This window comes from Streptomyces sp. NPDC096311 (genome assembly GCF_044763085.1).
Lineage (GTDB): Bacteria > Actinomycetota > Actinomycetes > Streptomycetales > Streptomycetaceae > Streptomyces.
On record NZ_JBIWFN010000002.1, the window covers coordinates 761,965 to 802,603 of the forward strand.

A 40,639-nucleotide genomic window follows, 5' to 3' on the forward strand; every position below is an offset into this window, starting at 1 on the left:
GTCTGCGGCGGGGGCGACTTCGTGCGTCCGGGGAAGTCCGGGGCGAGGATGCGGACCTCCGGCCCAGGTAACGACTCTGTTGCCTCGGGGGCGGTTTCTCTTGACGCCTCCGCGACCCGCGGCCTACCGTCCTCCCACCAATAGGAAACTTTCCTAACAATGATCTTGCAGTGGACTTCAGTGGACTTCCCCACGGCCACCCTGGGAAGCTGAGCGACTGGGCAGTTGAAAGGCAGGTGTCGACAAACATGGCAGGATCCGCCGGTACGCCGGGCACCCCGCGCGTCCTGCGCGCCATGAACGACCGCGCCGCCCTCGATCTGCTGCTCGCGCACGGACCGCTCTCGCGGACCAGGATCGGGAAGCTGACCGGGCTGTCCAAGCCCACCGCCTCCCAGCTCCTCGCCCGACTGGAGGCCGCCGGACTCGTGCTGGCCACCGGCACGAGCGAGGGGCGCCCGGGACCCAACGCCCAGTTGTACGCCGTCAATCCGAGGGCCGCCCACGCAGCGGGCCTGGACGTCACCCCCGAGCGCATCCTCGCCGCCGTCGCCGATGTGACGGGACGGACGGTGGGCGAGTACGAGCTGATCACTCCCGGTCGGCGCCCCGCGCAGCCCGTCGTACGCCAGGTCACCGACGCCCTCGACGGCGCGGTGAAGGCGGCGGGGCTGGCCCGTGGCGACGTGCACCGGCTCGTCATAGGGACGCCCGGCGCCTTCGACCCCAACACCGGGCGGCTGCGGTACGCCTCCCACCTGCCCGGCTGGCACTCCCCCAGCCTCCTCGACGAGCTCGCGGCCGCGCTGCCGATGCCCGTCGAGTACGAGAACGACGTCAACCTGGTGGCCATCGCCGAGCAGCGGCTCGGGGCGGCGCGCGGACACGAGGACTTCGTACTGCTCTGGAACGAGGGCGGCCTCGGCGCCGCCCTCGTCCTCGGCGGCCGACTGCACCGCGGCTGGACCGGCGGCGCGGGCGAGGTCGGCTTCCTGCCCGTGCCCGGCGCACCCCTCGTGCGCCAGGTGACCAAGGCCAACAGCGGTGGTTACCAGGAGCTGGCCGGCTCCCAGGCCATTCCCCAGCTCGCCCGCGAGCTGGGCATCCAGCCGGTGCCGACCGGGCCCTACGCCGAGGTCGCCGCCGCCCTCGTCGAACAGGCCGCCCGCATCAACGAGGGGCCGCACCTGCGGCTCCTGGAGACGTACGCGACCGGTCTCGCCACCGGTCTCGCCTCACTCGTCTCCGTGCTCGACCCCGAACTCGTCGTGCTCAGCGGCGCCTCGCTCACCGCCGGCGGCGAACCGCTGCGCGTCCTGGTGCAGGCCGAGCTGGAGGAGCTGGCCGCCTCCCGACCGCGCCTCGTGGTCGGCGACGTACACGAACACCCCGTGCTGCGCGGCGCGTTGGAGAGCGCGCTGGCGGCCACCCGCGACGAGGCCTTCGACACCTCCCGCTGAGTCCTGCCCCTCGACCGACTCCCCCGTCCCACGAACCGTCCCGCGCATCGTTCCGCGAACACCACCACCACCGCTGCCCTGCCCTAGGGAGACCCCGTCATGCCCGGAATATCCAGGAAAGTCGCCACTGCTCTCGCCGCTTCCGCCTCGCTCGCCCTCCTCACCACCGCCTGCACCGGCCAGTCGTCCTCGGGCGCGAGCGACGACGCCTCCAAGGACACGACGATCAACTTCTGGCACGCCTGGAGCGCGCCCGGCGAGATCGCGGGTGTGAAGGCCCTGGTCGCGGGCTTCGAGAAGACGCACCCCAACATCCACGTCAACATCGTCGCCAACATGACCGACGACAAGATCAACCAGGCCCTGCGCTCCGGCGGCGACAAGGCTCCCGACGTGATCTCCTCGTTCACCACCAACAACGTGGGCAAGTTCTGCTCCTCCGGCGCCCTTGTCGATCTCAACCCCTTCTTCAAGAAGGCGGGAATCGACCCGGCGACGACCTTCCCGAAGGCGATGAACGAGTACACCCAGTTCGACGGCAACCGCTGTACGGTTCCGCTGCTCGGTGACGCGTACGGCCTCTACTACAACAAGAACGAATTCAAGAAGGCCGGGATCTCCAGCCCCCCGAAGACCTGGTCCGAATTCGAGACGGACGCGAAGAAGCTCACCGTCTCCAACGGCGACTCCTACTCCCAGCTGGGCTTCATGCCGAACTACCACGGCTGGGAGTCCACCACCGAGCACTACTTCGGCCAGTTCTCCCCGACGTACTTCGACAGCAGCGGCAAGTCGAACCTCGCCAAGGACCCCGCTTTCACCGCCGGATTCACCCTCCAGAAGAAGCTCGTCGACGAACTCGGCGGCTACCAGAAGCTGGAGAAGTACCGCTCCAAGCTCGGTGACGAATGGGGCCCCAAGCACCCCTTCCACACCGGCCAGGTCGCCATGCAAATGGATGGCGAATGGCGGCTCGGCATGGCCGAGGACGCGGGGCCGGACTTCGAGATCGGTGTCGCCCCGCTGCCCGTTCCCGACGACCAGGCCGACCAGTACGGCAAGGGCTACATCACCGGCACCATCGCGGGCATCGCGGCCACCAGCAAGAAGCAGAACGCGGCCTGGGAACTGGTCAAATACATGACCACGGACACGGACGCGGTGGTCGGCTTCGCCAACGCCATTCACAATGTGCCCTCCACGCTGGCCGCACTCAAGTCGCCGAAGCTGAAGTACGACCCGCGCTTCAAGACGTTCCTGGACATCGCCTCGAACCCGAACTCGACGACGACTCCCGCGTCCATCAACGGCGGCACCTACCTCGTGACGCTCCAGCAGTTCGGATACGACTACGAGAGCGGCAAGGCGAAGGATCTGAAGGCGGGTCTGCAGAAGACCGCCGCGCAGATCGACACGGACATCGCGCAGGCGAAGTAGCAGACGGGCACGGACATGAGCACCGTCACCCTCGCATCGAAGCGGCGCCGATCGGCGCTGCGCACCCTCGCCTTCATGTCGCCGTGGCTGATCGGCTTCGCCGTCTTCTTCGCCTATCCGCTGCTCTCGACCGTCTATTTCTCGTTCATGCACTACGACGGCTTCACACCGCCGACGTGGAGCGGGACGAAGAACTGGACCTACGTCTTCGAGCACTACCCGCTGTTCTGGCCCGCGCTGCGCAACACCCTGTGGCTGGTGCTGGTCATGGTCAGCCTGCGAGTCGTCTTCGGACTCGGCGTGGGCCTGCTGATCACGAAGATCAAGACGGGCACGGGTGTCTTCCGCACCCTCTTCTACCTCCCCTACCTCGCCCCGCCCGTCGCCGCGACGATGGCCTTCGCCTTCCTCCTCAATCCCGGTACGGGACCGGTCAACTCGATCCTGGAGAAGGTCGGCATCCCGGCCCCCGGCTGGTTCAACGACCCCAGCTGGTCCAAGCCGGCCCTCACCCTGCTGGCCCTGTGGGGCATCGGCGACCTGATGGTCATCTTCATGGCCGCACTGCTCGACGTACCGACGGAGCAGTACGAGGCGGCGGAGCTGGACGGTGCCTCGGCCTGGCAGCGGTTCCGGTACGTCACGCTGCCGAACATCTCGCCGATCGTGATGTTCGCCGTGGTCACCGGCGTGATCCAGACCATGCAGTACTACACCCAGCCACTGATCGCCGGGAAGGTCGCGTCGGGCGTCATCCAGGGCGCCGGTACGCAGTTCGAGCCCGGCTACCCCGACAAGTCGACGCTCACCCTGCCGCAGCTCGTCTACAACCTCGGCTTCCAGCGCTTCGACTACGGCTCCGCCTGTGTGGTCGCGCTCGTGCTCTTCGCCCTGTCCATGGTGTTCACCGCGTTCCTGATGCGGCGCCGGGGCGGTCTCATCCAGGCAGGTGACTGACAGCCATGACACAAGTACTCGACAAGCCCGTGGAGTTGCGGGCCCCGGTCTCGCCCGCCGAGCGCACCGCCCGCCGCAAGGCGCTCCTGGAGTGGGTCGCGATCCACGCCCTGGGCGTGGCCGCCGCCCTCTTCTTCGTCCTCCCCTTCGTCTTCGTCTTCCTGACCTCCCTGATGAGCGACTCGCAGGCACTCAGCCGCGATCTCATCCCGCACACCTGGGAGTGGGGCAACTACCGCAAGGTCTTCGACACCCCCGGCTTCCTCACCTGGTGGAAGAACACCCTGCTGTACGCCGGTGCCGGCACCGTCCTGACGGTCGTGTCGTCGATCCCCGTCGCGTACGCCCTCGCCAAGTTCCGCTTCCGCGGCCGGAACCTGTCACTGATGCTGGTCATCTCGATGATGATGCTGCCACCGCAGGTGGTCATCATCCCGATGTACCTCTTTTGGGCGAAACAGCTGGACCTGTCCGGCACGCTGTGGCCGCTGATCATCCCGATGGCCTTCGGTGACGCGTTCTCCATCTTCCTGCTCCGCCAGTTCCTGATGACCATCCCGAACGAGTACCTCGACGCGGCGAAGGTCGACGGCTGCGGGGACCTGAAGACCCTGCTGAAGGTCGTCCTGCCGATGGCGAAGCCGGGGATCGCCGCCGTGGGCCTCTTCCAGTTCTTCTACGCCTGGAACGACTACTTCGGCCCGCAGATCTACGCCTCCGAGAACCCCGGCGCCTGGACCCTCTCCTACGGCCTGGAGTCGTTCAAGGGCGCGCACCACACCGACTGGAACCTCACCATGGCCGCGACCGTGCTGGTCATGGCCCCCGTGATCCTCGTGTTCTTCTTCGCACAGAAGGCGTTCGTCGAAGGCGTCACGCTCACCGGAGTGAAGGGTTGACACACATGAAACTCACCGTGGTCGGCGGAGGGTCGACCTACACACCCGAACTCATCGACGGCTTCGCCCGGTTGCGGGATACCCTGCCCGTCGAGGAACTGGTCCTCGTCGACCCGGCCGCCGACCGCCTGGAGCTGGTGGGCGGCCTGGCGCGACGCATCTTCGCCAAGCAGGAGCACCCCGGCCGGATCGTCACGACCTCCGACCTGGACGCGGGTGTCGAGGGCGCCGACGCGGTCCTGCTCCAGCTGCGCGTCGGCGGCCAGGCGGCCCGCGAGCAGGACGAGACCTGGCCGCTGGAGTGCGGCTGCATCGGCCAGGAGACGACGGGCGCGGGCGGTCTGGCGAAGGCGCTGCGCACGGTGCCGGTGGTGCTGGACATCGCGGAGCGCGTCCGCCGTACCAACCCCGACGCCTGGATCATCGACTTCACCAACCCGGTCGGGATCGTGACGCGCGCGCTGCTCCAGGCGGGCCACAGGACGGTCGGGCTGTGCAACGTGGCGATCGGTTTCCAGCGGAAGTTCGCCGGGATGCTCGGGGTCGCCCCCGTGGACGTCCATCTGGACCACGTGGGTCTCAACCACCTCAGCTGGGAGACCGGGGTGCGCCTCGGCGGCCCCGAGGGCGAGAACGTCCTGCCGAAGCTGCTGGCCGAACACGGCGACACGATCGCCGACGACCTGCGCCTGCCGCGCACCCTCGTGGACCGCCTGGGCGTGGTCCCCTCCTACTACCTGCGCTACTTCTACGCGCACGACGAGGTCGTACGAGAGCTGCGGACGAAGCCGTCACGGGCGGCGGAGGTCGCCGCGATGGAGCGGGAGTTGCTGAAGATGTACGGCGATCCGGCGCTCGACGAGAAGCCGGAGCTGCTCGCCAAGCGGGGCGGCGCGTACTACTCCGAGGCGGCCGTCGACCTCGCCGCCGCGCTGCTCGGCGGGGGCGGCAGCCCTTACCAGGTGGTCAACACCTACAACAAGGGCACCTTGCCCTTCCTCCCGGACGACGCGGTCATCGAGGTGCAGGCGGCCGTCGGTCCGCACGGCCCGACGCCCCTGCCGGTCCTGCCGGTCGACCCCCTGTACGCGGGGCTGATGGCGGCCGTGACGTCCTACGAGGACCTGGCCCTGGAAGCCGCCCTGCGCGGCGGCCGCGACCGGGTCTTCCGGACCCTCCTCGCCCACCCCCTCATCGGCCAGTACGAGTACGCCGACGCCCTCACCGACCAACTGATCGCGCACAACCGGGAGCACCTCGCGTGGGCATGACGTCATCCGGACCCGGCGCCGGGACGGCCGCCGGATCCGGCCCCGCGGGCATGGTCCTGGCCATCGACGCGGGGAACAGCAAGACCGACGTCGCTGTCGTGTCCGTGGACGGGCGAATAGTCGGGGCCGCGCGCGGCGGGGGATTCCGGCCGCCGACGGTCGGGGTCGCCACGGCCGTGGACACCGTGGGCGAGGCCGTCGCCCGCGCCTTCGCCGAGGCGGGCGTCGACTCCGTGGCCCATGTCTCGGCCTGCCTCGCCAACGCCGATCTTCCGGTGGAGGAGGAGCAGTTGGCGGCCGCGCTGCACGCGCGCGCGTGGGGCACGAGCGTGGAGGTGCGCAACGACACGTTCGCGATCCTGCGCGCCGGGATAGCGGAGCCGCGCGGGGTCGCCGTGGTGTGCGGCGCGGGTATCAACTGCGTCGGCATGCGTCCCGACGGCCGCACCGCCCGTTTCCCGGCGCTCGGCCGGATCTCCGGGGACTGGGGCGGTGGTTGGGGCCTGGCGGAGGAGGCCCTGTGGTTCGCGGCCCGCGCGGAGGACGGCCGGGGCGGGCCCACGGCCCTGTCCCACACCCTCCCGGCCCACTTCGGTCTGTCCTCCATGTACGCCCTGATCGAGGCGCTGCACCTGGAGCACATCGAGCACGACCGCCGGCATGAACTGACTCCGGTGCTGTTCGCGACGGCGGCGGAGGGTGACGAGGTCGCTCGCGCTCTCGTGGACCGGCTCGCGGACGAGGTCGTCGCGATGGCCGCGGTCGCTCTGACCCGCCTCGACCTCCTCGCCGAGGAGACCCCCGTCCTTCTGGGGGGCAGCGTCCTTGCCGCCCGCCATCCCCAACTCGACGACCGGATCCGCGAACTCCTCTCGGCCCAGGCCCCCAAGGCGGTCCCCCAGGTGATCTCGTCCCGCCCCGTGCTGGGCGCCGCCCTTCTGGGCCTGGACCACATCCAAGCCCCCACCGAGGTCCACACCCGCGTACGGGCCTTCTACGAGGGGGGTTGAGCCGCACCGAACGCCGGACGTCCACAGGCTCTTAGGGGCGCGGGGAACCGGGCGACCAGCCCCCGCTCACCCGCACCCAAAAGGACCACCCCTCGCACACACCCCAATACCGGCACATTCGAAAGGGAACCGAACACACACGGGCCGCGTATTCATGGTCGGGGGGACAGCGCGGAGCGCCCGCGCATCGCGCTGCCGTCCGAACGGGCCACCGCTGTACGAAGGGTGGGCTGCAATCCGAACAAGATCGAGTCAAGGCCTGTGCGGATGTCAGTCCCGGCGGCGATACTTGCGGCCGTGCACCTCTCTTCGTGCTCCCGCGCACGCGGGGGAGGTGACCGACGGATGACCATGGGGGAGGTCAAGTGACACACCCGCCGAAGGGCAGCCCGGCGCCACCGGGGCAGCCGGCCACGCCCACGATGCCGGCCGTCCCGCCGCAGTCCGGCGCGGCAGCGGCCCAGTACGGCGCGACGGCGACAGCGGCGGCGCCGCGGTCCGGGCCCCCCTCGCCACCGGGCAGACCCACCGCGCCCGACGCCGCCCCCGCACGCCGCACCGCGTGGGCGGAGGGCGTGGACCGCCTGCGCGCCGCGGCGACGACGGAACCGGGCCGGCTGCGTCTCATCGGCGCCGTCCTCGCCCTCCTGGTCGTCGCGTTCGGCGCGGTCACCGCCTGGCAGATGACGGAACGTTCGAGCGCGGCGGACGACGTGCTGCACAGCAGCCAGCCGCTGAGCGCCGGCGCCGCGGACATCTACCGTTCGCTCGCGGACGCCAACACCGCGGCCTCCAGCGGGTTCCTCGCGGGCGGCCAGGAGAGCGCGGACACCCGCGACCGGTACGAGAAGGACATCCGGACGGCCGCACAGGGGCTCATCACCGCCGCCGCCAACTCCGATCCGGGATCCCCGTCCACGGACACGATCGCCAAGCTCAACAAGCTGCTGCCGGAGTACAAGGGCCTGATCGAGCGGGCCCGCGCCAACAACCGGCAGGGCTATCCGCTCGGCGGCGCGTATCTGCGGTACGCGAACGAGAAGATGCAGCAGCAGATGCTCCCCGCGGCCGAGGATCTCTACAAGCGGGAGAACGCCCGGCTGAGCGCCGACTACGCCGACGCGAAGCCCTACCCGTGGGCCGCGATCGGTCTCGGCGTCCTCGCGCTCGGCGGGCTCTTCTGGGCCCAGCGGCGCCATTACCACCGTACGAACCGGGTGTTGAACCAGGGACTGGTCGCCGCCACGGCCGCCTCCGCGGTGGTGCTGCTCTGGCTGGTGGTCGGGCACAGCGTGGCCCGGGCCGGGCTGAACTCCTCGTACGACCACGGTGTCCGCTCACTGAACGTGCTGCACGACGCCCGGATCGCCTCCCTGAAGGCGCGGGGCAACGAGAACCTGACGCTGGTCAGCCGGGGCGCGGAGACCAAGCAGGTGTCCGCGACGGAGGTCATGGACCTCTACGACTACGACTTCCAGCAGGACATGAAGACCCTCACCAAGGGCCTGGCGGTGGCCGAGGGCCTCGCCGACGACACGGCGGGCAAGAAGCCCGTCGAGGCCGCGACGGCCAACATGAAGGTCTGGAAGTCCCGCCACCAGGAGGCCCGCACGGCCGACGACTCGGGCGACTACCAGGGCGCTTTGGACAAGGTGATCGGTTCGGCGGCCGACAAGCCGACCGGTGAGTGCTTCGACGGCGTGGACACCAACCTCGCGGCGGCGCTGACGCACGAGGAGAGTGAGTTCAAGCAGGCGGCGGGCAACGGCCGGGACGCGATGAGCGGGCTCCCCGCGGGCGCGGGCGTCCTCGCGGTGCTGGCCGCGGCGGGCGCCCTGCTGGGCATCGGGCGCAGGCTTTCGGAGTACCGGTGAGAGGGGGAGCGGTGAAAGGGGGCATGGCGATGACCGCACGACGTCTGAGGGCGAGCCTGAAGGGCTGGGGCGGCGTGGGTGCGATGGCCCTCGCCCTGGTCGTCACCGCGGTCTTCGCCCTGTTGCTGCCGCTGAGCAGCGCCCGCGGCGACGGCAGTACGGGCACCGGCGGCCAGGGCGTGGGCCAGGGCATCCAGGCCAGGGCCGACACGTGCACCGACCCGCAGGACCAGAGCCCCTCCCCGTCCTCCGACGACAACGGGAAGACGATCACGGCCATCAAGCAGCGCGGCTATCTGTCGGTCGGCGTCGACCAGAACAGCTACCGCTGGGGCTACCGCGATCCGAACAACACGGCGAAGAGCAGCGACCTGGAGGGCTTCGACATCGATCTCGCGCACGAGATCGCGAGGGAGATCCTCGGCGACCCGAACGCCGTCCGTTTCCACGCCATCCCCACCAATCAGCGCATCCCCGCGATCAAGTCCGGTCAGGTCGACATGGTGGTGCGCACCATGACGATCACCTGCTCCCGTCTCAAGGACGTGGCCTTCTCGGCCCCTTACTTCCTGACCGGGCAGCAGGTACTGGCTCCCAAGACCTCGGGCATCAAGGGGTACGGCGAGACGCTGGCGGGCAAGCGGATCTGCTCGGCGGCGGGCTCGACGGCGTACGACAAGCTGTCGGCCGACAAGAAGGCGGGCGCGCTCACCTCCTCCGCCGACATCACCACCACCGTGCCCAACCAACTCGACTGCCTGGTGCGGCTGCAGCTCGGTGAGGTCGACGCCGTGGTGACCGACGGCGCGCTCGCCGCCAGCCAGGCGGCACAGGACCCGACGGTCGAGCTGAAGGGCAAGACCTTCACCGAGGACTACTACGGCGTGGCGATGAAGTTGGGCGCCGACGATCTGGTACGCCGGGTCAACCAGGTACTCGTGGACTACCGCAAGAGCGGCGGCTGGCAGGCCTCGTACACCAAGTGGCTGTCCGCGACCCTGAAGGCGGACTCCCCGTCGGCGACCCCGCCCACGGCGCACTACAAGTAACGGAAACCGGGTAACGGCGGCGCGGACGACGCGGCCGGCGGGAACGCAAGCGACGGGCACGACCGAGAGCGAGAGGTGATCGATGGGCGTCACGGGACCCCCCGAGCCGGTGATGGACCGGGACGAGGTGGACCGTGCGCTGGCGCGGCTCGGCGCGGAGCACGAGGCCATCGAGACCTCACTCCTCGCCCTGCAGGACCACGCGGGCCGCAGACTCCTCGAAGGCGCCGAGCTCACGGGCACGACCAAGGAGCGCTGGTCGACTGCGGACGCGTCGATCACGCTGCTGTGGGCGTACTTCGACGCGTACACGGACGCGCTGCGCTCCGCCCGCGGCATCCGTTCCCGGCGACGCTGGTCGAGCCGCGAGGACCTGGTCGACCTGACCGAACTGCTGCGCGGCGCGGGCATCACGGTCGCCGGCTCAGCCACCGCCGCGGCGAACGCGCCGACGCTCTCCGGCACCGGCAGGCTCAGCGAGCGGTTCTCGCTGGTCGCACTGGTGGAGCGGATGAACGAGCTGTACGCGTCCTCGCTCGACATGGTCGTCGCAGCGGACGCCGTCTGGTCCGCGCTGCCCGCCCGGATCGATTTACTGGCCGCAGAGCTCCAGCGCACCCGCCAGCTCGCGCACTCCGTGGGCGTACGCCCCGGTGAGCACCCGGCGGGCGACGACCTGGAGCGGATCACCCGGACGCTGAGCACCCTGCGTCAGCAGGTCGTCTCCGACCCGCTGGCCTTCTGGGTGCCCACGAAGGGCAGTTCGGCGCCCGGCGGCGGACGTCCCGACACGACGACGTACGACCGCGAGGCGCGCGCTCTGGAGGACGTGCGCCGGGAGATCGACGCGGTGCTCACCGTCCGCCAGGACGCGGAGGCCCGTCTCGTGCGACTGCGGGACGTGCTCAGTCGCGCCGACCGCACGCTCGCGGAGGCGAGGAGTGCCCGCGGCGAGGTGCTGGCGAAGATCGCCGCGTCCGAGGTGCCGGCCGTCAGCGGGCCGCCGACGGTGCTGCAGGAGCAGTTGGCGGCGGCCGCGGAGTACCGCAGACACGCCCAGTGGCACCGTCTGTCGCCCCTCCTGGAGGCGCTGGAGGAGAAGGCCGAGGACGAGCTGCTGCGCGCCCGCGAGTCGTTGACCGCGGTCACCGCGCCGCTCGCGGTCCGCGCGGAGCTGCGCGGTCGCCTCGACGCGTACAAGGCGAAGGTGGCCCGGCACGGCCTCGCGGAGGACCCGTTCCTCATCGAGCGCTACGACGCGGCCCGACGCATGCTGTGGAGCGCGCCCTGCGATCTGCGGGTGGCGGAGGAGGCGGTGCTGCGCTATCAGCGGGCCGCCGTCGATCTGCTCAGCCCGCGGGTGCCCGAACAGGGCGGGCCCACCGACCGTAGGGGGCCACACGCGTGAGCGTTGAAGGTGATGCAGTGTGAGTGAGCAGCAGAAGTGCCAGCGGCCCGGTTGCCCGGGGTCGTACGAGGACGTGGGCGGCGGCGAGCTGTACTGCGACACGTGCGGTCTGGCGCCCGTCGTCTCGGCGAACGGCATGGTGGGCTCGCCCCCGACCGGACTCACCGCGGGCGGCAAGGGCTCGCGCGGCTCCGGCAGCAGCTCGCGGGCGAGTTCCCGCAGTTCCAGTTCCCGTACGTCCTCGCGCTCCTCCCAGTCGCGGCGCTCGGTCTCCGGGCGCCTGTCGCGCTCGCTGTCCGGCCACGCGAGCGCCCGCTCGGTGTCGGTGCGCAGCTCGGGCTCGACCGCCGCCTCCAGTGGCCGCGGACGGCTCGGCGTCGGGCTGGTGCAGGTGCCGGACGTGCCGCGGCCCGACCCGCGCGCGATGGTGCTGGAGAACCCGGAGGTGCCCGAGCGGAAGCGGTTCTGCTCGCGCTCCGACTGCGGGGCGCCGGTGGGCCGTTCGCGCGGTGAGCGGGTGGGGCGCACCGAGGGGTTCTGCACCAAGTGCGGTCACCCGTACTCGTTCGTGCCGAAGCTGCACACGGGCGACATCGTGCACGGCCAGTACGAGGTGGTGGGCTGTCTCGCGCACGGCGGGCTCGGCTGGGTCTATCTCGCCGTCGACCGCGCCGTCTCCGACCGCTGGGTGGTCCTCAAGGGCCTGCTCGACACCGGCGACCAGGACGCGATGGCGGCGGCGATCTCCGAGCGGCGCTTCCTCGCGGAGATCGAGCACTCCAACATCGTGCGGATCTACAACTTCGTGGAGCACCTGGACCAGCGGACGGGTTCGCTGGACGGGTACATCGTCATGGAGTACGTCGGCGGCAAGTCGCTGAAGGAGATCGCCAACGACCGTCGGACGACGGACGGCAAGCGCGATCCGCTGCCGGTCGAGCAGGCCTGCGCGTACGGCATCGAGGCCCTGGAGGCGCTCGGCCATCTGCACAGCCGCAATCTGCTCTACTGCGACTTCAAGGTCGACAACGCGATCCAGACCGAGGACCAGCTCAAGCTGATCGACATGGGCGCGGTGCGCAGGATGGACGACGACGAGTCGGCCATCTACGGCACGGTGGGCTACCAGGCGCCGGAGGTGGCCGAGGTCGGTCCCTCGGTGGCCAGTGACCTCTACACGGTCGCCCGCACCCTGGCCGTGCTGACCTTCGACTTCCAGGGGTACACGAACGTCTTCGTGGACTCCCTGCCGGACCCGGACAACATCGAGGTCTTCCGCACGTACGAGTCCTTCTACCGGCTCCTGGTGCGCGCCACCGACCCCGATCCGGCGCGCCGGTTCGCGTCCGCGCAGGAAATGGCGGAGCAGCTGACGGGCGTGCTCAGGGAGGTCGTGTCCCTCCAGACCGGGCGGGCGCGCCCGGCCCTGTCCACCCTGTTCGGGCCGGAACTGAAGGTCACGGACACGGAGTTGTTCGGGAAGCTGGACGGGGACGTGTCACGACTGGGGGCACGCGCGGTGCCCCCGCGGGGGAGAAAGCGCGCGCCCGCGCCACCCCCCGGCAGCAACGGAGCGGGGGTGAACGGGACCCCGCCGCTCCCCCTGGCACCCGCTCCCGTCCCGGCCGCTCCGGTCCCGGCCGCTCTGGTCCCCGCCGCTCTGGTCCCCGCCGCTCTGGTCCCCGCCGCTCTGGTCAAGCCGCTGAACGCCGCGGCGACCGCGCTCGCGCTGCCGGTCCCCCGGGTCGACCCGGGCGACCCCAACGCCGGTTTCCTCGCGGGCCTGATGGCCTCGGCTCCCGCGGAGCTGATCACCGCGCTGCACTCGGCGCCCACCGGCTCCCTGGAGCTGCGCCTGCGCGAGCTGCGGGCCCGGCTGGAGATGGGCGAACTGGCCAGTGCGAGCAGGGCACTGGAGGCGCTGGAGGCGGACCATCCCGACGACTGGCGGGTGGTCTGGTACCGGGGCGTCGCGGCCCTGGCGACCGGGGAGCACGAGACCGCGGCGCTGTCCTTCGACGCGATCTACGACGCCTTCCCGGGCGAGCCCGCGCCGAAGCTGGCCCTCGGCCTGTGCGCGGAGGTGCTCGGGCAGCTGGACAACGCGGGCGAGTACTACCGCCTGGTGTGGACGACCGACCCCAGCTATGTCAGCTCGGCGTTCGGCCTGGCCCGCGTACAGCTCGCGGCGGGCGACCGCCGCGGCTGCGTACGCACACTGGAGTCGGTACCGGAGTCGTCGATCCACTACACGGCGGCGCGGGTCGCGGCGGTGCGGGCACGGCTGCGGCAGCGGCTGGCCGAGGAGGCGGCGGCAGCGGCGTTCCTGGACGATCTGACAGCGGCGGCCGGACAGGTCGAGGCTCTGGACGGATACGGTCTGGACGCGGTGCGACGCGAGCAGTTGTCGACGGAGGTCCTGGGCTGCGCCCTGGACTGGGTACTCTCCGGTAGCCGGGGTTCCGCCCCGCACTCCGGCGGCGGACCGGTGCTGCTCGGCAGTGAGGTGGACGAGCGCGGTCTGCGTTTCGCACTGGAGCGTTCGTACCGCACGCTGGCCCGCCTCGCGCGGGGCGGCGAGGAGAGGATCGACCTGGTGGAACGTGCCAACCGTTACCGCCCCCGGACGTGGGTGTGATTGATGTCCCAGATGCCCCAGCCGACGGCCCTTTCGCGGTGCCCCAGTTGCGAGGAGCCCCTGGAGGCGGGTGACCGTTTCTGCGGTGCGTGCGGGTACGACCTGTCGGCGGTGCCCGCACCGCCCCAGGACCACCCCACGATCACCATGAACGGCTCGTCGACACGCCCCTCCGAGGCCGCCGCGTCCCTGGACTGGCCCCTCGCGCAGGAGCCGGCGAGCTCCGACACGCCCGCGCCGGTGCACCGGGCGGCCGACATCCGGGGCACCGATTCGGGTGGCTCCGAACTCCCCCACCCGGACACGGAGTCCACGGCAGCCCAGCAGCCGGGCGACCACCCCTCGGGCGTACGGTTCGACCGGCCACCGGAGCCCGACGAGTACCCGCTCGCCCCGCCGGCCGGAGCCCCCGCCGGGCCCGTCGTCGATCCGCGGACCGCCGACCTCGGCGCACCCGTCACGCCCCCCGCGGGCACCAAACTGTGCGTCGCCTGCCGCTCGGGCCATGTGGACAGCGACGGCTACTGCGAGAACTGCGGGCACGCCCAGCCGCGCGAACGGGACCACATGGAGCAGGAGTTGGGTGCGGTGGCCGCGGTCAGTGACCGGGGTCTGCGCCACCACCGCAACGAGGACGCGTTCGCGATCTCCTCGACCGCGCTGCCGGACGGCTCCCCCGCGGTCGTCGCGATCGTCTGCGACGGGGTCTCCTCGGCGACCCGCCCCGACGAGGCCTCGCTCGCCGCGTCCCGGGCGGCGGGCGAGGCGCTGCTGGCGGCGCTGCCGCTCGGCACCCACCCGCAGCAGGCCATGCACGAGGCGATCCTCGCGGCCGCCGAGGCCGTCAACTCGCTGGCCGAGGCGCCCCCCGCGCACGAGGAGCACGCCCCGCACCAGAACGCGCCCGCCTGCACCCTCGTCGGCGCCGTCGTCACCCCCGCCCTGCTGATCGTCGGCTGGGTCGGCGACAGCCGCGCCTACTGGGTCCCCGTCGACCGCAGTTCACCCCCCGCCCGGCTCACCGAGGACGACTCCTGGGCCGCGCAGATGGTCGCCGCGGGCCTGATGAGCGAGGCGCAGGCGTACGCCGACGAGCGCGCCCACGCCATCACGGGCTGGCTCGGCGCGGACGCGTACGAACTGGAGCCGCACACCGCTTCTTTCAAGCCGGACCGGCCGGGTGTGGTGGTGGTGTGCACCGACGGACTGTGGAACTACGCGGAGGCGGCCGAGGAGATGGCCGAGGTCGTGCCGCTGGACGCCGCCGAAAGGCCCCTGCACAGCGCCCAGGTCCTGGTGGGTCACGCCCTGGACGGCGGGGGCCACGACAACGTAACAGTGGCCGTCGTGCCGTTCCCGGCCCCGCCGCAGGGGGCAGGATCGGCCTGAGGCCGCGAAAAGGCGCAATCCGTGCCCACGGGGACGGCCTCGGACCGGAGGGGACCGGTCCGCATACAGTCATCGCCTCCGCCAACCGCCGGAGGTCTTGAGGGGGACGAAGAAGGCATGGCCAATTTCTCGAAGTCGAACGTGCCACAGTTCTCGGTCGACGTGTACCAGAACGAATACCTGCCCGAGGGCGGCCGTGAGGTCAACGCGATCGTCACGGTGAGCGCCACCGGCGGCGGCACCGTCGGGAGCGCGGTCGGCGCGCCCCACCTGTACGCGGCGGGCCGGGGCCCGGACGCCGCCGTGGCGATCATGGTCGACTGTTCCGGCTCGATGGACTACCCGCCGACCAAGATGCGGGGCGCCCGCGAGGCCACGGCCGCCGCGATCGACACCCTGCGCGACGGCGTGCACTTCGCGGTGATCGGCGGCACGCACGTCGCCAAGGAGGTCTACCCCGCGGGCGGCCGCCTCGCGGTGGCCGACGCGACGACCCGCGGCCAGGCCAAGGAGGCCCTGCGCAGGCTGAGCGCGGGCGGCGGTACGGCGATCGGCACCTGGCTGCGCCTCGCCGGCCGACTGCTGTCCTCGGCCGAGGTGTCGATACGGCACGGCATCCTGCTCACCGACGGCCGCAACGAACACGAGTCGCCGGAGGACCTCAAGGCCGCCCTGGACTCCTGTGCCGGACGTTTCACCTGTGACGCGCGTGGAGTGGGCACGGACTGGGAGATCAAGGAGGTCACCGGGATCGCCTCGGCCCTGCTCGGCACCGCCGACATCGTCGCGGACCCGGCCGCCCTGTCCGCCGACTTCACACAGATGATGGAGACGGCCATGGGCAAGGAGGTCGCGGACGTCGCGCTGCGCCTGTGGACGCCGGTCGGCACCGAGATCAAGTTCGTCAAGCAAGTGGCCCCCACGGTCGAGGAGCTGACCGACCGTCGCACCGAGGCGGGTCCGCGCGCCGGCGACTACCCCACCGGGTCCTGGGGCGACGAGTCCCGCGACTACCACGTGTGCGTCGAGGTCCCCTCGGCCGGAGTGGGCCAGGAGATGCTGGCCGCCCGGGTCTCGCTCGTCGTGCCGCAGGGCGACGGGGGCGTGCACAACCTCGGCGCCCAGGGGCTCGTCAAGGCGGTGTGGACCGACGACATGGTGGCCTCGACGAGGATCAACTCCCAGGTCGCGCACTACACAGGTCAGGCGGAACTGGCGCAAGTCATCCAACAAGGTCTGGATCTGCGCAAATCAGGAGATGCCGACGGGGCAACGGCCAAGCTGGGCCGGGCCGTTCAGCTCGCGAGCGCGTCGGGCAACGCCGATACTGCGAAACTGCTTGCGAAGGTGGTGGACGTGGTCGACGCCGCGGCAGGTACTGTGCGATTGAAGGCAAGGGTCGAAGAGGCCGACGAAATGACCCTTGAGACACGGTCCACAAAGACTGTTCGTGTAAAGAAGTAGCGAGCCCGGTTCCCGCTGGGAGCTGGAGAAACCCGGTCATAACGGCCGGAAAAGGAGAGGGGGAAGCGCCGACATGCCGACCTGCCCGAACGGACACCAGTCGGGTTCCGACGACTGGTGCGAGGTCTGCGGTCACCGCATGGCCGGTGCCGTGCCTCCGCCCCCTCCACCACCGCCACCCGCCGCCGGTTACGGCTATCCGCCGCCCGGCTCGCCCCCGCCGCCCGGTCCCGGGGGCCCGGGTGGACCCGGCGCCCCCGGTGGGCGCCCGCACCTGTCCGCCGTGCCCCATCCCGAGGCGGAGCTCTGCCCGCAGTGCCGTACGCCCCGTGAGGGCGGTGCGCCGTTCTGCGAGGAGTGCCGGTGGAACTTCCTCACTAACACGGCGACCTCGTACACCCCGGCAGCGCCGCGTCCGCAGTCGCCCGCGCCTGGAATGCCCAATCCGGCGCTGCGCTTCCAGCAGCCTCCGCAGGGGCAGCCGGGCGGTCCCGGCCCCGCGACCGGTCCCGGTCCCGGTCACGACCCGTTCGACTACCAGGGCTCGCGGCCCTCGCAGATGAACCGCCCCGCGGAACCGATTCCGCCCTACGGCCAGGATCCGTCGGGCTTCCGCGGCGACCCGTCCCGTCCGGGTGGTCCTTCCGGCCCGGGCGGTCCCGGCGCCGGCCCCGGTGGTCCCGGTGGCTTCGGTGGTCCCGGTCCGGGTGGCTTCGGTGGTCCCGGTCCCGGCGGCTTCGGTGCGGACCCGTCCCGTCCGGTTCCGCCGCCGCCCGGGCCCACGCCCGGCGGTCCTGGTGGCCCCGGCGCCCCGCAGGCCTTCACCCAGCAGCCGGCCGCGCCCACGTTCCCGCAGCAGGGCCCGCCCGGGCCCGGCGGTCCGCAGTCCGGCGGCCCGTCCTTCGGCGGCGGTGACGACGACTGGGTGATCTCCCCGCCGTCGGGCAATTCGCCCGGCGGACGCCCTGGTGGTCCGGGTGGTCCGGGTGGTCCGGGTGGTCCGGGTGGTCCGGGTATGGGTCAGGGCAGCGGTTACGGCTATCCGCAGCCCGGCGCGACCCAGGCCCCGCCCGGCCCCGGTCCCGACTACCAGCAGCAGCGCCAGCCGCTGTCCTGGAGCGCGACGATCGGTCCCGACCGCGAGTACTTCATGGCGATGATGCAGCGCTCCGGCCCCGAGGCCGCGGGCCTGAACCTGCCCGCGTACTCACCGGAGCAGCAGCGCCCGCTCACCGGCAACCAGATGACGATCGGCCGCCGCCGGCACTCCACCGGCGACACCCCCGACATCGACCTCTCGGTGCCCCCGGAGGACCCGGGCGTCTCGCACCAGCACGCGGTCCTGGTCCAGCAGCCGGACGGCAGCTGGGCGGTCGTCGACCAGAACTCGACGAACGGCACCACGGTCAACGGCGGCGAGGAGCCCATCCAGCCCTTCGTGCCGGTCCCGCTCCAGGACGGCGACCGGGTGCACGTCGGCGCCTGGACGACGATCACCATCAGGCGAGGCTGACGGCGGAGGCCGCGGCAGGAGTCACGGCGGGAATCTCGGCAGAAGCCACCGCAGGAGTCACGGCAGGAGTCACGGCAGCGGCCAGGCGTACGGCCCCTCGGGGTCGTCCAGCCACGCCCAGGCGTCCGCGCCGTCGACCGTGACCCCGTACCGCTCGCGCACGGGCCGGTTCTCGCGCTCCCACAGCTCGTACGCCTCGTACGGGTCGAGTCCGCTCCCTGCCAGGGTCAGCAGGAACCGGAACAACTCGTCGCCGCGGGCCCGGCGCGGCAGCTCGCCCAGCTGCTGCGGCTCCGGCTCCTCGGGCCGGCTCGCGCCGCGCAGGGGCACGAAGTAGGCCGGCGTGTGCAGGAAGCGCCCCTCGGCATGCCCGGCGTCCCTGACGCGCAGCGCGATCAGGCCGGTGGCCAGCGGCGCCAGGATGCGGGCGTCGGGACGGCACTGGGCGAGCCACGGCCGCGGGATCGAGGTCAGCGTGCAGGTAGCGATGATCCGGTCGAAGGGGGCGCGCTCGGGGACCCCGCGGGCGCCGTCCGTGGTGACGACGGTCGGGTGGTACCCGGCGGTGGCCAGGTGCCGGCGCGCGGACTCGGTGATCTCCGGGTCGAGGTCGACCGTGGTCACCAGGCGGTCGCCGAGACGGTGGGCGAGCAGCGCCGCGTTGTAGCCGGTGCCGGCGCCGATCTCGAGGACGGCGTGCCCCTCCCGTACCTCCAGCGCGGTCAGCATCATCGCCATCAGCGACGGCTGGCTGCTGGAGGAGACCAGCTCGCCGTCGCGCACCCGGGTGGCCAGCGGGGCGTCCGCGTAGGCGCCGCGCACCCAGTGTTCCCGGCTGCCCGGGTCGGGATCCTCGCCCCACACCCGCTCGAAGCCGCCCGCGGCACCGACGTAGTAGTACGGCACGAAGACGTGGCGCGGGACCTCCTCGAACGCCGCCCGCCACACTGGGTCGGCGGCCCAGGCCCCGCTCCGGTCGATCTCGCGCACCAGGGCGGCCCGCGCCAGGGCGGCGAGGTTGTCGAGGTCGCGATCGTGGTCGTTGTCGTGATCGTGGTCGAGAGCGTGCGCGCTCATACCTCCACTGTGCGGCGGGACAGGCCGCGAGGCGAACACCGCACCCGCGGGGCCTCAGGGGGCGCTGGGTCGCTGGTCCTAAGCCTTGCGTCCTCGGTCACCCGGTCTGAGACGATGGTGAGGTGAAAGAGATTCGGCGCGGCACGCTTCAGGAGCAGACCTTCTACGAGCAGGTCGGCGGCGAGGAGACCTTCCGGCGCCTCGTGCATCGTTTCTACGAGGGAGTGGCCGAAGACCCGCTGCTGCGAGCCATGTACCCCGAGGAGGACCTGGGCCCGGCCGAGGAACGCTTCACGCTGTTCCTGATCCAGTACTGGGGCGGCCCGACGACGTACAGCGACAACCGCGGTCACCCCCGGCTGCGGATGCGGCACGCCCCGTTCGCCGTCGACCAGGCGGCACACGATGCCTGGCTGGCGCACATGCGGGTGGCCGTCGACGAACTCGGCCTCTCCGAGGAGCACGAGCACACGCTCTGGAACTACCTGACGTACGCGGCGGCGTCGATGATCAACACGGCCGGCTGAGAGCGTCCCCCGGGGGGGTCAGCGGACGCTGACGGCCAGTGCCCCGAGTCCCGCCCTGCGGACGGCGATCGATCCGTAGGGTGTACGCAGCCGCAGCCATGCCCCGGACGAGTACAGCCTCAACGGGCTCTCACCCGGGTCGGCCTGACGCACCGGCAGCAGGAACCCGAGCGACTGCGCCGCGTGCACGGCCCGTATCTGAAGGCCGGTGTCACCGATCGGCCTGGACCAGATCTCCCGTCCGATGCGGTCGAGTTCGGCGCGCGTACGGGCCTCGGGCGCCAACTCCCGCGTACGGGACCGGAATTCGGCGACCGCGGTGGCGATCATCTCGCGCACGGCGTCCGGCCCGGGCAGTCCCGGCTCCGGCTGCCAGCCTCCGCGGGGCGGCAGGACCCCGGCCCACGGCGGCCCGGTGACGGCCCCGGGAACGCTGACGGTGGCCGCCGACTCGTCGACGGACTCCAGGAGTTCACCGGCGGAGACGGTCACGTCGAGGGTGACCTCGAGACCGTTCTCGTACGGCTTGGCGAGCCGCGCCGCACGGATCGCGAGGACCTCGAACGACGGCGGCCTGCCGAAGACCGCGAGCGCGGTGCCGGACGCCTGGAGGCGTACGGCGGCGGCGCGGTCGTAGTGGATCAGCCGAGCGAGGAAGGCGGCGAGGTCCGCCGCCTCCCCCTCGTCGGTGAGGTGCAGCGCGGTCACGGTCATGCCGCGACGGCCTCGTCAGCCTGGTCGTCCCGGTACTCCTCCAGGAACTCGCGCTCCTCGGCGGTGAGGCGGCGCGGGCGCTGGGCCTCGAAGTCGAACGGCACGACCACGGTCGCGGCCCGGACGTAGAGCTGGTCCGCGTCCTTGACCTCGTACGTGATCGTGAACGCCGCGGCCCTTATCTGGGTGATCCACAGCTCGATGTCCACCGGCTCGCGCCGGTGGACGAGCTGCCGCTTGTAGTCGATCTCGTGGCGCGCCACCACGGACCCCTGCTTGAACTGCTTGTCCGGGCGGGTCAGGAAGTCGATACGTGCTTCCTCCAGGTAGCGGAGGAAGACCGCGTTGTTGACGTGGCCGTACGCGTCCATGTCCGCCCAGCGCAGCGGGCAGCGGTAGATGTGCCGCAAGATCGATCAGCCCCGGGTCAGCTTCTTGTAGGTGGCACGGTGCGGGCGGGCGGCGTCCGCGCCGAGGCGCTCGATCTTGTTCTTCTCGTACGACTCGAAGTTGCCCTCGAACCAGAACCACTTCGAGTCACCCTCGTAGGCGAGGATGTGCGTCGCGACCCGGTCCAGGAACCAGCGGTCGTGGGAGACGACCACAGCCGCACCCGGGAACTCCAGCAGCGCGTTCTCGAGCGAGGACAGCGTCTCGACGTCGAGGTCGTTGGTCGGCTCGTCGAGGAGCAGCAGGTTGCCGCCCTGCTTGAGGGTGAGGGCGAGGTTGAGCCGGTTGCGCTCACCGCCGGAGAGGACACCGGCCGGCTTCTGCTGGTCGGGACCCTTGAAGCCGAAGGCGGAGACGTACGCGCGCGACGGCATCTCGACCTGGCCCACATTGATGTAGTCCAGCTCGTCCGAGACGACGGCCCACAGCGACTTCTTCGGGTCGATGTTCTCGCGGCTCTGGTCGACGTACGAGATCTTGACGGTCTCGCCGACCTTGATCGTGCCGGAGTCCGGGGTCTCGAGACCCTGGATCATCTTGAAGAGGGTGGTCTTGCCGGCGCCGTTGGGGCCGATGATGCCCACGATGCCGTTGCGCGGCAGGGTGAAGCTCAGGTCGTCGATGAGGACCTTCTCGCCGAAGGCCTTGGAGAGGTTGTTGACCTCGACGACGATGGAGCCCAGACGCGGGCCCGGCGGGATCTGGATCTCCTCGAAGTCCAGCTTCCGCATCTTGTCGGCCTCGGCGGCCATCTCCTCGTAGCGCGACAGACGCGCCTTGGACTTGGCCTGACGCCCCTTGGCGTTGGACCGCACCCACTCCAGCTCGTCCTTGAGCCGCTTGGCGCGCTTGGCGTCCTTCTGGCCCTCGACCTTGAGGCGGGAGGCCTTCTTCTCCAGGTAGGTGGAGTAGTTGCCCTCGTAGGGGTGCGCGCGGCCGCGGTCGAGTTCGAGGATCCACTCGGCGACGTTGTCGAGGAAGTACCGGTCGTGGGTGACGGCGACGACGGTGCCGGGGTACTTCGCGAGGTGCTGCTCCAGCCACTGCACGGACTCGGCGTCCAGGTGGTTGGTGGGCTCGTCGAGGAGCAGCAGGTCGGGGGCTTCGAGCAGCAGCTTGCACAGCGCGACGCGACGGCGCTCACCACCGGAGAGGTTGGTGACGGGCCAGTCGCCGGGCGGGCAGCCCAGGGCGTCCATGGCCTGCTCCAGCTGGGTGTCCAGGTCCCACGCGTTGGCGTGGTCCAGGTCGTCCTGGAGCTTGCCCATCTCCTCCATGAGCGCGTCCGAGTAGTCGGTCGCCATCAGCTCGGCGACCTCGTTGAAGCGGTGCAGCTTGCCCATGATCTCGGCGGCGCCGTCCTGGACGTTCTGCAGGACCGTCTTGGACTCGTCGAGCGGGGGCTCCTGGAGCAGCATGCCGACGCTGTAGCCGGGCGACAGGAACGCGTCACCGTTGGAGGGCTGCTCGAGGCCCGCCATGATCTTGAGAACGGTGGACTTACCGGCACCGTTCGGACCGACCACACCGATCTTCGCGCCCGGGAGGAAGCTCAAAGTGACGTCGTCGAGGATCACCTTGTCGCCGTGCGCCTTGCGCGTCTTGCGCATGGTGTAAATGTACTCAGCCAAGAGAAACCGTCCGGACGCTTGAAATCGGCAGTGGGCAGATACACCCCATCTTGCCTGACGGCTACCCCTCGAAGGAAACCCGTTCAGTCAGGGGCCGTGACCTGGCCGTTCACCGAGCGCGCCGACAGCCGGCCCGTCACGGGTCCAACGAGCTCGGCACGGGCGGTTCTACGGCCCAGGCGCGGGCAGTTGGTAGTCGTTCGGTCACTCCTTGTCGCCATCGGGCGTCATCCCGTGCGGAGTCGGGGGAAGAAGCACACTCTGGTAGTAGGGGCCGAGGCCCGTATCAGGGACCGGGGCCCGCCTCGGAGGTGATCGCAATGACACAGATGACACAGTCGCAACCGGCCGCCGCGCAGGGACGGACCGCCGTCGGCTGGCACGTCGAGATCGAGTTCGAGGAGGACGACCACCGCACCCGCGCCGCCGCTCTCCTCCGGCTCCCCGACGGGAACGAGGTACGCGCCCACGGGTACGCCAGCCGCCACCCCTCCGACTCCAACCAGCCGAGAGTCGGCGAGGAGGTCGCTGGCGCGCGGGCGCTCAACGAACTGGCGATGAAGCTGCTGACCAAGGCGCACGACGAGATCGACGAGGCGTCGGGGAGGACCTCGCATCCGCTGAGGTGAGCGACCTCGCATCGGCTGAGGTGAGTTACGTGCATCGGCTGAGGTGAGCCCTCGCGACAGGGGCGGGGTGGGGCCGGCAGGAGTGGCGTGTGGCCGACCAGGGCAGGGTGGGCCTGGCGCATGCTGTTCTCAGTGATCCGGCCCGCATCCCCGTCCCACCCCGAAGGACGCCCATGCCCAAGAAGATCATCATCGACTGCGACCCCGGGCTCGACGACGCCATCGCCATCCTGCTCGCCGCCGGGAACCCCGACGTCGAGATCGTCGCCATCACGACCGTCGCGGGCAACCAGACCATCGAGAAGGTCACCCTGAACGCCCGGCAGGTCTGCACCCTGGCGGGCCTGCGCGGCGTTCCGGTCGCGGCCGGTGCCGGCGGTCCCCTCGTCCGGGACCAGACCCTCGCAGCCGAGATCCACGGGGACAGCGGAATGGACGGCCCCGCCTTTATCCCTCCGGCCATGGAGACCGACCCCCGGCACGCCGTCGATCTGATCATCGAGACGGTCCTCGCCCACCCCGGTGAGATCACCCTCGTCCCCACCGCGCCCCTGACCAACATCGCGCTGGCGCTGCGCCGGGAGCCCCGTATTGCCGAACTGGTCAAGGAGGTCGTCCTGATGGGCGGGTCGTACACCCGCGGCAACATCACACCGGCGGCCGAGTTCAACATCCACGCCGACCCCGAGGCGGCCGCGGTCGTCTTCTCGGCGGGCTGGCCCCTGACCATGGTCGGCCTCGATCTGACGGCACAGGCCGCCGCCACACCTGAACTGCTGGCCCGCATCGGGGCGTTGGGCACACCCGTGTCCCGGTTCGTCGTCGATCTCCTCGACCACTACAACGCCAACGTCGGCAAGGTGCACGGCGCGATGGCCACCATCCACGACGCGTGCGCGGTCGGCCGGGCCATCGACCCGAGCCTCATGGAGGTCACCCCGGCCCATGTCGAGGTCGAGCTACGGGGTACGGCGACCTATGGCATGACGGTCACCGACTTCCGCGGCCGCTCCGGCCCGGCGAACACCTCCGTGGCGACGAAGCTGCACACCGAGCGCCTGTGGGACCTGCTCATCAGCTCGCTGGAAAACATCGCCGCGACCACCACGCGGACCTCCGCGTAGCGGTACGGGAGGGCACTGGGCGTCACCCCCCGGACGGCCGTCCAGGGGATTTCGACGAGGACCTGGATGCTCAGGCTTGGATGCTCAGGGGAGAGCAGCGCTCCGAGGTCGATCTTCCCGCTCTGCAGTTGCGCGTCGTGGGGCCCGTAGAGCCCGCCGTCGGTGACGTACAGCCGGTTGCCGCGCACCGCGGTGGCGGTGGGCGAGGCGAGGCCGTCCGAGGCGGTCAGTACGGTCCTGGTGGTGCCGTTCGACACGCCGGTGAGCGTGCCGACCTCGCTCCTGCGCAGTCCGCTCACCGGGATCGAGTTCGGCATCAGGACGAGATCGAACACGTTCACGCCCTCACGCAGCCCCCGGCGACCCTGAGCCCGCGTCACCAGGCCGTCGAGGGCGCGGAAGTCGCCGAGTCCAAGGCCGACTTCGATGACACTGCCGCCGTCGGAGATGTCCTGCCCGACCGGCGTTCGGATCACAGGCCACAAAAACGCCCTCCCCGAGGGAGGGCGGAAACAGTGCACGAACAGAGCGCCCCCGGCAGGACTCGAACCTGCGGCCAAGCGCTTAGAAGGCGCCTGCTCTATCCACTGAGCTACGGGGGCCAGGTGTGGTGGCCGGTTTCGTGGTGCCCGGGTGTGGGCCGATCCGTGACCTTGCCGGGGACAAGGATAGGGCTCCCGGGTCCTTGTCCCTGGTGCTTCGCCTCCGTGGCTCAATGTGGAGGTTCAGTGAAGCGGTCCTGATAATCGCAGGCAGGTACGAATCGTGCACCGCTTTTGGCGTCTCGCGCATCGGGTGTTGTGCACTCGTTATGCCTGCGCCCCAGTCGTCCCTTCCGCCCCGTGTGTCCTGTCGGCGCGCAGACATAGCCATATGCTTCAGAAAGCCTCCAAAATTGGGCATTCTTCGCATGTGGTGACCTTGGACGTACGGCCTCAGCTGCTCGACGCACTCTCCGCCCTGCGCGACCGTGTCGCCGCCGCACGCTTCCCGCTGCCCCTGGCGGGGGCTCCACGCGCGCGTGCCAACCGCGACGAACTGCTCGCACAACTAGACGACTATTTGGTGCCCCGGTTGAGGGAAACCGAAGCACCACTTCTCGCCGTGATCGGCGGGTCGACGGGAGCGGGGAAGTCCACTCTCGTCAACTCCCTCGTCGGACGCCGGGTCAGCGAGGCCGGCGTCTTGCGGCCGACGACCCGGACGCCGGTACTGGTGTGCCACCCGGAGGACCATCACTGGTTCAGTGGAATGCGGGTGCTGCCCGACCTCACGCGCGTGTGGGTGCCCCGCCAGGAACCCGGCGACGACCTTCAGGCCCTCATGGAGCGCGGGGAACGGGTGCTGCGTATCGAAACCGCCGACACCCTCCCCCGGGGCCTCGCCCTGCTCGACGCGCCCGACATCGACTCCCTGGTCGCCGACAACCGCGTACTCGCCGCCGAACTGATCTGCGCTGCCGACATCTGGGTCATGGTGACCACGGCCGCGCGGTACGCCGACGCCGTGCCGTGGCACCTGCTGCGCACCGCCAAGGAGCACAAGGCGACCCTGGTGACCGTTCTCGACCGGGTGCCCCACCAGGTGGTGTCCGAGGTCTCGCGGCAGTACGGCGCCCTGCTCACCAAGGCGGGGCTCGGCGAGGTGCCCCGCTTCACCGTGCCGGAACTGCCCGAGTCCGCGTGGGGCGGCGGCCTGCTGCCCGCCACGGCCGTCGCGCCGCTGCGCACGTGGCTCGTCCACCAGACGCAGGACCCCGGAGCCCGGCACGCGGCGATGGCCCGTACGGCCCAAGGAGTCCTCGACTCGCTCAAGGCCCGGATGCCTGAGCTCGCCGGTGCGGCCGCCGCGCAGTACGCGGCTGCCCTTCGGCTCACCGCCGCCGTCGACGGGGCGTACGACAGCGAGTACACGCGCGTGAAGGGGCGTCTGCAGACCGGTGCCGTGCTCTCCGGGGACGCGCTCAAGCGCTGGCGCGCCTACCCGCTCGACTGCACCGCGAGTGAACTGCTCGACTCGCTCGTCGAGAGCCTGGCCGCACTCCTGCTGTGCGCCGTCACGGCCGCCGACGAGCGAGTGGACGACGCCTGGCGGCGCGAACCGGCCGCGGGCGCTCCAGGGCTGACGGACCGTGATCCGGCGCTGGAGAGCGCCGAGCACCGGATCGGGATGTCCGTACGACGCTGGCGGCGGGTCCTGGAGGAGTACGCCGAGGACGAGGTCGGCCGCCTCGACAAGAGCGTGGCACCGGACGCCGAGGTCGTCGCCGCGCTGGTGGCCACCGCGCTCCTGGGCGGCCACAGGGCACGCAACGCGGGCGAGGGGCTCGCCGAGCGGCTCGGCGCGCACGGCGCCCTGCGGCTGCGCGAGAGGGGCGGGCGCCTCCTTGCCGAGTACCTCGACAGAGCCCTGCACACCGAGCGCGAGCGCCGTCTCGCCCCGCTCGACACCCTGGACGTACGCCCAGAGCCCCAGGCCGAACTCATCGCCGCGCTGTCCGTACTGCAGAAGGAGAGGTGACCGCGGTGACTGCCGTCACAGACCACACGGATCACGCCGACCACACCGGAGACGATTCCCCCGAAGACGGCACGTCCGGCCAGGGAAGTCCCGAAAACGGCCACCCTGAAGACTCTCGTTCCGAGGCCGACTCCCCGGAGACCTTCGCCACGGAAGCCGCGGACAGCGAGCCCGCCGCCGGGGAGGCCGCGATGGAGTCCGTGACGAAGGCGCAGCAGGAGGGGCGGGCCGAGGCGGAGACGGAGACAGAAGCGACGGCGGAGACGGAGGCACAGCCGGAGGACACCGAACGGGCCCAGGAGGTCGCCTTCGATGCCCCACATGGCGGCACGCACACACGCGTGAAGGACGACACCGGGCACACACGTGTGAAGTCCGACGACGCCTGCACCCGTGCCGAGTCGGAGACCGCCTGGGACGACGGGCTGATCGCCCGCCGCGTGTCCGAGACGACCACCGGCCAGGAGGCACAGGCCCCGTCCCTGGCCCTGGAGACCAAGTCCGCCGTACAGGCGCCGCCGCTCCCGCTCGCGTACGACGGACCCCTGAGGTCGCGCCTCGAAGCGCTCCGCGAGCTGGTGGGGCAGTCGCGCACCCGGTTGGACAGCGGGACGCTCGCCGAGGCGAGTCGGGTCCTCGACGAGGCGGCGGCGCGCCGCAAACTGTCCGGTGAGCACACTGTGGTCGCCATCGCCGGAGCCACCGGCAGCGGCAAGTCGCAGCTCTTCAACGCGCTCGCCGGGGTGGCCATTTCGGAGACGGGCGTGCGCAGGCCCACCACCGCGGCGCCCATCGCGTGCAGCTGGAGCGACGGTGCGGCGACCCTCATCGACCGGCTCGGCATCCCGGGACGGCTGCGCAGACGTCCCCTGCAGAGCCCGGAGGCGGAGGCGCAACTGCGCGGCCTCGTCCTGGTGGACCTGCCCGACCACGACTCGGCAGCCGTCCAGCACCGCCAGCAGGTGGACCGCATCCTGGCGCTCGTCGACGCGGTCATCTGGGTCGTCGACCCCGAGAAGTACGCGGACGCCATGCTCCACGAGCGGTATCTGCGGCCCATGGCGGGTCACGCGGAGGTCACCTTCGTGGTCCTCAACCAGGTGGACCGGCTGCCCGGCGAGGCCGCCGACCAGGTCCTCGACGATCTGCGCCGACTGCTCGACGAGGACGGGATCGCGCTGGGCGAGTACGGCGAACCGGGCGCGACCGTGATGGCGCTGTCCGCGCTCACCGGGGACGGCATCGGCGAACTGCGCGAGTCGCTCGGCCTGTTCCTGGCCGAGCGCGGCGCCGCCGCCCGTCGAATTTCGGCCGATCTGGACGCGGCCGCCACGCGACTGCGTCCCGTCTACTCGACCGGGCGGCGCACGGGGCTCAGCGAGGAGGCACGCGACGAGTTCGCGGACCGGCTCGCGGACGCGGTGGGTGCCACGGCGGCCGGTCAGGCGGCCGAGCGCGCGTGGCGCCGCAACGCCAACCGCGCGTGCGGCACCCCCTGGCTGCGGCTGTGGCGCTGGGTCCAGGACCGGGGGGACTCGACGACGGGCCGGCTGTCGGTACGGGCACCCGCGGACGAGGAGGCCACGGCCCGGCAGCGCGTCGAACAGGCGGTGCGTACGGTGGCGGACAGGGCGGCCCGCGGGCTGCCCGTGCCCTGGGCGCAGGCGGTGCGTGAGGCGGCCGTGCGCGGTGCGCAGGGGCTGCCGGAGGCCCTGGACGAGATGGCGACGCGCGCCACGACTCCGGTGGGGCGGCCGCCGCGGCCCGGCTGGTGGCCCGCCGCCGTGCTCGCGCAGGCCTCGATGACGATTCTTCAGATCATCGGCGGGCTGTGGCTGCTGGGGCAGATCATCGGGTTCATGGCGCCGAACCTCGGGGTGCCGGTGCTGCTGATGTTGGCGGGCATCATCGGCGGCCCGGCCGTCGAGTGGGGCAGCAGGATGGCGGCGCGCGGACCGGCCAGGCGGTACGGACTCGAAGCGGAACGGCGACTGCGCGAGGCCGCCGCCGGGTGCGGGAGGGCACGGGTACTCGATCCGGTGGCGGCGGAGCTGCTGCGGTATCGGGAGGTACGGGAGCAGTACGGGCGGGTCACGGGGGCGTCGGCGCCGGTCGGATGACGAGGAAACACTCCACGGGCTGAAGCCCATCCACCCCTTCGGGTGACGCGGTTGTCCACAACCGGCCGGTAGCACACAGGGCTCAGCGGGCCCGGCCCGACGGAGGCAGTCTGAACTCGCGGCGATCGCAGCGCATGCGAACGCAGAGCGTGTGGATGCGTTGCGTGTGGATGCATTGCGTGTGGATGCAGAGCACGCGAACGCAGCCCATGCGCTCGCCGCGACAGACGCATTCGTACGGGAGAGGGGTCGGGCATGAACGAGACAATGGTGTGCGCGGTGGGGAACGTGGCGACGCAGCCGGTGTACCGAGAGTTGGCGAACGGCGCGTCGGCGAGGTTCCGCCTGGCGGTGACGGCGCGGTACTGGGACCGCGAGAAGAGCGCCTGGACGGACGGGCACACCAATTTCTTCACCGTGTGGGCGAACCGCGCGCTCGCCACCAACGTGGGCGCATCGCTGTCGGTGGGCGATCCCGTCATCGTGCAGGGCAGGTTGAAGGTGCGTACCGAGGTACGCGAAGGACAGAGCTGGACGTCGGCGGACATCGACGCGGTGGCCATCGGCCACGACCTCTCGCGCGGCACCTCGGCCTTCCGACGCCCGAACAAGGAAGGGGACACGACCGCGTCCCCCCGGCCCGAGCCCAGCTGGGAGACGGAGCCGGAGAGTCGTTCCCTTGACGCCTCCCAACAGCAGCCGGAGCCCGCCGGAGTGACCTGACGTCAGGTACGGAATCGCTCTGGCCGGGCGAACCTGACCGAACTGCGGCTTATCGACAAATCCGGTCCGGACAGTCCCCGTTGATTTGTCGATAAGCGCAGCTCACAGGCTCGCCGACCGATAACGATTCCGATTCGGATCGGTTATCCGACGGCAGGACCGGGAAGTGCGGTGCGCCCACGTCCTTAGGATGCCGGGCATAGCTCACGGGGCTTCTGATTCTGCTGGCGGGACCGTCCCCCCATGTCAACGGGTCCTGCTCGAAGGGGAATTCTGTGTTTTCTTCGTTCTCTGCGTGGTCCGCGCGCAGGCGAGGGGCCGCTCGCCTCGCCGCCGCGACGTTGGTGTCGGGGCTCGTCGCCGCGGGGGCGCTGGCCACCGCCGGCGCGGCCGCCGCCGACGATGCCCCGCAGAGTGAGGGCGGCGCGACCGCGACGATCGGCGGTCTGAAGACGTACGGGGCCGCGGTGGTCCACGACAACGGCGTGGACCAGCAGGTGTCCGCCGGTCTGTTCGAGATGTCCGTCGACGGCGGCGGCATGCTGCAGACGTACTGCATCGACCTCCACAACCCGACCCAGCGGGACGCCCAGTACCGGGAGACCTCCTGGAGCGGCACCTCGCTGAACGACAACAAGGGCGCCGGCAAGATCCGCTGGATCCTGCAGCACTCCTACCCACAGGTGAACGACCTCGCGGCGCTGGCGGACATGGCCGGTGCGCACGGCCTCACCGAGCAGGACGCGGCGGCCGGCACCCAGGTGGCCATCTGGCGGTACTCGGACGGCGCCGACGTGGACGCGGTGGACCCGCAGGCGGAGAAGCTCGCCGACTACCTCCAGAAGAGCGCGCGGAACGTGGCGGAGCCCAAGGCCTCGCTGACTCTCGACCCGCCCGCGGTCTCCGGTCACGCCGGCGAGAGGCTCGGCCCGATCACCGTGCACACCGACGCGGACAGCGTGACGGTGACGCCGCCCGCGGACGCCGCCGCCAGCGGGGTGAAGGTCGTCGGCAAGGACGGCAAGGCGATCACCTCGGCGACGAACGGCAGCCGGCTCTACTTCGACGTGCCGAAGGACGCCACGGACGGTTCGGCGGCGCTGACCGTACAGGCGTCGACGACCGTGCCGGTCGGCCGGGCCTTCGCTTCCGGAACCCGCAGCCAGACACAGATCCTCGCGGGCTCCAGCGAGTCGACGGTCGCGGCGACGGCGACCGCGAACTGGGCCAAGGAAGGCGCGATACCGGCGCTGTCCGCCACGACGAACTGCGCCAAGGGCGGCGTGGACGTCACGGCGACCGTCACGGGCGACACGCCGTTCACCTTCGAGCTGATGGGGGCCGAGCACACCGTCGCCGCAGGCAAGTCGCTGACGGTGACGGTCCCGCTGCAGGAGGACCAGGCGTACGACTTCACGCTGACGGGTCCGAACGGTTTCGAGAAGCACTTCACCGGCATGCTCGACTGCAAGACACAGGGCAGCGCGAGCGACATCACGACCCAGACCGTCGGTGAGCCGAGCCCGGCCCTGGCGAGCGCCGACTCCACCGGGGGCACCAACCTCGCCGAGACCGGTGGCTCCGGCGCGACCCCGGTCATCGCGGGCATCGCCTTCGCCCTGCTCGTGATCGGCGGCGCGGCCGTGTTCCTCCTCCGCAAGAAGAAGGCACCGGCGCAGAACTGAGCCTTGTGGCACCGCACCTTGGCAACTCAACAGTGAGTGACCGCAGCACGGTGACTCCGTGAGCCGCGGCCCCGGCCCGCCCCCAGGCGACCGGGGCCGCGCCCCTTTCCGGCCGCGCCCGTCAGGCCATCGCGCCGACCAGCTCGCGCCGCTCGGGCAGTCCACAGCGTTCGGCGTCGGACAAGGAGGCGATCAGGGCGCTGCGGGCACGGGCCACGCGTGAGCGGACCGTACCTATGGGGCAGTCGCTCACCAGGGCCGCCTCCGCGTACGGCAGTCCAAGGAGCTGCGTCAGCACGAAGGCCTCGCGGCGCTCCTCGGGCAGTTCGGCCAGCAGTTCGTCGAGCGCGATGCCGTCGTCGAAGCCCGGCAGGCCGCGCGGCTGGGCGCGTTCGGCGGCGAGCTGCCAGTCGTCGGAGTCGGCCAGCCGGGGCCGGGCCGCCGCGGTGCGGAAACTGTCGATCACGGCCCGGCGCGCGATGGCCAGCAGCCAGGTACGGGCCGAGGAGCGGCCCTCGAAGCGGTGCAGGCTGCCGAGGGCGCGCAGGAAGGTGTCCTGGGCGAGGTCGTCGGCGGTCTGTGGGTCCGCGCCGAGATAGGTGACGTAACGGCGTACGTCACGGTGGAGGGCGCGCACGAACTGGTCGACTGCGTCGGGGTCACCGGCGCGAGCGGCCAGCGCCCAGGCCGTCAGCGACGCGTCACGTGAGGTGGGCAGGACAGGAGTGGTCACCTGGTGTCCTTCTCGGGTCATCCGGGATCCGGACCCGGCGCGCGAGGGCGGCCCGAGGGTCCGGTGAGCGAAACCGGCCGCACGAGGACGTACGGCCGAGGCCCGGGGCGCACAGGGGCGGCCTCGGGGAACCTGCTGTCTTCAGACGACAGCGGTCCCGGCGGGCGGACCCCGAGAAGTGATCGCGTGGACGAGAAGGAGCCGACGCGGCGCGCGGGCTGAGCGGTCGCGGCGGACGCGCGGACGCGGGCGGCTCAGCGGCGCGGGCAGTACGAGCGGCAGCCGCAGCGGGGCTGCCAGCAGGCCGGCGAGGGCCCGCAGGACACGGAAGACGGCGCGCTCTCCGTGCGCGAGCCAGAGGCCGCAGAGCAGGGCGGCCAGCAGGTGGGCGGCGAGCATGCCGAGCGAGGACGACGTGCCGTCCGCCGCGTGCCCCAGATGATCGATGGCGCCCATGTCCATGGCGTCCATGCGAGTCGAGTCCATGGGCACGGAGTCCGGGGACATAGAACCCATGGACATGGGACCCGTGGGCATGGAGTTCATGTCGTGGCCGGTGAAGACCGAGGCCGCCGCGCCCCACACTCCCAGGGATCCCGACGACTGCGCGAGCGAGAACACCGAGTGGAGTGCCGCCTGCGCCGCGACCACGGCGGACACGATCAGGGGCAGTCCGCGTTCCCGGCCGGCCAGACACCAGCCCGCGCCGCCGACCACCGCGCCCGAGGCTCCCAACGCCCACCAGGGCACCGTGCCGCCGGACATCATCACGTGCCCCAGGGCGGCGAGCAGCACACAGACGACCGCGAACACCGCGGCCCGTACCGTGCGAGAACACCACCCAGCAGTCATGGCGGGCTCATCCTCGCATTCGGGCAACAGGCTTCATGGGAGGGTACGGAATTTTCTCACCCCCCACTCATGCGCGGGCCCAACTCGCGTCGGACGCGCGGTGTTCGCTAACGGGCTGGTGAGGGATTCCGTCCCGCCGACGGAGGACGAGGTCGGCGGGACGGCAACCGCTCAGCGGGGGTCATCGGCCGGTGAGAGCCGATGGGAACCGGCGAGAGGCCGCTCGCCTACTCGGAGCGGGCACCCCGGCCGCGCGCGAGGGCGTAGCCGGCCGCGGCCAGGCCGAGGACGCCCACGACCAGTCCGGCGATGCCCAGGCCACGGGCCGTGGAGTCACTGCTCGACGTCGAGTCGGCCGCGGCGGCCGGCGCCGAGCTCGACGACGAGGACGAGGACGGGGCGGAGCCCGACGCCGAGTCCGAGGTCCCGTCGGAACCCGTCTCCGCGTCCTCGGCGGTCAGGGTGAGCACCGGCGCCGGGTTCTCCGGCTCCTCCGCGCCCTTCTTCTCCTCCTCGATCCAGCGGACGACGTTGCCGTCCGAGTAGGTCTGCAGGGTCTTGAAGCTCAACTGGTCAGTGTTGTCGGGCAGTTGGCCGAAGGCGACGTTGAAGTCCTGGTACTGGCCGTGCCGGATCCGGCCGCCGGTCCAGGTGATCTCCGAGACGGCCTCGGTGATGGTGCCGTCGTCGGTCTTGACGGGGGTCTTGAGCTTCGTGGTCGTCACCTGCGCCGTCCAGCCCTCCTGAGGGGTGACGAGCACACCGAGGACCGGGTGGTCCGTCGGCAGGAAGACCTGCACCTTCGTGGTGCTCGCGGTGTCCTCCTCGTTGGGGACGCGGAAGGTGAGAACACCGTCCGTGGCTCCCTTGGCGTAGGTCTCGGGGTGGACCGTCACATGCGCGAAGGCGGCGCCCGCGGCGGCCAGGACACCGGTGGTGGTGAGGGCGGCGACAAGGCCGGCGCGGCGCAGGGTGGTGCGAATCGGGGACATCAGGGGAACTCCGTACTGGTGGGGATGCGGTCAGGGCGTGTACGCGAGCCCTGCCGGCGGTCCCCGACGGGAGACCGCGTGGCGCAGCAGCAGTTGCCGCAGCGGCCGGGGTTCCCGCGCGGTCCGGCGTACGACGGCCGGCCGGGTCGGTACGGCGGACCACCCCGCGCGCACCCGCCACCAGGCGGCGAGCCCCGGTACGAGCGCCGCGGCGCGCCGCAGCAGGGACCAGAACGCGGCTTCACCGCGCCGCAACCACCAGGTCGCGAGGAGGGCGGCCACCACGTGGGCGGCGGTGGCGTGCGATGTCATGGCGTGCCCTGCTGGGTTCGCCATGTGCGCGCCGTGCATGTCCATCGCCATCCGCGGGCCGGCCGCCTCGAAGGCGAGGTGCAGCCCGGCCTGGGCGGCCAGCATGCCGCCGCCGATCCCGATGAGTGAGCGTTCGCGTCCGCCCAGCAGACAGCCGGCCGAGAAGACGGCGAGGAGCCCGGCGCCGTCCGCCCACAGCGGGGGCGCCTGACCGGTGGCGAGCACGTGTCCCCCGGCGGCCAGCAGCACGCACAGCACGGCGAACACCGCCGCGCGCAGGCTCCGTACCTCTGGGGACGCACTCATGAAGCCCAGATACTGCCATGGCGAGCGAACGGCCGTCGCGGCTTCCGGAGCAGCCGCTTCCTGCGGCGCCGCCCCGGGGCCTCGAAACGCCGCTCGGGTAGGGTCCGTTCGGACCGGGGAGGACGGGAGGAATCTGACATGCCGCTTCGTTGTGCCGTGCTCGACGACTATCAGGGCGTGGCGACCGAGGTCGCCGACTGGTCGCCGGTGGCGGACGACGTGGAGGTCGTCAGTTTCCGGGAGCACTTCGGCGACGAGGACGCGCTGGCCGCCGTACTCGCGGACTTCGACATCGTCGTCACGCTGCGGGAGCGGGTACCCTTCCCCGCGTCTCTGCTGGCCCGGTTGCCCCGGCTGAGGCTGTTGATCGCCTCCGGGATGCGCAACACGGTGATCGACTACGCGGCCGCCGAGGCGCGGGGCGTGACCGTGTGCGGCACCCCGAGTGCCTCGACGCCGCCGGTGGAGCTGACCTGGGCGCTGCTGCTGGGGCTTGCACGGGGTCTGGTCGCGGAGAACGACGCGTTGCGGTCGGGCGGCCCCTGGCAGAGCACGGTGGGCGCCGATCTGCACGGTCGGCGGCTCGGCCTGCTGGGGCTGGGGAAGATCGGCGGCCGGGTGGCGCAGGTGGGTCTCGCGTTCGGGATGCGGGTCGGCGCGTGGAGCCGGCACCTCACCAAGGAGCGCGCCGAAGAGGTCGGGGTGGAACTGGCCGCCTCCAAGGAGGAGTTGCTCGCGAGCAGCGACTTCGTCTCCGTGCACCTCGCGCTCGGGGAGCGCACCCGTGGTCTGATCGGCGCCGCCGAGCTGGCCCTCCTCAAGCCGACCGCCTACCTCGTCAACACCTCCCGCGCGGCGATCGTCGACCAGGACGCGCTGCTCGCCGCGCTGCGCGAGGGCCGGATCGCCGGAGCGGGCGTGGATGTGTTCGACATCGAGCCGCTCCCGGCCGACCATCCGATGCGCTCGGCCCCGCGCCTCCTCGCCACCCCGCATCTCGGGTATGTGTCGCGGGCCAACTACGAGGCGTACTACGGCGGGACGGTCGAGGACATCCGGGCCTTCCTGGCGGGCGCCCCCGTACGCCGCCTCGGCTGAGCCTCGCGGCCGGGCCAGTCCGGGCCGGGCAAAGGCGCACCGCGAGCCGTGGCGAAAGCCCTGTTCGTAGAGGGTGATCCCCCGGTGAACGCCGTGACCAGCCGTGGTCGGGCGCGTTGAAGGTGAGTGCGGTCGCGTCCGAGCAGCCGCACTCACCGAGTCAAAGGAGAACGTGATGTCTCGCATCGCGAAGGCAGCCGGTGTCGCTCTCGGCACGGGGGCCGTGGTGCTCAGCGGGGCCGGTCTGGCCATGGCGGACGCCGGCGCTCAGGCCGGCACCGCCGGCTCGCCCGGTGTCCTGTCGGGCAACCTCGTCCAGGTCCCGGTGCACGTGCCGGTCAACGTGTGCGGGGACACCGTCGACGTCATCGGACTGCTGAACCCGGCCTTCGGCAACGCGTGCGCCCACGACAGCGAGCACGACAGCGGAAACCCCGGCTCGGGCGGCTACGGCTCCGGTTACGGCGAATGACACGCTCTTCCCGGTCGTAGGTCGACAGCGGGCACAGGCGGTCGAAAGGCCCCCGGCGATGGTCACTGCCGGGGGCCTCGCCACAGCCTCGATGTGTACCGGAACCTCAATGCGTACCGGTACCTCTACGCGTACCGGTAGATCCCGCTGTGGTCCTCCAGCTTGTCCGGTGTCACGCCCCACGGCGGCATCTTCTCGTGCCGCGCGACGATCCGTCCGTGCTGCGAGTCGCCGGGGCCCGGCGGCCGGGCGGGCAGATAGCGGGCGCCGCGATGCCGCTGCTGCCAGCGGGACCACTGGAGGTCCACGAAGGCGTGGTGCAGCCAGAACACGGGGTCGTTGACGGAGGCACCACCGACCATGGCCCCGCCCACCCAGCGGTGCACGCGGTTGTGGTTGCGCCAGGACGCGGCACCTGACCCGTTCCCCCAGCCTTCGAGGCTGTTGCGGAATCCCTTGGAGGAGGTGGAGTTCCAGGGGGCCGTGTCGTAGACGGGTTCCGCGAGGGCCGAGTCCAGCTCGCGGCGGGTGGGCAGGTCGATCGGCTTGTCGGCGCGGCCGAAGTCGCGGGTGAGGTACTCGCCGTCGGTCACCCCCTCCGTGATGGTCCACTTCCCGTGCGCGTAGGCGAAGGGACCGGTCATGACCTGTCGGTCGGAGCGCCGCCCGTCGCCGCCGAGCAGATCATCGGTCCAGGGCGCGGAGGTCGGCGTCCGGTCCCGCGTCCAGTCCCAGTACGGCACGCTCACCCCGGAGTCCACGCGGCGCAGCGCCCGTTCCAGTTCGAGCAGGAACTGCCGGTGCCAGGGCAGGAAGGAGGGCGCCATGTGGGCCGCGCGCAGTCCGCTGTCGCCGTCCGCGACGTAGTACTGGATGTGCATCCGCACGAACTCGTCGTACTCGCCCCGCCTTTTGACCTCCAGCAGCGAGGCGACGAAGCGGCGCCGCTCGGCGGCCGTCAGGGTGCTGACGTCCTTACGCGTGTACGCCATGGTGGGGGCTCCCCTCCGCTTCCGTGTCGCGCAGCTGCTCCGAGGGGCCCAGTTCCTCGACGGCCGCACGCGCAGCGTCGAGCGCGGTCGGGTACGACTGGTAGTGGTCCATCGTGCTCAGGTAGGTGCCGTCCGCGCGGCGCATCAGGTGCAGCGCCCGGCCGTCCACGGTGACCTGCCACTGACCGCCGCCGGCTCCGGTCCTCGCGCCGAGAAGGTGGCGGCCGTGGTACATCTCGTCGAACGTGAGGTCCTCGGGGCGGGGAGGCCGCACGGGCAGCGAGGCCATGACGACCGGGGCCAGCGCCACGGCGGCGGCCGACACGAGCAGGCCGTGCAGCACGCCCCGCCGGGTCACCGAAACTCCGCCCGACACTCTGCTGACGAACATGTTCTCTCCTCGAACGGATCTCGGTGACGGTGGCATTCACGGAGGCCGGGGGCAGGCCCGAGTAGGCCGGGGCGGAACGGCGACGGGGACGACGGCGGTGGCGCCCCCGCCGTGGGTCACTCCCCCGCCCCCATGCCGACGTTCGCTCCCGGCGCCGTCTTCAGGAGGGGTCCGAGGACGGCGGCCTGAGGGAGTTTCAGGCCCGGCAGGCCGAAGTGGTCGGGGTTCGGCGCGGTGAGCGGGGCGTCCAGGGACAGCCCGGGCGTCAGCGTGGCCAGAGCGGCCGCGGGCGCGTCGACCCCGAGGTGGTCGAAGCCGTGCCCGAGGAGGTGCGGAAGGGGCGCCCGGGCGTCCGCCCCGGGCAGTCCGGCGCCGACCGGCAGCTGCGGAACGGCCTGCTCCGGAAGCATCCGTCCCTCGACGTACCTGGGCCCCTCGGGTCCGCCCGGCATGGGCACCGGCAACTCCCCGGCGATCTTGGGTGTCTGCAGGTTGAGGGCACGCTCCACACCGTCCAGAGGTACGGGGACGGGGACCGTTTCGGCCGCGACGGCCGGGGTCGCGGCGGCGGCACCCATCACTGCCGCTACGCCCGTGACGATGGCGGCAAGAGTTCCTCGAGTGGTCGGCTTCATCTCAGGTACGGTCCCTTTCAGGATTCGGGGGTCTGCGTCCGTACCGGGTAACGATCCCGAGGACACCTTCAGTTCAAGAATCCCCCGACGGACCCAATAGTCAGCTCGTCAGAATATTCAGCTCGCCCCATTGGTCAGCTCGTCCAAAAATCCCACCAGCGGGTCAGAATCAGCATCCCGATGATCCCGATGTGCAGGAGTGGCAGAACCCAGGTGAATTCACCGAAGAATCTCTTCAGCCAACCGGGCGCGGGCAGAAATTCATTTCGTACGTTGAATGACGTCACGTACCAGAACATGATGATCGTGGCGACCCAGGCAAGACAGCACCACAGGCACAGCGAGTTGATCCGGTACAGCGACTGGAACTGCAGCCAGGTGCAGAATCCGACACCGAAGAGCGTGCCGGCGTTGAAGGTCAGCCAGTACCAGCCCGGAAATCCGGCGCCCGCCAGCAGGCTCATGCCGACGCAGATCACGATGCCGTACGCGACGAGGCCGAGCATCGGGTTGGGGAACCCGAAGACCGAGGCCTGGTCGCTTTTCATGATGTTGCCGCAGGAGACGACCGGGTTCAGGCTGCACCCCGGTACGAAGTTCGGGTTCTCCAGCAGTTTGAACTTGTCGATCGTGATGACCCACGCGGCGAGCAGACCGGCCGCACCGGTGATCACCAGCAGCACGGCGAACGCACGGCTGCCACCCGCGGTCCGTGTCATCAGCCGCGCAGACTGCGCGCGGGCAGGAGCACGTGCGCCGCGCTGAGCAGGGTCCCCTCGTCACCCGCGAAGGCAGCCAGGCTCTCCGGCGCGACGGGCTTGCCCGGCTCGGCGTCGGGCCAGGCACGGGTGGCGAACAGGAAGTAGGCGTAGCCGCGTTCGCCGACCGCCACGAGCCACTCGGGCGGCACGAGGCACTGGGCGTTGAGGTACGGCATGGTGACGACGGCCTGGCCCGCCTCGACGAGGAGGGTGAGCGGCAGGCTGGGCTGCCTGGCCCCGTCGAGGAGCGTGTCACCGACGGGCAGACCGTTGTCGCGCAGCAGTTGCTCGATGGCGACCTTGGAGGCCTCCGGGCCGCCTTCGCCGTCCCCCAGGGAGTAGGCGAGGAGGTAGGGCATGTCTCCGTCGGGGGCTTCACCACTGAACGCCATGACGGCGAGCGTGCCGAGATCGGCGGCCCGGAAAGGGCGCGTTTGGCTTGAGGTTGAGGTCACCGCGGAACCTTATCGACGGACCCGAAACGCCCCGCCCCTTTATCACCCGGACGGGCGACAACCGGGTGGGCGACCACACGAACGAGGGACGGCCTCGAACAATGCGAAGGGCCGACTCCGCGCGGCGCGGAATCGGCCCTTTCAGCCCGCGTACGGCGTCACTTTCAGCTCAGCCCGCGTACGGTGTCACATATTGGCGCACTTGCTTCCGAGCGCCGGGTTCAGCGCGCCGATGACGTCGACGCTGAGGCCGCAGGCGTTCACCGGGACGTCCACGGGTACCTGAATGACGTTGCCGGAGAGGACACCGGCGGAGTTGGCCGCCATGCCCTGGGCGTCGGTGTCGGCTACGGCGCTGCCCGCCGCGGCACCCGCGGCCATTACGGCGGTGGCGAAAATCAGTGCGGCCTTCTTGACAGTGTTCAACATCCGTCCTTTCCTTGGCGGTGCGCTTCAGCCTAGGGATGCGTCCGACCGTATTCCGGAAAGACACGCGATGAAAGGGAACGGTGCTCCACAGCGAACCGTTCAGTTCTGGAGGGGAAGTCCGCCGAGAAGCTTTGCGGAGCCACCGGCGGAGTTGAGCGCCTTCGTCGCGCCATTCACGGTGTTGAGCACCGAGTTCTTGTTCTCGGTGTCGAGCGCGTCCGACTGGTGCCGCAGGGGCTGCACATCCTCCAGGCTGAGCGAGCGCTGGCTGGTCAGGGTCTCCAGGGCGCCATTGAGGCTGGTGGGCGTGAGGTCGGAGGCCTGGGCGGCGAAGGCGGGCGCGGCGGCACCGGCGATGACCATGGACCCCGCAACGACAGCGGCAGCCTTCAGGGACTTCATCGTGTTCCTTTCTTCGGCAACTCATGTCACCAGAGGTGAGATTTCGCTTTGCCCTGGCTAACGAGCCCCGGACACGGCGGAAACCCCGTGTGCAGAAATTTCCTGCGCACATACACACATACAAAACAGCCGTCGTGCGCGCATACAGAACCGCCCGGGGGGGGGGGGGGGGGGGGGGGGGGGCCCGGGGGGGGGGGGGGGGGGGGGGGGGGGGCCCCCCGGCCCCCCCCCCCCCCCCCG

36 protein-coding genes, 1 tRNA gene and 1 pseudogene are annotated in these 40,639 nt (G+C 71.0%); 22 read left to right on the forward strand and 16 right to left on the reverse strand.

The annotated features are described in order from the left end of the window. Positions 1–248 precede the first annotated feature (248 nt). The 13 genes from ACIRA5_RS08020 (at position 249) to ACIRA5_RS08080 (ending at position 18,369) form a co-directional block, all read left to right on the forward strand. Positions 249–1,460: an ROK family transcriptional regulator gene (locus tag ACIRA5_RS08020; protein WP_403688457.1), complete on the forward strand. Its 1,212-nt coding sequence runs from the start codon at positions 249–251 to the stop codon at positions 1,458–1,460. Between the two features lie 99 nt (positions 1,461–1,559). Then, positions 1,560–2,897: an ABC transporter substrate-binding protein gene (locus tag ACIRA5_RS08025; RefSeq protein ID WP_403688460.1), complete on the forward strand. Its 1,338-nt coding sequence runs from the start codon at positions 1,560–1,562 to the stop codon at positions 2,895–2,897. A gap of 15 nt (positions 2,898–2,912) precedes the next feature. Next, complete coding sequence (locus ACIRA5_RS08030) at positions 2,913–3,854, forward strand: carbohydrate ABC transporter permease (protein ID WP_403688461.1); 942 nt, start codon at positions 2,913–2,915, stop codon at positions 3,852–3,854. Positions 3,855–3,859: 5 nt separating this feature from the next. Continuing rightward, positions 3,860–4,753, forward strand: coding sequence for a carbohydrate ABC transporter permease (locus tag ACIRA5_RS08035; protein ID WP_067370324.1), 894 nt, complete (start codon positions 3,860–3,862; stop codon positions 4,751–4,753). A 5-nt stretch (positions 4,754–4,758) separates the two neighbouring features. Then, a complete protein-coding gene (locus ACIRA5_RS08040) occupies positions 4,759–6,024 on the forward strand; it encodes a 6-phospho-beta-glucosidase (protein ID WP_351698626.1) in 1,266 nt (421 codons plus the stop codon). Further along, positions 6,021–7,034, forward strand: coding sequence for an N-acetylglucosamine kinase (locus tag ACIRA5_RS08045; protein ID WP_403688464.1), 1,014 nt, complete (start codon positions 6,021–6,023; stop codon positions 7,032–7,034). The genes ACIRA5_RS08040 and ACIRA5_RS08045 overlap by 4 nt, the downstream gene beginning before the upstream one ends. 365 nt (positions 7,035–7,399) lie before the next feature. Next, on the forward strand, positions 7,400–8,908 hold the full coding sequence (locus ACIRA5_RS08050) for a hypothetical protein (protein ID WP_403688465.1): 1,509 nt from the start codon (positions 7,400–7,402) through the stop codon (positions 8,906–8,908). A 29-nt stretch (positions 8,909–8,937) separates the two neighbouring features. Next, positions 8,938–9,957, forward strand: coding sequence for a glutamate ABC transporter substrate-binding protein (locus tag ACIRA5_RS08055; protein WP_403688466.1), 1,020 nt, complete (start codon positions 8,938–8,940; stop codon positions 9,955–9,957). A gap of 82 nt (positions 9,958–10,039) precedes the next feature. Then, entirely contained in the window at positions 10,040–11,365 is a 1,326-nt protein-coding gene (locus ACIRA5_RS08060) for a hypothetical protein (protein ID WP_403688468.1), read from the forward strand. A 19-nt stretch (positions 11,366–11,384) separates the two neighbouring features. Further along, complete coding sequence (locus ACIRA5_RS08065; RefSeq protein ID WP_403688471.1) at positions 11,385–14,003, forward strand: tetratricopeptide repeat protein; 2,619 nt, start codon at positions 11,385–11,387, stop codon at positions 14,001–14,003. Next, positions 14,004–15,392, forward strand: a complete 1,389-nt coding sequence (locus ACIRA5_RS08070) for a PP2C family serine/threonine-protein phosphatase (RefSeq protein WP_403688473.1) — start codon at positions 14,004–14,006, stop codon at positions 15,390–15,392. 117 nt (positions 15,393–15,509) lie between these two features. Further along, on the forward strand, positions 15,510–16,856 hold the full coding sequence (locus ACIRA5_RS08075; protein ID WP_403688475.1) for a VWA domain-containing protein: 1,347 nt from the start codon (positions 15,510–15,512) through the stop codon (positions 16,854–16,856). A gap of 73 nt (positions 16,857–16,929) precedes the next feature. Continuing rightward, positions 16,930–18,369 (forward strand): FHA domain-containing protein, encoded by a 1,440-nt coding sequence (locus ACIRA5_RS08080; RefSeq protein ID WP_403688478.1) that lies wholly within the window; start codon positions 16,930–16,932, stop codon positions 18,367–18,369. A gap of 69 nt (positions 18,370–18,438) precedes the next feature. Here the strand turns inward: ACIRA5_RS08080 and ACIRA5_RS08085 are convergent, their stop codons facing one another. Next, positions 18,439–19,446 (reverse strand): methyltransferase domain-containing protein, encoded by a 1,008-nt coding sequence (locus tag ACIRA5_RS08085; protein WP_403688480.1) that lies wholly within the window; start codon positions 19,444–19,446, stop codon positions 18,439–18,441. Positions 19,447–19,568: 122 nt separating this feature from the next. On the opposite strand from ACIRA5_RS08085, the gene ACIRA5_RS08090 reads away from it, so the two are divergent. Next, positions 19,569–19,973 (forward strand): globin, encoded by a 405-nt coding sequence (locus tag ACIRA5_RS08090; RefSeq protein ID WP_054231791.1) that lies wholly within the window; start codon positions 19,569–19,571, stop codon positions 19,971–19,973. Positions 19,974–19,991: 18 nt separating this feature from the next. Here ACIRA5_RS08090 and ACIRA5_RS08095 read toward each other — a convergent pair whose 3' ends face one another. Genes ACIRA5_RS08095 through ettA form a run of 3 tightly spaced genes read right to left on the reverse strand, consistent with a single transcriptional unit; the run spans position 19,992 to position 22,768 of the window. Next, a complete protein-coding gene (locus ACIRA5_RS08095; RefSeq protein ID WP_403688649.1) occupies positions 19,992–20,681 on the reverse strand; it encodes a hypothetical protein in 690 nt (229 codons plus the stop codon). A gap of 2 nt (positions 20,682–20,683) precedes the next feature. After that, positions 20,684–21,097: a thioesterase family protein gene (locus ACIRA5_RS08100; protein ID WP_075031882.1), complete on the reverse strand. Its 414-nt coding sequence runs from the start codon at positions 21,095–21,097 to the stop codon at positions 20,684–20,686. Positions 21,098–21,103: 6 nt separating this feature from the next. Further along, positions 21,104–22,768: an energy-dependent translational throttle protein EttA gene (ettA, locus tag ACIRA5_RS08105; RefSeq protein ID WP_403688482.1), complete on the reverse strand. Its 1,665-nt coding sequence runs from the start codon at positions 22,766–22,768 to the stop codon at positions 21,104–21,106. A 320-nt stretch (positions 22,769–23,088) separates the two neighbouring features. Here ettA and ACIRA5_RS08110 point away from each other — a divergent pair, with 320 nt between their 5' ends. Beyond that, entirely contained in the window at positions 23,089–23,397 is a 309-nt protein-coding gene (locus tag ACIRA5_RS08110; protein WP_352050979.1) for a DUF1876 domain-containing protein, read from the forward strand. Positions 23,398–23,570: 173 nt separating this feature from the next. Beyond that, on the forward strand, positions 23,571–24,521 hold the full coding sequence (locus ACIRA5_RS08115) for a nucleoside hydrolase (RefSeq protein WP_403688484.1): 951 nt from the start codon (positions 23,571–23,573) through the stop codon (positions 24,519–24,521). A 529-nt stretch (positions 24,522–25,050) separates the two neighbouring features. Here ACIRA5_RS08115 and ACIRA5_RS08120 read toward each other — a convergent pair. Further along, a tRNA-Arg gene (locus ACIRA5_RS08120) sits at positions 25,051–25,123 on the reverse strand. Positions 25,124–25,433: 310 nt separating this feature from the next. On the opposite strand from ACIRA5_RS08120, the gene ACIRA5_RS08125 reads away from it, so the two are divergent. The 4 genes from ACIRA5_RS08125 (at position 25,434) to ACIRA5_RS08140 (ending at position 31,569) form a co-directional block, all read left to right on the forward strand. Beyond that, the gene (locus ACIRA5_RS08125) at positions 25,434–27,041 is read left to right on the forward strand and encodes a dynamin family protein (protein ID WP_403688486.1); all 1,608 of its coding nucleotides are present in this window, start codon (positions 25,434–25,436) and stop codon (positions 27,039–27,041) included. A gap of 5 nt (positions 27,042–27,046) precedes the next feature. Then, a complete protein-coding gene (locus ACIRA5_RS08130) occupies positions 27,047–29,161 on the forward strand; it encodes a GTPase (protein WP_403688488.1) in 2,115 nt (704 codons plus the stop codon). Between the two features lie 255 nt (positions 29,162–29,416). Next, a complete protein-coding gene (locus ACIRA5_RS08135; protein WP_403688490.1) occupies positions 29,417–29,884 on the forward strand; it encodes a single-stranded DNA-binding protein in 468 nt (155 codons plus the stop codon). Between the two features lie 275 nt (positions 29,885–30,159). Beyond that, the gene (locus tag ACIRA5_RS08140; protein WP_403688492.1) at positions 30,160–31,569 is read left to right on the forward strand and encodes a Cys-Gln thioester bond-forming surface protein; all 1,410 of its coding nucleotides are present in this window, start codon (positions 30,160–30,162) and stop codon (positions 31,567–31,569) included. Between the two features lie 121 nt (positions 31,570–31,690). Here ACIRA5_RS08140 and ACIRA5_RS08145 read toward each other — a convergent pair whose 3' ends face one another. The 4 genes from ACIRA5_RS08145 to ACIRA5_RS08160 all read right to left on the reverse strand — a co-directional run bounded on the left by ACIRA5_RS08145 (position 31,691) and on the right by ACIRA5_RS08160 (position 34,764). After that, a complete protein-coding gene (locus ACIRA5_RS08145) occupies positions 31,691–32,323 on the reverse strand; it encodes a sigma-70 family RNA polymerase sigma factor (RefSeq protein ID WP_403688494.1) in 633 nt (210 codons plus the stop codon). Between the two features lie 120 nt (positions 32,324–32,443). Then, a complete protein-coding gene (locus ACIRA5_RS08150) occupies positions 32,444–33,154 on the reverse strand; it encodes a hypothetical protein (RefSeq protein WP_403688497.1) in 711 nt (236 codons plus the stop codon). A gap of 227 nt (positions 33,155–33,381) precedes the next feature. After that, positions 33,382–34,146 (reverse strand): YcnI family protein, encoded by a 765-nt coding sequence (locus tag ACIRA5_RS08155; RefSeq protein WP_403688499.1) that lies wholly within the window; start codon positions 34,144–34,146, stop codon positions 33,382–33,384. A gap of 30 nt (positions 34,147–34,176) precedes the next feature. Then, positions 34,177–34,764, reverse strand: a complete 588-nt coding sequence (locus tag ACIRA5_RS08160) for a hypothetical protein (RefSeq protein WP_403688652.1) — start codon at positions 34,762–34,764, stop codon at positions 34,177–34,179. A 138-nt stretch (positions 34,765–34,902) separates the two neighbouring features. Here ACIRA5_RS08160 and ACIRA5_RS08165 point away from each other — a divergent pair. Both ACIRA5_RS08165 and ACIRA5_RS08170 read left to right on the forward strand, forming a co-directional pair. Further along, a pseudogene (locus ACIRA5_RS08165) lies at positions 34,903–35,787 on the forward strand (D-2-hydroxyacid dehydrogenase family protein); the annotation flags it as partial. A gap of 250 nt (positions 35,788–36,037) precedes the next feature. Then, entirely contained in the window at positions 36,038–36,334 is a 297-nt protein-coding gene (locus tag ACIRA5_RS08170) for a chaplin (RefSeq protein ID WP_403688502.1), read from the forward strand. A gap of 125 nt (positions 36,335–36,459) precedes the next feature. On the opposite strand, the gene ACIRA5_RS08175 is transcribed toward ACIRA5_RS08170, so the two are convergent. From ACIRA5_RS08175 to ACIRA5_RS08205, 7 genes are all read right to left on the reverse strand, one after another. Then, a complete protein-coding gene (locus ACIRA5_RS08175) occupies positions 36,460–37,326 on the reverse strand; it encodes a tyrosinase family protein (RefSeq protein WP_403688504.1) in 867 nt (288 codons plus the stop codon). After that, on the reverse strand, positions 37,310–37,717 hold the full coding sequence (locus ACIRA5_RS08180; protein WP_403688506.1) for a tyrosinase family oxidase copper chaperone: 408 nt from the start codon (positions 37,715–37,717) through the stop codon (positions 37,310–37,312). Before ACIRA5_RS08180 ends, ACIRA5_RS08175 begins: the two co-directional genes overlap by 17 nt. A 116-nt stretch (positions 37,718–37,833) precedes the next feature. Continuing rightward, on the reverse strand, positions 37,834–38,352 hold the full coding sequence (locus tag ACIRA5_RS08185) for a hypothetical protein (protein WP_403688509.1): 519 nt from the start codon (positions 38,350–38,352) through the stop codon (positions 37,834–37,836). Between the two features lie 134 nt (positions 38,353–38,486). Then, positions 38,487–39,071: a vitamin K epoxide reductase family protein gene (locus tag ACIRA5_RS08190; protein ID WP_403688512.1), complete on the reverse strand. Its 585-nt coding sequence runs from the start codon at positions 39,069–39,071 to the stop codon at positions 38,487–38,489. After that, the gene (locus tag ACIRA5_RS08195) at positions 39,071–39,568 is read right to left on the reverse strand and encodes a DUF5949 family protein (protein ID WP_403688515.1); all 498 of its coding nucleotides are present in this window, start codon (positions 39,566–39,568) and stop codon (positions 39,071–39,073) included. The genes ACIRA5_RS08190 and ACIRA5_RS08195 overlap by 1 nt, the downstream gene beginning before the upstream one ends. A gap of 186 nt (positions 39,569–39,754) precedes the next feature. Beyond that, entirely contained in the window at positions 39,755–39,997 is a 243-nt protein-coding gene (locus ACIRA5_RS08200) for a chaplin (protein WP_403688518.1), read from the reverse strand. A gap of 99 nt (positions 39,998–40,096) precedes the next feature. Beyond that, a complete protein-coding gene (locus ACIRA5_RS08205) occupies positions 40,097–40,399 on the reverse strand; it encodes a hypothetical protein (protein WP_403688520.1) in 303 nt (100 codons plus the stop codon). Positions 40,400–40,639 lie beyond the last annotated feature (240 nt).

What these genes read in the sequence shown, in the direction of transcription:
- ACIRA5_RS08155 (WP_403688499.1), bottom strand. Translation starts at nt 34,146, where the DNA reads ATGTCCCCGATTCGCACCACCCTGCGCCGCGCCGGCCTTGTCGCCGCC.
- ACIRA5_RS08200 (WP_403688518.1), bottom strand. Translation starts at nt 39,997, where the DNA reads ATGTTGAACACTGTCAAGAAGGCCGCACTGATTTTCGCCACCGCCGTA.
- ACIRA5_RS08035 (WP_067370324.1), top strand. Translation starts at nt 3,860, where the DNA reads ATGACACAAGTACTCGACAAGCCCGTGGAGTTGCGGGCCCCGGTCTCG.
- ACIRA5_RS08175 (WP_403688504.1), bottom strand. Translation starts at nt 37,326, where the DNA reads ATGGCGTACACGCGTAAGGACGTCAGCACCCTGACGGCCGCCGAGCGG.
- ACIRA5_RS08160 (WP_403688652.1), bottom strand. Translation starts at nt 34,764, where the DNA reads ATGAGTGCGTCCCCAGAGGTACGGAGCCTGCGCGCGGCGGTGTTCGCC.
- ACIRA5_RS08110 (WP_352050979.1), top strand. Translation starts at nt 23,089, where the DNA reads ATGACACAGATGACACAGTCGCAACCGGCCGCCGCGCAGGGACGGACC.
- ACIRA5_RS08060 (WP_403688468.1), top strand. Translation starts at nt 10,040, where the DNA reads ATGGGCGTCACGGGACCCCCCGAGCCGGTGATGGACCGGGACGAGGTG.
- ACIRA5_RS08020 (WP_403688457.1), top strand. Translation starts at nt 249, where the DNA reads ATGGCAGGATCCGCCGGTACGCCGGGCACCCCGCGCGTCCTGCGCGCC.
- ACIRA5_RS08040 (WP_351698626.1), top strand. Translation starts at nt 4,759, where the DNA reads ATGAAACTCACCGTGGTCGGCGGAGGGTCGACCTACACACCCGAACTC.
- ACIRA5_RS08180 (WP_403688506.1), bottom strand. Translation starts at nt 37,717, where the DNA reads ATGTTCGTCAGCAGAGTGTCGGGCGGAGTTTCGGTGACCCGGCGGGGC.
- ACIRA5_RS08135 (WP_403688490.1), top strand. Translation starts at nt 29,417, where the DNA reads ATGAACGAGACAATGGTGTGCGCGGTGGGGAACGTGGCGACGCAGCCG.
- ACIRA5_RS08055 (WP_403688466.1), top strand. Translation starts at nt 8,938, where the DNA reads ATGACCGCACGACGTCTGAGGGCGAGCCTGAAGGGCTGGGGCGGCGTG.
- ACIRA5_RS08045 (WP_403688464.1), top strand. Translation starts at nt 6,021, where the DNA reads ATGACGTCATCCGGACCCGGCGCCGGGACGGCCGCCGGATCCGGCCCC.
- ACIRA5_RS08025 (WP_403688460.1), top strand. Translation starts at nt 1,560, where the DNA reads ATGCCCGGAATATCCAGGAAAGTCGCCACTGCTCTCGCCGCTTCCGCC.
- ACIRA5_RS08150 (WP_403688497.1), bottom strand. Translation starts at nt 33,154, where the DNA reads ATGACTGCTGGGTGGTGTTCTCGCACGGTACGGGCCGCGGTGTTCGCG.
- ACIRA5_RS08080 (WP_403688478.1), top strand. Translation starts at nt 16,930, where the DNA reads ATGCCGACCTGCCCGAACGGACACCAGTCGGGTTCCGACGACTGGTGC.
- ACIRA5_RS08115 (WP_403688484.1), top strand. Translation starts at nt 23,571, where the DNA reads ATGCCCAAGAAGATCATCATCGACTGCGACCCCGGGCTCGACGACGCC.
- ACIRA5_RS08190 (WP_403688512.1), bottom strand. Translation starts at nt 39,071, where the DNA reads ATGACACGGACCGCGGGTGGCAGCCGTGCGTTCGCCGTGCTGCTGGTG.
- ACIRA5_RS08030 (WP_403688461.1), top strand. Translation starts at nt 2,913, where the DNA reads ATGAGCACCGTCACCCTCGCATCGAAGCGGCGCCGATCGGCGCTGCGC.
- ACIRA5_RS08170 (WP_403688502.1), top strand. Translation starts at nt 36,038, where the DNA reads ATGTCTCGCATCGCGAAGGCAGCCGGTGTCGCTCTCGGCACGGGGGCC.
- ACIRA5_RS08075 (WP_403688475.1), top strand. Translation starts at nt 15,510, where the DNA reads ATGGCCAATTTCTCGAAGTCGAACGTGCCACAGTTCTCGGTCGACGTG.
- ACIRA5_RS08145 (WP_403688494.1), bottom strand. Translation starts at nt 32,323, where the DNA reads ATGACCCGAGAAGGACACCAGGTGACCACTCCTGTCCTGCCCACCTCA.
- ACIRA5_RS08185 (WP_403688509.1), bottom strand. Translation starts at nt 38,352, where the DNA reads ATGAAGCCGACCACTCGAGGAACTCTTGCCGCCATCGTCACGGGCGTA.
- ACIRA5_RS08205 (WP_403688520.1), bottom strand. Translation starts at nt 40,399, where the DNA reads ATGAAGTCCCTGAAGGCTGCCGCTGTCGTTGCGGGGTCCATGGTCATC.
- ACIRA5_RS08085 (WP_403688480.1), bottom strand. Translation starts at nt 19,446, where the DNA reads ATGAGCGCGCACGCTCTCGACCACGATCACGACAACGACCACGATCGC.